Consider the following 57,671-nt stretch of genomic DNA (forward strand, 5'->3'; position numbering starts at 1 on the left):
CGGGGATGGAATTCCCGATGCGGTTGACAGCAATGGAGATGGGATTGCCGACTACTACATCAGTCCCAATCCACCACCGGAGCCAGAACTACTTTTTTGTTTTTTGGGAATGGTTTCGTATTCCGTTACATGGTGTTTGCAATGGGCACAATTTCGTCTGACTTCTACCTTCCCCGAACTGCTGTAAGTTGCTTCTGATAAAACACGACTAGATTTGCAAACAAAGGTTTCAAATTTGCACTCTGGGCAAACTTTGATTTTGGGAAAAGAAGTCCCTTTATAGATGTATTCAGGACTGATGTTACGAAATTTAAATATGGAATGATTTTTACAACTTTGGCATACCCAAACATCATAATCCACTGAATTCACAATTTCTTCTGAGATTTGCCCTGCTGATAGGTGTTTGTTATCTGCTTCTTCCGAAAGTTTGGTCATCGTGCTCCCACAATGTTTGCAAGTCCTTGGGATATTGCGAATCGTCTGTAATCTTGCTTTCAGTTTTTGCATGCGATGGTCACCGAAAAAGAAAAAGTAAACCACGATGCTTGCAATGATCAGAAAAATCGATACAGGGAATAAGGCCTCTCCCAGGTAAACAGATAATAGGGTGATGGTAATCACAAGAGGACTGATCGCAAGTCCGTAATAGAGAATAAAATCTGTTTTGTGGACGATATGGTATTTGGCGGTGGGAGAAGGAGTAAGCCAAACAATGATTCGTTGGAAAAGATTCAAAAATAGAAAAATTCCAAGGTAACCTAAAATGAATGTGGTTTTGAATTGGAAGGATTCTTCTTTTTCTATTCTTTCTGATTCTGCAAATTTTTCATTTAAGAGCCGCGATTCTTCGTCATTTAAGAAAAAATTGGGAGTGGTGTTGTACAATTCGATCGTTTGGTCGAGGATTTGTTTCTCCTCTGGGCTGAGATCTACATAGGCTTTGCCTTGGTAATCGTAAACATTGGTTCGTTTGGCGGCTACATTTTCGTCAGAGTCGGTTGGTTCGGAGCCAACATCGGTTAGGTCAAAATTGGCGGTTGCATTTGTCAGCAGAGCTTCTACTGGGATTTCGGGATGATTGATTTTGTTGATGAGTGCCGCAACTGTATCAGCGTGGCCTTTTTGAAAATTGTCTGCTTTGAACGCAGGGATCGTGTAAGTATCGATGATCCGTTTTACAATGGCATCAGGAAGATCACCTTCTAAACCATACCCAATTTCGATTTCCACTCGCCTTTGGTCGATGATGTGTAAAACAAGGATTCCATTGTCTTTTTCCTTTTTCCCGATCTTCCAATAGTTGAATAGCGCGACCGCAAAATCTTTCGGCACATAACTTCCAATTGTCGGTAAAGTTACCACCGCAATTTCCAATCCGGAAGCAGATTCTTCCGCGTTGATCATTTGGTCTATCACCGAAGTGTCAGTTAAGACACCCGCGCTATCTTCTACCCAACTATTGCGGAGTGTTTTGGGATTGGGTACTTTGGTCACAAGGGCATCGAGAGAATCCTCATTGGTATCGGAACATTGTAAGTTGACGATTCCTGTGAAAACCAATGTAAGACCAATGAGGAATACTTGGGTAAACCATTTTTGGCTTTTGTTTGGCCTTGCTTTTCGGGAGGTAAGTCGGGATGGAAAGGGATTCAATGGATACACGATCTAAAGAACATAAGCAGAATCTGTAGGTTTGTCAAGTATGAGTTATAAACTACCGCATTGGGATACACAGCTGAAAGTGATGGTCCTTGGAGTGAGAGGGATCCCCGAACCAGAGGAACGCAAACTCGAATTCAAAGTGATTTGGTAAGTTGCTCCATTAGTCAAATTGGAAATTTCAACATAAAACGAACTGGTGCTATTTGTCACTGGACCAAATGTAATACTTGGAACAACTGTTAGGTTTTCAGAGAGCCACTGCGCTTCTTGGTTTGGTTCTGGTCCAAACACATCTTCAGTAAAGTAAAACTCAAATCCTTCTGGTGAGGTGACTCGAATTTCATTGTGATAAGGATTGGAAGTTACCATTTCAAAAAAACTAGGTTGGTTTCCTGGATCAAATGGAAAGAAACTTGAAACTTCCACTGGGAAGGAATTGTCTCTGATGTCCACGACTTGAATGTCAGTGGGGGAATTGACTCGGAGTGTAAACGTAAAATAGGGGGATTCATCTTGCGTCACGGCAAATGTTGTTGTGCCTGTGGCAAGACGTATGAAAAACCTACCTCCCGCATCCGTCGTAGCCGATGCATCCAATCCATCCAAATCGTTGGAACGACTGGTCACCGTTAGGAGCGCGTCGTTGACTGTTGCTCCATTTTCATTGCGAATTTGCCCAGTGAGGGAGATTGCGTATGGTGCGCCTGAAATTGACAAAAGTGAAAGGCCTGGTAGGAGTGAGTTCTCTTCGGTTTCAGCGGGATTTAAGAGAGAATTGACAAGTGGATTGAAGTAACAATTGGAAAGCGTGAGGGAGAAGAATAGGATGATGGGGGTATGTAAGATTTGTTTCATGGTTGATTCTACTCCATTTGTCTAAAAACAATTGGGGTAAAACTGAATATTTAAAATATAGAATATATTAATGTATGATGTCAAGTGAAAATGGGAAGTGTATCGGGGTCCTATGGAAAATCGTAAACGATTTTAATTTACCTTCTAAAAAATGCATGGAGTCGATGGTTCATAACAAAATCGAATTCTGCGAGGTGTTAAAGCAATGCCAGACTCAGATTTTATATGATTTGTGACATCAATCAAATATTCAGTGTTCATTGAAAATCCTTCTGCACCAATAAAGGTAATCCGATTCCCTGCAATCCCGAGTGCTTGGTATCCCACAGAGGGAGAAGGTGTGATGATGATTGCACTTTGGATCCAGGAAATATCATTAGTTTCAACAGAGGCTGGATTTGCATTAAATTTTAAAATGAGAGATCCAACGGTTGTATAGTGATTTGTTCTATCAATGACAACTTCATTCATTTCTCCATCTAGATAATATACTCCGACAAGTTCAAAAAAGTTTGAGGGAGAATTAGTAATTGTGGTTCCAAGTCCTGTGATCTCAAGAGTGGGTGCAGCTCCGTAAGTGGAAGTGGAAATTGAAGTCGGACTATCTACAATTAAAGAGAATTCAAAAAGATAAGACCCGTTTTTATAAACCGTAAAAGGAATGGATCCTGTTTGGTAAGGGATATAAAATCTACCACCTTCATCCGTTACATAACCTGTTGTTGATTTGGTCTGTGGCGCAAAGGATTTGCCAGGTTGCAATACTAGTCCCACTTCCGCCACACCATTGGCATAACGGATTTGCCCTGTGATCCATAGTGATGGTCCAGGTAAACCTAGGAGTGCTAGAGCGGAATTGTTTCCTTCGGTCTCAGGGGGATTTAAGAGGGAATTTACAATGGGATTGTAATAACAATTGGAAAAGCTGAAAAAGAAGAAATAAAGAAAGGTTTTTAACATTTGTGATTTCATATCCAACTTCCTTAAGTTACCGAGGGATCATCTCTTTCCTATCGATTGACTCATTCTCTATAATTTATTTCATTCTAATAGACTTGAAAAGAAAAAAATTGCTACTCAAGGAGCATTTTCCTGGGTGAAAAAACGGATCGTTGTTGGTGTAACCGGTGTTCCTTTGGAAGAATAAATGCCAGGTCCAATTTGCATGGTATACTCGATATCAAAGACAGTCACCGTTGCCATGATGGTCATACAATTGCCGTTAAATAAAGAAGTGGATCCAAACGAAATAGTAGAGGGAGACACAATGACATTGTTATTTATTATTGTCTCTAATTCAGAAAACTCCCAATTTGGCAATGTATCTGAGAAACAAAGCTGAAAGTTATGATTAGCAGTGTATATAGTTTCATTATTTTCTGGTGTTGATGAAATCAGATCAAAAAACACAGGTTTGTTGTTTGGATCGTAAGGTATAAGGCCCTCCACCACGTATTCTGAGGAATCGTTTGCAGTGACAGTGATTAAACCTTGGGCAGTCACATTCAAAGTAAACGTAAACACATCCTCGCCGAAATCGGTAATATGGATTGTCGTATTGCCTAAACCTAAATTTAGATAAAAGCGGCCCACACCATCAACACTACCCGTACTGTCTAATCCAGCCTCGGTACTATCAGAAGCAGTTACCGTAAGCTCTTTATTAGTTAGAACTGCCCCTGCACTATTTCTAATGATTCCTGAGATGCCAAAAGAACTGGGTTGCCTTCCTAATGCCAATAAAATACTGCCAGGAAAAAGCCCTGCTTTTTCTTCTCCCTCGATGACAGGATTCAAAAGATCATACACAAAAGGATTGTAATAACAGTTTTGAACCAATAGAAAAGGTAGGAATACAATACAGATCCCTCTGGCCATTTTAGAAATGGCCAAAATTTGGAAGATTGAAAATGGAGATTTCATTTGAAGTACTCTCTTGGATTCCTATCTCTTTTTCTTTAAAGCTTCTAAATCTTTTTCTAATTGCTCTAATTCGTATTTTTCTTCAGCTTCCTTTAACTCTTGTTCGGTTTTGATTTGTTCTACCGCTTCTTCTTTGATTCGTCTGATTTCGGTATCAGAAACCATACGGAAACCATTCCCTTCGCAAACATCTACAACTATGGTTTTACGTGTGATGGTGACGGCAAATCCACCAAACAAAGTGATGGCCATATCGGTCCAAGTAGAAGTTTGTTTGATGCGCACAGGGCGGTTGTCTTTGGGAAGTAATTCATCCCAATTTGGTTCATAAAATCGAAGGGCACCAAACAACCAAAAGTATTCTGGGTATTCTTTAAAGGTTTGGCATTTTGCTGATTCGGGAGCCAAGGTGATCATGTTTCCGTCAGCAACAGAAGTTAACACAAAGGAATCACGAAGGCTGTGGGTTGCTACATTCCCTTCTTGGATTTTCATACGATTATCTGTTTCTTGTTGGGCGATTGATTCTCTACGTTTGCGAATCTCTTCTTGTTTGGCTGCGATCGCTTTTTCTTTTTCTTGTTTTCTTTTTTCTTCTTCTTCTTTCCTAATTTTCTCTTCTTCTGCTTCGGCAACATCTTTGTAGATGATTTTCAAGACAGATTTTTTAGAAATGACCATATGTTTGCCGTTTTGGGTGTCGATTTCGACGGTATCTACGTTTTGGTTTGTGACGATCCCTTTGATGGACTTACCTTGTTTTAACAATATCGTTTGTACGGCTTGCAGAGGAAGGATGAAGAAGGAAACAAGGATAAGGAATGTTAGTTTGTGGTTTCGCATGGAGTCTGTTCCAAAAAAATCTAGGATTTGTCCTATACTAATTAGAATGTTTCTCAAATGCAATTAAGAAATCATAATAAAATGTGAAATAACATGACAAAATTGCACCATATTTCTGCCATAGAACGATTGTTCGATTGGTTTTGGCAACGGAGAGAGAGTGGGAAGATGTGGATGATTGATGCAAATTGGCAATCATGGCACATGAGTGAGGAGAAAGGAGAAAGGTAACGATGGAAGAAGGACAAAAACTACATAAGGCACTTCACTCAGTCCACCTTTGGGGGATGGCAGTTGGGCTTGTTATCTCTGGTGATTATTTTGGTTGGAACTTTGGATGGTCAAAAGCTAGTTTTTGGGAATTTGGAATCGCCATTCTATGGATTGCAATTTTTTATTTGATGTTTGCCTTGTGTTTTACGGAACTTGCTGCCAGTATCCCGCAAGCTGGTGGACCTTCTGCCTATGCAAAACGGGCATTAGGTGATTCCTTTGGGTTTTTTACAGGATATCTTGTGCTGGTTGAGTTTTTACTCGCACCCCCTGCCATTGCTTCGGCTCTTGGAGGATACATCCACTTTTTATTTCCCGTCATTCCTGCGTTTGGTGCTGGCATTGGAATGTTTTTACTCCTACTCCTAATCAATTTAACAGGGATCAAACAAACCGCAAGATTTGAATTATTAGTCACTATCATTGCTGTTCTTGGACTTTTCTTGTACTTGTCTTTACTTCTTCCCTTTTTGTCAAACAACCAAATCCCGAACCTGCCTGATTTGGGTTCGCTTTCACTCTCCTCAATTCTACTTTCCATTCCCTTTGCCATTTGGTTTTTTTTAGCAGTAGAAGGTGTGGCACTTGCGGCCGAAGAAGTGAAACATCCTGAAAAAGACATTCCCAAAGGATACATAGCTGGGATTTTTACCTTACTTGTGCTTGCAGGAATGATCTTTGTCTTCACGGCTTCCGTGACAAGTACAGAAGAAGTCTCAAAGTTAGAATACCCACTTTCTTTCGTATTGCATAAATTATATGGTGATGGTTCCATTTGGCCCATTTTGTTTACTTTCATTGGGTTATTTGGTTTGGTTGCATCCCTCTTTGGCATCATCCTTGGCAATTCACGTTTATTATACGCAATGAGTAAAAGTGGATATTTACCTCTCTATTTATCAAAATTAAGTCATAAAAGTTTTGTACCTCAAAATGCAGTCCTCACAGGAGGGGCTCTCGGAATTTTCTGTATGGTATTTTTAGATACCGCCGAACTCATCTCCATATCGGCGTTAGGTGCTTGTGGGATGTATGTTTTTAGTTTAATTTCTTATTTGGCCTTACATCATAAAGAACCAAATCTCAACCGGCCATACAAGGCACCTTTTTATCCCTATTTGCCTATCCTTGCGATTTTATTTGGATTGGTTGCATTTGGATCTGTTGCGTACGCTGAGCCAAACCTCACACTCGGAGTCGTAGTAGTGGGTGTGATTTTAGGAATTGGTTACCGGTGGCAAGTGAATCGAAATTGATTCTAACTATGACCAGATTCTAATTTTTGCCTTTCGAGGGCTTCTTTACAGCGGTCGCAAAACAACCGAGATACGGAATCATCAGGATTTTGATCCAACAGTGCTGAAAACGCATTCATTGCTTCTTCAAAATCTTCTCTTCTATACGCATCCAAAGCCAAAGTATAATCATCTTTTGATGCGATCAAACGAGAAGCCTTCTCTGGCTCATATCCATCTAACACTTCCACTACGAAGACAGATTCGGTTTTGCCTTTGATATTCACTCTGTCAAGCAAACGGTAGTGGAATCCCAATGATTCCGAAGCTTCGATAAAGGTTTCTGCACTGATTACGATGCGAGCAGAAAATAATTTTGTGATCCCTTCAATGCGTGATGCTAAATTCACAGCATCAGAAATCACAGTTCCCTCCATCCGTTTGTGTTCACCCAAGATTCCAAGGGTTAAATTGCCTGTATGGATTCCAATACCAACTTCAATGGGGATATACCCACATTTTGCACGGTGGATATTGTAGACGCGAATGGCTTCCTGCATTTCAACAGCCGCTTTGACCGCATCATTGATATTGTAAGGGAAAAGTGCCATAACCGCATCACCGATAAATTTATCAATAAAACCATGGTTATGTCTGATGATAGGACCAACCCTTTGTAAGTAACTATTGAGAAAGTCAAAGTTTTCTTTAGGTGTCAGTGTTTCTGAAAATTCAGTGAAGGAGCGAATGTCGGCAAAGAGTACGGTCATTCGTTTTTGGACTTGGTCCCCCAAGTCCACTTGGCGGATGTCATCTTTTCCTAAGTGGTATAAAAATTCAGTGGGAACAAATCTGCTAAAAGAAGAACTAAATTGTTTTTGTTCTTCTGCAAATTCTAAGGTTTTGATGATGTTTTGGCGGACAATCCTTCCAAAGGTAAATACTTGTAAAAATACAAAAATTACGACAGTTGATGGTGCAATGTAGGTTGTGTGGACGATGGCCTCGGCATGTAACACATCATTGGTGGCTCCAACTAAAATCAGTGATATTCCAAATAACAATGGTTTTGATTCCATCCGTTTGTTTTTGTAGGAACGAAACAAATAAAACAAAACAAATAATCCATTTAGGACAAAAGCAATTGGGTAAATGGAAGCTGTTTCTGTAAAATAAACGGGAGGTAGCAGGAGACCAAATGTCAGTATGAGAGAAAGTCCATAAAACAGATTGCCAACTTTTTTTGAAAAATCTCCAGGAAAGATCGTATAAAAATAATGGTAGAGGAGGGGTGCAGACCAATACCAAGAGAGATATTCCAGTCGTAGTAATAACCAATATGGCATTTCTACAAATTCAAGGATGATCCGCTCTCCAGTTGAAATGGTTCTTAGTAAAACAGCAAACGAAAACAAAAAGATTCCAAGAGTTTGTTTGCCATCTCGGTTATAAAAATACATGACCAAAAAGAATATGCCTACAAACGCAAAGATGGCTGAGAGGATGGTTTCGTTAATTTTATGTTTGGTGAGACGAGATTCTGCTTTCGTATAAGGTGATAAAACGATATCGTTCCAAATTCCACCTTTTCTGTGAACATAATTGGCAACATACAAATCGATGGTGATATTTGGTTTTTGTGGTAAAACAACAATGGTGGACCTTACCATTGGTACAAATTGTACAGTATTACTTGCAGGGGTACCAGATCCTCCATAATACTTGCCATCGATATAAATTGCGTACGATGTGTCCTGTTCATGGACAGTGAGAGCCAAAGTCTCTTGTAAATCGTCGGGCAATTGTACCTTCATCCGAAAGCTGGCATGTCCAAAACCAGGCAGTTTGCCGTAATCCATTGGGTATCCATTCCAATGGTTTGGCAACTGGATGTTTGTGTCCGTTTCACGTTCGACGATTTGAGTGGGGGCAGTGTTCCAATAAAATTTCCATTCGCCAAATAGAGCCACGAATGGTTCCGTTTGGAAAGAATGCTGTTTTAAGTTGATGAACCCATTTTTCCCTTCTTTGTTGACATTCCTTTCTTCAGACAAACAACTGATGAGGAATAATAAGGAAAGGAAAACGAGTTTTTTCATTTAAGCTTGTCGTTTGGGAAAAACAGTATAGTCCTGGAGTTTGGTAAATTTCACTTCATCCCGTTTGTAACCGAGTAATCCTTCTAAGGTTTGGTAGCGGTTCATCCCCATACTGATTTCGATGTCTTGTCCTGTGAATTGTCCTGGGTGTTCGTACCCACAAGAATGGGCCAAACTCAAAAGTTCCTTACGAAATCCTTGGATGTATTTGGCCGCACGTTTTCCTTTGAGTTCTGGATCCACACCACGTTGTAACCACCAGTTTTGTGTGGCGACACCTGCAGGACAATGGTCGGTGTGGCATTTTTGTGCTTGGATGCAACCGATGGATAACATTGCCTCTCTCGCAATGTTGATGAGGTCACATCCCATGGCAATGGCAACAACCGCTCGATCAGGGAATCCTAATTTTCCGGATCCAATCCAAACAATCCTTTCGGAGATCCCTTCTTTTTGGAACAGAGTGTACACCCTTTGGAATCCAATTTTGAAAGGTAAGGAAACATGGTCTGCATACGTGAGTGGTGCCGCTCCCGTGCCACCTTCACCACCATCGATGGTGATAAAATCTGGACCTTGGGAAGTTTGTTTCATCTCTTCTGCTAGTTCTTGCCAAAACTCAATTTCACCCACCGCACTTTTGATCCCAACAGGTAACCCCGTTCCATTTGCAATCCTTTCGATGAATTGTACGAGTTCTTTGACATTGGTAAATTCAGAATGTGAGTTAGGTGAGATACAATCTTTTCCTTCTTCCACGTGGCGGATTGCGGCAATTTCTGCGTTTACTTTTTTGGCAGGGAGGATTCCACCTTTCCCTGGTTTGGCGCCTTGAGACAATTTGATTTCAATCATCTTTACACAGGCATTTTTCCCCACTTTCTCTTTGAGAACATCCAAATTGAATTTTCCAGAATGGTCGCGAGCACCAAAGTAGCCTGTTCCAATTTGCCAAACAATGTCAGCACCTTCCATATGGTAATGGCTAAGTCCCCCCTCACCCGTGTTATGGTAGGCACCGGAATCTCTTGCTCCGCGGTTTAATGCAAGGACTGCATTTTTGCCTAAGGATCCAAAAGACATGGCAGATATGTTGACAATGGAATAAGGGCGATAGGGAAATTTTCGTTTGGGACCAATGATTTTGAGACAAGGGATACAACTGGGATCACCATTATGCACATATGCTTTCGATTCTGGATAAGGAAAGGCTCTGTGTTTGATGATAGGGTAACCAGGTTCGTATTGGATCTCAGTGGTTCCAAATCCAAAGTTGTTGTTTTGGCCTTTGGCTGTGGCGTAAATCCAACTTCTCTCGGTTCTGTCGAAAGGACGTTCCTCTTTGTCATTGGCAACCCAGTACTGCCTGAGTTCTGGGCCAATCATTTCCAAGAAATACCGAAGCCTTCCGACGATGGGAAAGTTTCTTTGAATGGTGTGTTTTTTTTGACTGATGTCACGCACAAAGACAGCCACAAAAAAAAGAAAGAGTCCAATCCAAGTGGCGGACAAGGGATTTGTTTCGATCCAATTCAGCATTTCATTCATCATTTGTGCGACCATTTCTAACTTCAAAGTGAGATGTTGACAAGCTAAGATTGCAAATGAGCCAAAGAATCCAAAAGTTTTTCTTTGGTAAAGGGTTTGAAAATATAACCTGCGACATAAGAAATGTTCGCAGCACGATCAGTGTCTGCATCATCGACAGACGAACTCACCAAATAAATTTGAACTTGTTTGGGAAACTGAGGTAATAAAGGTTCGATGGCTTCCAAAAATTGCCAACCGTCCATAAAGGGCATATTGATATCTAAATAAACGATGTCAGGTAAAGATTCCTTTGAATGGGATTCTGTTTGCAGGTATTCTAATGCGTGTTCCGCATCCGAAAAAATCAGTACTTCTCCTGTGATACCTGCATTGGAAATGATTTTCTTTGTTGTGAATTGGTAAATTTTATCATCATCAATGATACAAATTTTGGGGTTCATGTTTTGTTCCCCGCATTTGGAAAGTGGAGGAGAAAGGTCGCACCTTCATCAGGCCGCGAAGTGACCTCAACCCTGCCTCCCATTGATTCCATCATGTATTTCATTAAAAACAGACCAAGACCTTTCCCACTCATATGACGATGAAAAGTCTTTTTCATCTGAAAAATTTGGTCTCCGTATCGGGATAAATCGATGCCTGTTCCATTATCAGAAAAGGAAAGGGAGGTTTCCCTTCCCACGGAAAAGGACTCAATGACAATCCGAAGTTCCCTCGTTGGATCGGCAAATTGGAGGGAATTGCTGAAAAGTTGGATGAGGAGGGTTTCTAAGTAATCCTTTGAAGCAAAGATTCTGTCTTCGTTGGAAAGATTGGATTCAATTTGGACCTTCCTTTTGTAGAGTTCCCCTTCCATCAATTTGCATACCTTGGAAATGATCTCTGGTAAAGGAATCCATTCCGGATGGTAATTTTCTAAATTTTGAATTTTTAATGTGGTGATGAGTTCTGACAGAACCGTTTCTAAATTTTCTGTGACTTCTTCTAGGTGGTCTTGTAACTCCCGCCTTTCTTCCAAAGAGTCAGTGACTTTTAATAGATCTACCAAACTCCTTAGATTGCTAACAGGTGCACGCAGGTGGTGCGAGATGATTTGGTTATAAGATTGCAGTTGTTTGTTTTGGATGAGAAGTGAGTTTTTTGTCGCTTTTAAATGTTCGTTGTTTTCTAAAAGAAGGGTTTCTGTTTTTTTCCTTTCGTCAATATCAAGGATTTGCGCCAAATAGTAAATGGGTTGCCCATCATCATTTCGTAATACGGTGACAGTGATGTAAGCCCAAACCAAATGCCCTTGTTTGTGTAAGTATTGTTTTTCGATTGAATAGTGGTCAATCATTCCCTTCTGCACAGAATCACGGTAACGCAAATTTTCTTCGAGTTCTCCAATAGAACTGATCTCAGAAAAATGTTTTCCTAAAAGTTCAAAGGTTTCATACCCTAAAAATTTAGCAAAGGATTCGTTGACTTCATCGATGTAACCTTGTTTGCTAGAAAGAACAAGGCCAATCGGTGAGTCTTTAAAAAGTGTTTTAAACTTTCGTTCCGACAGGGCTAAGTTCGCATCGGACTCAATTTTTTCAGAGATATCTCTGGAAGAGGTGTGTAAATATTGTTGATTCGTGCTTGGATGGGTGATAAGACGATTGTCACTTTGTAACCAAATATAGTTTCCGTTTTTGTGTAAAAAACGAAAAGTGGGACTGATATTATTTGCACCACGCAGTAAGGGTTGGTGGGCCCTTTCAAAAATCAATCGTCTATCATCAGGATGGAAAAAATCATATGGGTTTTTGCCAAGAAGTTCTGTTGGATCATAACCGATGATTGATTTTGCATTTGGGCTGACATAAAGGTAAGTTCCATCGGTTTCATGTAAACAAACCAATTCTCGGCTAATCGTAGTTAATAGTTCTAAGATTTCTGAATCAGCAAGTCCCACACATAAATTCTTAATGCAAATAAATTGAATGTCTATCCTAAATATCAGATTTTTTTCTTTTTATGGACCTTCTGACTTCGCAAATTTTTTTAACCAATCCTAAAGTTTTGAACCTATGAATCTGTGGCCATAAAACTGTAATAAGGAACTTCAAATGAAAAATCTATCGTACATCATTCTGGATGGAAATTTAACTGCTGACCCAGAAGAAAAATCAATCTCAGGTGGAAAGTCACTGGCACATTTCACAGTGGCTGTGAACCATTCCCAATACTCACAAGATGCTAAGGACAAAGACGATGTTTCTTTTTTCGAAGTGGATGCCTGGGAAAAACTAGGGGAAAACTGCGTTGAATACCTAAAAAAGGGAAGTAAAGTCACTGTGATGGGCAATTTAAAACAAAATCGTTGGAAAACCCCTGATGGAGAAAACCGTTCCAAAGTCATCGTCACCGCAACGACAGTTCGGTTTGATGGGATGCGAGGGAAAAAGGAAGAGAAGGCAGCCTAACTCAGCTTTGGATTGGGTGAGGGAATTTTCCTTCACCCAATCAAGATCCTTTTAAGGGGTTTGGATCACTCTTTTTTTGTGTTTGGTATGAGTTGGTGAATCGAAGATAGAGTGTCCTTCTTCTTTATCGGAAGCGCCATTCTCTTTTGATTCATCGGTTCGTTTTTCTTCTTTTGTTTCATCTAACGAAGTTTGACGCCCGAGTTTTCCCACGGATAAAATTCGAAAGTATCTTGGTGAAGAAACCAAATTCCATTCTCTAAAAAAGAATTTTGTATACGCATGCCTTGGTCCAAAACTTCCGTTTGTAGAATCGATTTTTGATTTAATGTTGGCTTTGAAATCCGATTGTTCTTCTTTGGTAAGGTTTGGGAATTGTGCGATCTCACCATTTACATAACGATTTCTCAAGATATCCAATTCTCTTCGATTTCGAGTTGTTACATCTTCAAAAAACTTTTGTTTGGCGCCAAAACAATTCCCACCATAAGATTCACAATTGGGTTCAAGGTGTGGATTTACATATGTTAATTCTAAATAAATGCTAATGTATTCGCCAGGACTTGGCACTTTCCCATCAAAAATTTCCAAAACCTGAGGCACTGTGTCACGGTCGGTGTATTGCCTTTCAATGGCTTCTCTAGTGACTCTTGTTTCTGGTGTTGTGCTATTCACTTTCACCGGTTTTTTTGATTCACCTACAATCACTTTGTTTCGCATGACTTCTGTTTTGGTTTCCAAAATTTCATAGGCTTGGAAGTTTACAGGTTGTTTGGCGATAATTTCCCCTTTTTGGTTGAGTGCGACAATATGATGTTCGATGATGGTGCCAGCAATGATCTCTTCGATGATGCTAATGCCTGCATCTTCAAAAAACAAATCCAATTGGATAAACGGGATTTTGTTTTCGGAATATTCAATGTTGACTCCCGGTTCTTGGGTGAGTGGTTTTTTTGAATCTTTCGATTCTTGTAAGGGATTGGCCTCTTGTTTGGTGATCATTTTGATGCGATTCAAATTGATTTGTTCCGATTGCGTAGGGAAGTTCGGAACCATCACTTGTTTTGGTGTTTGGCACCTCCAAACGAAAAATACAAGGAATAGACCAAAAAGAGTTCGCTTCATACTGTTAGTATCGGCCAAAGATTGCCCCTAAAATTAGGGGCAATGACGAGATTAGATGTGTTTTGCGCCCATTGGAGGGAGGAGGGGACCACTCACTTGTTGGATTTCCACATACTTTCCATTGATGAGGCGGTAAGCTTTTTCTGGTTTTTCTTTTAAGAAGTAAACCGATTCCACACCATTTGGTGTTGGAGCATCCATACGAAGTACCTTTCCCCATTCAGAATAGGTGAGTGTGATGGTTTGTCCGTTTTCAGAGTATTCTTTTACGAGTTTTCCATCGAAGTCATATTCAGACATTGCAATTGGATTTCGGTCGGTCCAGAATTCGATTAAGTTAAAGATGAGGACATCTAATACACCACCCACATAGTAAGCGATGGAAAAAGGAAATATCATTAACAATGATCGAAAAAAACCAGCTACTTTTCCTGTCCCGATTTGTATGTTTCCATTGATTGAATAAATGGCTTTTGTAAGTCCAAATTTTCCAAAACAATTGGAAAGAAGTCCAAAGGACAATAAACCTACGAGAGCCGTTTTGAGAAATTTTTTCATTTCCTACCTCTTTTATTTTTAGCTGAAAACTAGTGACCAATCTTACGCGAGTCGAAAGGGTTCTGCAAGTCGAAATGATTGACATAGACAATTTTTCGATGATTCTGGTTTTTACGTAGAAGGCGAAACCATTGATCTTTTCTGATTTTGAATATTTTGCCTTCTTTCTCTTTGTTTTTTTTACTGTTTGGTACCTTTTCCCATCCATCTTCACAGACCAAACGAAAGAAACTCGGATCTTGCATACCTTCCTCCTCGTCAGTAGTTATTTTTTCTACATGTCATGGGATTACCGATTCGGAGCTTTGATTTTACTTTCCACGGCCATTGATTATTACGTAGGCATCAAACTTTCAAACGAAACAAGAGAACGAGTTCGGTACTACCTTTTACTTTTTAGTTTGATCACAAACTTAGTGTTTATCCTTGGATTCTTTAAGTATTATAATTTTGTTGTGACGCAGATCAATTCCGTCACGGGTTTTGCGTTTGGGAGTGAATTTTTACCTGTCTTAAAGATCATACTCCCTGCAGGGATATCATTTTTTACCTTTCAATCTTTGTCCTATACGATTGATGTGTATAGAAAGGAAATCCCAGCAGAAAAGGATTTCATTCGTTTTGCATTGTTTGTGAGTTTTTTCCCTCAACTTGTGGCAGGACCCATTGTCACTGCTCGCACATTTATGCCCCAACTCTATACTCCCAAAAAACTGGAGGACATTGAGTTTCGTGTGGCAATTCGTTTTTTTATGTTAGGTTATTTTAAAAAAGCTGTTTTATCAGATATGGTTGCTCCCACCATTGATACCATTTATGCAAATCCAGCGGGACACCACGCCTATGCTTTGTTAATTGCCGCTGCACTCGGTGGAATCCAAGTGTATCTCGATTTTAGTGGGTATTCGGATATGGCCATAGGAAGTGCCATGTTACTGGGATACAAACTACCAACCAATTTTAATTTGCCTTTTATTGCCACATCGGTATCGGGATTTTGGCGCAGGTGGCACATGACACTCAATTCTTGGTTACGCGATTATATTTATATCCCGATGGGTGGAAGTCGTGTAACTTCCGTTCGACGTAAATTCAATTTATGGTTTACGATGTTTGTGAGTGGGGTTTGGCACGGAGCCCAGTGGACCTTTGTATTTTGGGGTTCCCTCAATGGTTTTTTTTATGTGTTAGAAGAGATTTGGAAAGAGTGGTTTCCGGACAAAAAAGAAACTGGTGGAGTTTCAAACTTTCGTTTGCTTGCGGTTCCCATTTGGTTATTTCAAAATATTCTCAATAACTCGATTTTCTTTTTGGGTGCGGTTTTTTTTCGTTCCCTCAGTTGGGAAAACGCTTGGATCCATTTAAAAGGGATTTTCCTTTTCCAAACAGGGAATTTAAGGCCTTATATGTGGAAAGACTTTCTTTGGATCATTGGATTTCTCACCCTCGGACATTTTGTAGGGTATTTTATCTTCGAAAAAGGTAAGGGGAAACAAATTCCCGCCAGTTTGGAATTTGCCATGTATCCCATCCTCTTCCTTGTCTTAAATTTAGCTACACCAGAAAACTCAGTTCCTTTTATCTACTTTCAATTCTGATTTGCTTTTTTCGTTTCCAATTCTAGGATTCTATGTAGTTTGTTGCTATGGAAAGTGAGCGAAGGCTTCCCAGAATTTCCCCCGGTGATTTTTCCGAGTTCGAAGTCCATTTGGACCTCGAGGGAATTACCCTTTTTGGAAAATTAGGAAACATTTCAGAGGAAGGCCTTTGTTTTTTGGGTGAGGATGACTTACTCAGTGATGAAATTGAGTCCCAAGTTTTGGGAAGCATCGTTTGGTCAAAGGGCACAAAACGATTGTTTTTTGAGGGAACCATTATGTGGGCCCAAACTTCTAAAATCAAAAACGTAATTTATCACATTGCAGGGATCCAATTTTTAGAAAAAATCAATTTAACTGATTCAATGCTTGCAAGAAGTTTGGAGATCAAATGAAAATCTTATTACTTGGTGGGACGGGGCTTGTCGGCAAACAAGTGTTACTTTCTCTACTTTTCTACCCTCAAATCAAAAAAGTGATCGTTTGGGCAAGGAATTTTGAAACTTCTTCCAAACCCAATTTGCCTATTGAAGTAGTAAAAGCTTCTTGGGATGATTTCCAATCAGGAAAGGTAAGTATTCCTGAAGGGATTGATGCTGTGTTTTGTTGTTTGGGAACCACCATTGGTAAGGCGGGTGGTCCAGACCAATTCCGAGAGATTGATTTTGATTATCCATTACTTGCAGCAAGACAAACCAAAGAAAAAAAGATCCCTGGATTTTATATCATTACAGCCATGGGTTCCGATCCCAATTCTCTTATCTTTTACAACCGGGTCAAAGGAGAATTGGAATCTGAACTGAAAATCCTTAAGATCCCTTTTTTGGGAATTTTTAGGCCTTCGTTACTCATCGGGGAACGAAATGAATTTCGGATGGGAGAAAAAATAGGAGAAATGGTAGGATCCTTCATTCCTTTTGGGTTACTTGGTTTAAAAAAATTCAAACCAATCCCTGCCGAGTATGTGGCCAAATCAATGATTTATTCATTGTTACATGACAAACCTACAAATGAAACTCATCCAATTGTAAAAATTTATGAAAACGATACCCTATGGGAGATCGGTAAGGACCATTCTTTTTGATTCCAGACAACAAACAAAAACCCTATTCGAAAACCAAATACATCATTTTAAGTTACGTCGTTCACTTCATCGTGAGAGTTTGGTATCTATTCATTCGCAACCAGAAGTTCATCATTCCAGAGGAATCGGCTAAGGTAATCGAACAAGGAAGGGACTACATCATTGCCGTTTTCCATGAAACTACCCTTTCTTTATACCGCCATGCAACACAATATTTAAAACGAAAGAAAAAAGCGGATATGGTGGCACTTGTGTCTCAATCCAAAGATGGAGAGATCATCCACCAAACCTTTGCTCGCTCTGGCCTTCGTTCGGTTCGTGGTTCTTCGACAAGGGGTGGAACGGGTGCCTTTCGGAATATTTTAAAAGAAATGAAAAAAGGGGCAGTTCCCATTTTTACCGTGGATGGACCAAAGGGTCCGAGAAAGGAAGTGAAACCCGGTGTGATAGTGACTGCCTCTCTCACAGGGTTTCCCATTTTGTATCTGCATTCTTGTTATGACAGGGCTTATGTTTTCAAAAGTTGGGACCGCCATTTTTTCCCAAAATTTGGGGCACGGCTTTTCATCCAATATGGCAAACCATTCCATGTTCCCAAAGGCCTCTCTGAAAGCCAAATCGACGAATATGCAAAAAAATTAGAACAAGAAATGCAGGCCAATGCGGATTCCTTGGAATCCTATGTGCGTGGACTCTTTCCTGACAATTCTATTGACGTACCACCTAAAAACGAAAGTTTAACCAAGTAAGGTAAAAAATATGTCCTCTCTAAAAAACTATATCTTCACTTCCGAGTCCGTATCCGAAGGACACCCAGACAAAGTCTGTGACCAAATTTCTGATGCCATTCTCGATGCGTATTTAGCCCAAGATCCCAAATCTCGTGTAGCTTGCGAAACTCTTGTCACAACAAACCTAGTTGTCATCGCCGGAGAAATCACAAGTAAAGGAAAAGTTGACACCCAAGAAATCGCTCGTGATGTGATTCGTAAAATTGGTTACAACGACATCAATATGTACTTTGATGCAGACTTCGCTGTGGTTTCCTCACATGTACACGCACAATCTCCAGACATTGCCCAAGGGGTAAATGAAGGGGAAGGTTTACACACAGAACAAGGTGCTGGTGACCAAGGTTTGATGTTCGGTTTTGCAATCGCAGAAACACCTGAATTAATGCCTGCTCCTTTGTATTACTCTCACAAGTTGCTCGAACATTTATCTGAACTTCGCCACACAAACAAAATTGAATGGCTTCGTCCTGATGCAAAATCACAAGTCACCATCCAATACGAAGATGGAAAACCAAAACGTGTTGATACAGTGGTAATCTCCACACAACACAAACCTGGTGTGACTCATAAACAAATCGAAGAAGCAGTGATCGAAGAGTGTATCAAAAAAATGATACCTAAAGAACTTCTTGTTAACACTCGTTATTTCATCAATCCAACTGGTAAGTTTGAAATCGGTGGCCCTCATGGTGATACTGGTCTTACAGGTCGTAAGATCATCGTTGATACTTACGGTGGAATGGGTCGTCACGGTGGTGGTGCTTTCTCTGGAAAGGATCCATCTAAAGTGGACAGATCTGCTGCCTATATGGGTCGTTACATCGCGAAAAACGTTGTAGCAGCTGGTCTTGCTCATAAATGTGAAGTGCAACTTGCATATGCAATTGGTGTTGCTGAACCGGTATCGGTTCTTGTTGATACATTTGGTACGGGAACAATTTCTGATGAAGAAATTGCAAAACGAGTACTTGCAAATTTCAAACTCACTCCGAAAGGAATTGTGGATGGTTTGGATCTCCTTGGAAAAGGAAGAAAATACCAAGAAACTGCTGCTTACGGTCACTTCGGTAGAACAGGAAGTACATTCACTTGGGAAAAAACTGACAAAGCAGAAGCTTTAAAAAAAGGATAATCATGGGAGCACCTAGCCAATCAACAGCGGACAAAAAAGCAACAAGAGATGCATACGGCGAAGCCTTAGTTGAGTTAGGTGCATCCAGACAAGATGTGGTGGTTTTAGATGCGGATCTTTCCGGATCCACTAAAACTGCTGACTTCAAAAAGAAATACCCTGAACGATTTTTTAACGTTGGTGTCGCAGAACAAAACTTAGTTGGTCATGCGGCAGGGCTTGCCTTATCTGGTTTTGTGCCATTTGCCTCCAGTTTTGCCATGTTTTTATCCGGCCGAGCATGGGAAGTGGTGCGAAATAGTGTCGTATACCCAAAGTTAAACGTAAAACTTGTTGCCTCTCATGGTGGGATCACTGTGGGTGAAGATGGTGCTTCTCACCAATGTATCGAAGATTTTGCCATTATGCGTGTCATTCCCGAAATGACTGTCATTTGTCCTTCGGACTTTAATGAAACGAAACAAGTGATCCATGCAATTGCTGACTACAAAGGACCTGTTTATGTAAGAGTGGGCCGTCCTGCCATTCCTGTGATCGAAAGAGAAAACTACAAATTCCAAATTGGGAAAGCAGAAGTGATTTCGGAAGGAAAAGACGTTTGTATCATTGCAAACGGTGTGATGGTCAACGAGGCCATGACGGCAGTGACCCTTCTCAAAGAAAAAGGGATCAATGCCACCCTTCTCAATATGGCAACCATCAAACCTTTGGACAAAGAAACCATAGTCGCCAAAGCAAAAGAATGTGGTGCAGTCGTGACTTGTGAAGAACACAATGTCATTGGTGGACTTGGTTCTGCCGTCTCGGAACTTTTATCAGAAGAATTCCCCGTACCAGTGATCAAAGTTGGGATGAAGGATAGTTTTGGAAAATCAGGAACTTGGAGTGGTTTACTCGATTATTTTGGTCTCCGTGCCAAAGATGTAGTTTCCCACGCGGAACTTGCCATTTCCAAAAAGAAAAAATAGGTTTAGGGCTTCGGTGATGGCCAGTTCCGGAGCGTCTCAACCTACAATTTTAGAAGAAACTGAAATCAAACCCCACAAAGTAGGTGGCCCTTGGAAAGTCGTTTTGTGGGATGATGACCACCATACCTATGAGTATGTCATTGAGATGCTCATGGATGTTTGCCAAATGACTTGGGAAAAAGCCTTCCAACACGCCGTCGAAGTTGACACTCGTAAAAAAACCATCGTCTTTTCTGGAGAATTAGAACACGCTGAATTCATCCACGAACGAATCTTAGGTTATGGACCCGACCCTCGGATGAGTTCATCAAAAGGATCCATGACAGCAACTTTGGAACAATGAATCTTTTCTAACGTAATTGGTTTTATGTTTCTGCTTTGGTTTCCCTCAATTCGCAAACACCAAAAGTTTTACATCTTACGTTCTAGGGCATAATTCCTTTCTGGAACAAGAAGGGATGAAACCGATTCATTGGTATCAATTTTGATATTGGTGATTGGGTTGTAGGTATCTAACATGGTTTCCCCATCAACTATGAATTGGTAATGGTATTCACCAGGCAGGAGTTTTTTCTCTAATGTAAAAACTCCTTTCCTATCTTTTTTCAAAAAATCGTGTTCTGGGTTCCAATCGTTGAAATTCCCAACCACTCGAACCACTTCGGCATGGGGTAAATAAATTTGGAATTTTACAGTGCGTAAGTCTCTTTCTTCGTTTTCAGAATCTTCTAAAACCATCGTTTTGGTCTGTCTGTCTGTGTCTTTGGATTCCAATACAAATCTTGAATAATAAGAACCAGATCCATCTTCCACCTTATCGAAGTTTTCTGGGTCATATGTGAGAAGGCCATTCACCCTAAATTTATATTCATAAACAGGATCATCTTCATAATTCTCTTTGATTTGGTTAGGTTCGATGACGGTATAGTAAATCCCGTATTGGTTCCGTTTCATTTCGGCACATTCCCAATTGTTGAAACTACCACAAATTTCTACGGATTCATCTCTTAGGCCATTGTAGGTAAATAAAATTCCGCGGTGCATTAAATTCCCACTGGAAACATAAGATTCCACATCAAGATAACGGATGTAACGTGGAGCGATGTTTTTCTTTAAACTTTCCAGTTGCCAGAGGTAATACACTGTGTCCTGGTCTTCGGTTTCATCTGACATTTCCAGTTCACCTGAGGAAAAACTACCAATCCAATCCATCCCTTCGTCGGCAAAAATTCCAATACCGGTCAAAAAGAGTAAAATGAGGGCGATTCGGATGAATTTGGATTGCAACATGATTTGGTCGTCTCTAAAGTCCTTTGTCTTTATTTTCGGCAGGATTGAAAAAAGAGAGTGAAAGGTTTTTTTCTCTTAGAACGATCTGACATAATAAAAAAAATATTCTGTCATTTTCAGAAGGGGCCGATAATTCATTAGGAATAGACCTTCGCAATGGCTGAGCCACAAGATAAATTGAGTCCGGAAGAAATCACACAAATCGAGACGATGTTTTCGGCTCTCAATAAAAATCCTATGTCCTCGGAAGAACTCAATCCGATGGCGAAGGTCCTACGCGAGAAACTCGGTTATACAAATCCTTTTTCCGGATCCGAGGGACAAGAACCCTCTGATGAGGAAACAAACGATGCCCTCCCCGATGATTTCGGTGGGGATGACGAAGGCCAAACAGACAACGCGGATCCATTTGCCGGCTTAGACGATGATGATGATTTTGGCCCACCTAAACTTTCTAGTTCCCAACCAGAAGAAGATGATGGCATCGATTTAGATGAACTATTAGGGGAAGATACCCCAAAACCAAAAGAACCAACTTTAGAGGAACCTTCCGATTTTGATGATTTCGGAATGGATGCACCGGCCGAAGACCTCTCAAACGAGGAGGACCCGTTTGCACCGGCTAAGGAAGCAGAAGGAGCTGATCCTTTTGCAAATCTTGATTCTCCAAGTGACACAGGCACAGAAGCCAGTGATGATCCATTTGCCAATTTAGATGCCATAGATGAAGCTCCCATTGAGGAGACAAAGCCAACTGAGTTTGGTGATGATCCATTTGCGAATTTAGGAGGAGATGACGACTCTACTCCTAAAACTACCGACGAAGACTTGTTTGCTGGTTTTGATACTGGTGCAGATGAAACAGAGGCAACGTCTGATGATTTTGATTTTGGATCGGGAACGGAAACTCCGGCAGGAGATGATCCCTTTGCCGATATGGGATCCACTCCCACAGATTCTGATCCTGGTGCAGGATTTGGGGATGACCCATTTGCAAGTTTAGACACTCCTTCTTCTAGCGTCGGAGGTGGTGATGATCCATTTGGAGATCTTTCCACACCTTCCTCAACCGGTGAATCTTCGTTTGGTGATGATCCTTTTGCGGATATGGGATCAACTGCCCCAAGTTCAGGCTCTGATACTGGGTTTGGCGATGATCCATTCGGAAGTATGGATTCACCTGCCGAACCATCGAGGGAGCAAGAACCTGCTGACATCGGCGGTGGATTCGATGACCCGTTTGGCGACCTTGGTGTGGGCATGGAACCACCAAGCCTTGATGACGATCTTGCTGCACCTTCCTTTGATGACTTGGCACCTTCTATTGATGATATGCCAGTTTCTTCCATGGACGACTTCGGTGGAAATGATGAAGGACCTGGTGGGTTTGAAGAAGACCTCATGTCTCTTGGCAAAGAGGATGAACCAGATGAATCTCTCGAAGCAAATTTAACGGATGAAGAGCTCGCAGTCATCCAATCTGAATTACTTCGTTACCCTCCGAAATTACGAAGGACAATCATTGATACGATTGTTAACCAAAGGATTCCTGTTCGGAACCAAAAAGAAATCATCGAGCTCATCAAGGCCCAACAAAAACCTGAAGACATTGCGAGTTTCTTAAGTGGACTACTTGGTGAAAGAGTTGAACTCAGTGATTCCAGTGGAAAGTTTGCGGCAGATGGTGTTCCCATCATTGCGAGTAAAGATGCTTACACCAAAGAAGGAGCAGCTCGTAAACGTGAGTTAATCAGAAGGACCATTTTATCTTCTGCCGCCGCTATCTTTTTGGTATTTGGAATTGTGACTTTATGGAAGTATGTGATTGTTCCATACCGAGCCAAAGCCCAATACGCACTTGGCCTTGAAAAAATCGAAGAATATAGTTATGAAACTGATGCCTTAGAAAAGAAAAAATTACTTGCTGATGCAGAAAATTATTTCATCAAAGGGGAAGAAATATTCCCACATAACTTAGAGTTTCTCAATAAATATTGTACAGCATATACCAAAGCCGGACTTTACGAACGTGCCTTTGAAAAATGTTTTGGGAAAGTTGAACCTGATTTTGGTTACGAACCAGAAGACAAAGAACACAAACGAGCTTGGGAAAACCGAAAAGAAGTACCAAACATTAGTTTTGCGAAAAAAACAGAATGGAATGACGCTGGTGTAGAAACCGCAGGGCGTCGTCCACTTCCCGAACTTGCATTTTACCTAACGTCCCAAGACAAAGTACCAAGAAAGGTATTAAAAGCGGGAGCCTACATCGCATCTCGTCTCAAATACAATGTCCATGACATTGATACCTACATTGCACTTGGAACCTTCCATTCGTTCCATAGAAAAGATTTTATCGAAGTCCCTTCTGGTAGTAATCGCAAAAAATACAAAAACGATCACCTTGCCATTGAATACTTCAAACGTGTTTTTACGGATGGCGGAGACCCTGACAATGTAGATGCAATTGCCGGTATTGCAAAAATTTTCTACAACAAACAAGAGTTTGGAACAGCTGTTAAATACTATAATGATATCATTGAAAAGTATCCAAAAAATCCAATTGGCCACGGTGGGATTTTATCTACTTATATCGAAATGTGGAAACGTGATAAAAATCCACAGTATGTCTTAAACCACCATAGACAGGTACGAAATGCTTTAAACATTGAGGATGAACTTTCTCTTTTTGTATTGGCAAAACTTGCATCTTTCTATATTGATTTGGATTCGGAAGAAGTAAGAATCAAATACAACATCAACCCTGAAGACCAAGTCACAGGTATGGAAATTGATGATAACGTAGAATACCTTTTGAACATTGCCTATGGCAAAGATGGTGGATCAAAGTTTGCTGAAGGTTATTACCAAAGAGCTCGTTTTTATTTTAAAAAGGAAGAAGCAGCTCGTGCCTTAAAACAATTAGAACTTGCTTCCACGTACGATATTAGGCATTATTTGGCTGTTTTACTCATGGCGGAGTACTACATCCAAACAGAAAATTATGATGAAGCAGTGAAATTGTTACGTGAGTCTGATGATCGATACCAAAACTATAGAGATCGATTGGGAGAAAGAGATGAGGATGAAACCTTACTCGAAGGAAGCCCAGGTAGGATTTCTTTTAACCTTGGTAAAATCCAATTTTTGGAAGCAGCAGGAATCAACAAAACAGACAATATACGAGAGTTCCCTGGCAAAAAAATCTATCCAGAACGAAGCATTGGAACACTTTCTTATGAAGAAAAGGAAAGGAGAAATGGTCTCTTCATGGCACGCGAATCATTCCTTGCTGCCCTTGATCGTGATATCACAAAGGATCCAAAAATTGTAAGAGAATGTTATTATTACTTAGGTTGGATTGATTACAACCACGGAGATTTTGCACAAAGTTTGGATTTTTGGGCAGAGTTACCGGAAGAAGATATTTACAATAACCCTACCTTATTGTTTGGAAAGGGAAATGCATTTTATTATACAAGACAATACAATGCAGCACTCGGCAACTATCTCAAGTTAAAGGATGATTTTGAACTTAAAGAACAAAGTTTAGGTAGAATTGACACAGAAAACTCAGATCACAGAGAAGTTTATGAAACCTTAACTGCACTTTATAATAATATAGGTGCCGTTTACGAGAAAAAACAAGATACCATTAATGCTTTAAAATACTATTGGAAAGCAATGGAAACAGCACGAAAAATTGGATCAGTTAGTGAGATTGCAAACTCTAATAAAGACTTGGTGTTTGCACGTGCGAAATTAGATAGGGAACCACTGCTTGAGGATTGGCTTGCACCAACACTTGACAGGTTGGCACAAATCAAAAAGTAAAATCTAGTTATTTGCGAAATCTTTCGCGAATGCCAAGTAAAAAAAAGTAAAAAGTTTCCCACATACGTCGGATACGATACGGTCTTGCGATGATTCTCCATAACCAAATAAGACCACGTTCCTTAAACCATTCAGGGGCTTTTTTGTCAGCACCAGATAACATGTCTAAGGCGCCACCCACACCAATCACAACAGCTTTACCGAAGTAACCCGTATTGTTTTCGATCCAAATTTCTTGTTCTGGAAAGTCCATCGCAAGAAAGATAATGTCTGGTCCTGTTTTACGAATCGCTTCTTTCACTCGCATCTCACGTTGTCGGTCTAGATGGCCAGCGTGCCTACCAACGATTCGAACCTTTGGAAAGTGCCGTGTAAGATTAAAATAAATACGTTCTACGATTTCGTCTTTTGCACCAAAGATAAATGCTGTGAATTCTTTGAGTTCGGCAAGTCGAATGAGATCCATCATAACGGCAATAGGAGTTACACGTTCTTTCAAACGGCCTTTTGTCATCCAACCGATCCCCGCACCTTCTACCAAAATGGTGCCAGCTTTTTCTGCAATGCGGTGGAGCGTTTTTTTAGGACGCATCCTCATCAGTTTGATGGGATCCAAAAATAAAACATGGTGCATGCCTTCTTTTTTCTCAAGCACGCGAAAGAGTTTGGCAATCGCTTCGTCCGTTGTGACGTTATCGATCGGAATTCCCAATACATTTAAGGTCTCCAATTTGGAAACATCGATATTTTGGTACTCGAGTAGTATATCCCTTTCGTCTTTTGAGGAATTGTGAACGATTTCGCTCAATTGCTTCATGTAGCCAGGTTTTCCTTTCCTATCTAAAGCATTATGTCCAGTACCCTGTCTTGTCGCCTCTAAATTTTTAAAAACTTTCGTTTTTTCACTTGGATTGGAACGAAGAGAACGAGAAAAAGTATCAAAATGTTTTTACGATATCGTTTTCTCCTTTTGGCCCTCTTCCTTCTCTCAAGCGCAAGTTATGCGGAAAAAATTTCCATATTTGGAACCATTCAAAATGGTACGACAAAAGGATTGGGAAAGGCAGACTCCATCCGGATGTTGGCTTTACAAGGTGCGATGGTGCCTCTTTCTGAAATAGGCCCTCAAAACGGAAAATTTCGATTTCCCGAGATGGATTTGCCGGAAGGGGCACCGATACTTTTGCAAATCCAATACCAAGGCGTAAATTATAATAAAATGATCCCGCCAACCACACAGTTTCGTACTTCTCCTCAAGAGGTGACAGTGTATGATACTGGTGCAAATCGTAAACAAATCGCCATCAAAAGTTTAATGCAGGTTATGCGAGAGAAAAAAGGCCTTCGTGTTTTTAAATTATTCCTGATTGATAACGTAAGTAATCCTCCTAAATCTTATGATCCGAAGGCTGGAGCTTTGGAGTATTCTGTAGCAAAAGAGGCAACGGAAATCATGGCACAACTCCAACAACCTGGGAGTAAAATGGCGATACCATTGGGAGTCCCAGAAGGGCCAAATGGAGGAAGGATTCTTGACCGCGCCGTATTACCAGGAAGTTCCGAATTACAAGTTTCCTATTTGATTCCGAATTCTGAAGTAAGTTTCAGCGAACGAATGTTAATTGAGTCGGAAAATGGTAAATATCCAATTTTTGTGAAACCACAAGATATGGAAGTGATCACAAATGAAAAAACTCCTGTAGTGAAACTCGAAAAAGATGTTCCGAAAGGCCTTAGTGCCTATGTTCTAAACACTCTTGAATTTGGTACTTCGGTTGAGTTCCAATTTAAAGGAGGGAAGGCACTTCCTTCGATGGCCAATTCTCCGAATCCAGAAATTTGGAATGGATCCATATTAACAAGTTGGGACCTATCGGTTTTTGCTGTCATTGGATTTTTGGGACTTCTATTCACACTCTCATTTATTTTTGTCTATCGCAAACAAACAGAAAGGAAAAACAATTTATGAACCAAAAAAAATCAAAACAAGAAACCACCTACCTTCGGTTTTTTGGTCTTGCCGAACTTGTGAATCATGGTGCCAGAGGGATTTTGGCTTTCTGGATGATCATGGGTATGGCATTTTTCCTGTTTGGTGACCAAAACTTAATCGCACCCAATATGAAAAATATTGGAGCTTCTCTTGGAATAACGGATCCAAATGAAGTAGATTGGAAGTTTGGTGGAATCATTCCTGTTTTGTTTTTTATCCTTGGTGGACTTGTTTCGCTTTCTATGGGATACTTATCGCAAGCATTTTCTCGCAAACATTTGTTAGTTGCGACTGTACTTTTGGGTGAGATACCTTGTTTTTTAACAGCATACGCCGAAAACTATGATCAGTTTTTGATTTTAAGAACCTTATGTGGTTTTGGCCTTGGTGGGATATTCCCTTTACTTTTTAGTTTGATTGGAGATTATTTTTCGAGCCAATCAAGAGCGATTGCGACAGGTTATGTTTCTCTTGCGATGGGGTTAGGTGTTGGAGTAGGGCAGTTGTTAGGTGGTATTTTGGGTGGTGCAGATCCAATTAACGGATGGAGGACATCATTTATTTATATGTCTGTTCCTTCCTTTTTCTTTGTCGGTATCTATATGTTGTTTTGTAAAGAACCAAAACGTGGTGGGGCAGAAGAGGTAGGTGTCGACGAACTATCACACAAAATCACACTCAAAGACTTCAAACTTTTATTTGAAAACAAAACAAATTTAGGGGCATTTTTACAAGGTTTGCCAGGTTGTATTCCTTGGGGTGTTTTTTTTGTTTATTTGGCCGATTACTATGAACACACATACCACCTAACAAAAGAAGTATCTGCAGGTATGATTACCTTTGCCGCGATTGGAATCTTCATTGGAACTTTTTTTGGTGGGGTGCTCGGCCAATTTTTATATAATATTAAAAAAACTTACCAACCTCTACTTTGTATGGGCACAACCTTTTTTGGTGTTTTTCCCGCGATCCTTCTGTTGTATGCATTTGATATTGTTCCACACATGGGTCTCTTTATCGCTTTGAATATTGTAACTGGGATTCTGATTTCTGTAACTGGCCCAAATGTTCGAGCGGTTTTACTCAATGTAAATGAACCAAAGTCAAGAAGTGCTATCTTTTCTATTTACAACCTAACAGATGATTTAGGGAAAGGGCTTGGACCTGTGATGTCAGCTGTCATTCTCGGGCTCACTCCTGATCGTGGCCTTGCACTATCCATCTCCATCCTTTTTTGGATACCATGTGCTTTGGCATGGTTTTTGGTTTTCTTCAATTATGAAAAAGATGAAGCGAATATGCATTTGATGATGAAACAAAATGTTTCATAGCCATTGGCTATGGATTCACAGTTTCATTTGAAATTGAAATCGGATTAGAAATAGAAATATGCAGACCAAACACAATTTACTCGATATTGAAGGGACAACCGCACCAATTGCCTTTGTCCATGAAGTTCTTTTCCCTTATGCAAAAAAGCACATCCATTCCTTTTTGGGGAAGTACCAGTTTGCAGAAGTGAAATGGAAAGAGATTCAAATGGAATTCCAAAAAGATTTCTCTAGCCAAGACCCATCGTTACTTGAGAAATTTTCAGAAAAAAATTTGGATCCAAAGGATTTGTTAAGAGAATCTTCCATTGGACTAACAAACGGATTGGTTTCTACTTATTTCGAATATCTCATCGAAAAGGATCGCAAATTTGGCCCATTGAAAGAAGTCCAAGGAAAAATCTGGAAATTAGGGTATGAGTCGGGCGAAATCAAAAGTACTGTGTATGAAGATGTTCCAAAATTTTTAGAATCAGCGATCCAATCTGGAATGCAAAACCATGTGTATTCCTCTGGTTCTGTCGAAGCACAAATATTGATTTATCAGTACTCAGTGTTAGGTGATTTGAGAGAGTATTTCACTTCCTATTTTGATACAGCAGTGGGTGGGAAAAGAGAAAAAGAAAGTTATGAGAGGATTGCCTCAACACTTGGTGCATCACCTAGCGAAATTCGTTTTTTTACGGACATTGCCGAAGAAGCGGAAGCTGCAAATGCCACCGGAATGGATGTGGTAATTTTAAATCGGCCTGGAAACCTCAAACAAAAACCACACCCTTTCCCTGTTTGGGATCATTTTTAAGTCAAAAACCAAACCCCAAAGGATCCGATCCCTATACAAATGGTGATCACTTCTACAAATACGATCAACCAAATCAGGATTCCACCAGGTGGGTACCAAATCAATTCGTCTTCATTTGTTTTGTGTTCTATTGATACTCCTTTTTGATAACATTGAATTCATATAATTGAATATTCAATTCAATTTATGTAAGGAGACGAACAAGGATTCGCTATTTAGGAATACCGTTCAAAATGAACGGTATTTCGGATTTTGAACAACGATCTAATTTATAATTTAATGATTCTAAAATTCATTTATTCAGATCAATATCTCATTTGAGAACCATGATATACTAAAAATTTAATTAGGACTTGATTAGAATCAATGCAATTTGTACAATCTGCACTTACATTTGTAAAATGGAAAAAAGGAGGTAAGGATGCTTTCAAAATCGCAAGCAAGGGCATTCTTTCTGGGTGGAACGTTTTTGTTCAGTGCAATCTTTGTGTTCCTCACAATCGATTCCGTGCGACAAAACGATGCCCGTACCAATGCGCAAAACTTAACGGAAGATGTGCGGAAAGGGAAAGAGATTTGGGAAAAAAACAATTGTATGGGTTGCCATACCTTACTTGGAGAAGGTGCTTATTATGCTCCTGATTTGACTAAAGTAGTCGAACGAAGGGGTGTTAGTTGGATCGATGTGTTTTTAGATGATCCACAAGCAATGTTCCCTGGGGAACGAAAAATGGTGAAATACAATTTTACCAAAGAAGAAAAAGGTCAGGTCATCGCCTTTTTGGATTGGGTTGGAGAGATTGATGCAAATGGTTGGCCTCCAAAACCAAATATCCCAGTTGATTCGATAGCAACAGCCGTACCTCCTCAAACTACAACAAACAGTATCAAACTAACCCAACCAGAAAAGTTTTCACAGCTTTGTGTCGCCTGTCATGCTGTAGGTGGCAAGGGTGGGAATGTGGGACCGGCACTTGACCATGTAGGATCAAAGTTTGATGCCGATTATCTCAATCGATGGTTGATTGATCCACAAGTGCTCAAACCGGGAACAAATATGCCTAAGTTACCGTTAAGTGATACAGAAAGAAAGGACATCGTCACTTATCTTTCTGCATTAAAATAAGGAGAAACAATGAGATTCCAATCACAAAAGGTCGCATATTGGTTCTTTGCAACTTGTATGTTACTCTTATCATTACAAATCGTATATGGTTTTATCATGGGTTTTGCTCGTATTGGGATGGATGGATTACATGATTACATACCATTTAACACGGCACGTGCGACACATACCAATTTACTCGTCGTATGGTTGTTAACGGGATTTATGGGTGCTGCCTATTATATCATCCCGGAAGAATCCGATCGGGAATTGTATAGTGTAAAACTTGCATACATCCAACTCGTTTCTTGGGTAGTAGTCGGTGTGATTGCCATAGCTGGTTTTCATTTTAATTGGTGGGAAGGGAGAAAGTTTTTGGAAATTCCAAGGCCCCTTGATTACCTTGTGGTGGTCAATGTTCTAACTTTTCTTTTTAACATCGCCATGACCATTTGGGAAGCCAAAAAAAGAAGTACAACACAACTGGTTCTCTTCTTTGGTCTGTTATGTGCTGCTCTGTTATACCTTCCAGGTATGATTTACTTCGACAACCAAACTCTTGATTCCTACTTTCGTTGGTGGGTCGTTCACCTTTGGGTGGAAGGTGTTTGGGAACTCATCATGGGTGGTATCTTAGCATTTTTACTCATCAAACTCACGGGAGTGGACCGAGAAGTCATTGAAAAATGGTTGTATGTAGTTGTTGGTCTCACCTTCCTCTCTGGAATTTTGGGAACTGGCCACCACTACTATTGGATTGGAACACCTAAGTATTGGCTTATGGTTGGTGGTATTTTCTCAGCATTAGAACCTCTTGCATTCCTTGGGATGGCAATTTGGGCTCTCAATATGTATCGCAAAAAAGGGAAAGACCATCCGAATAAAATTGCTCTCTATTGGACACTTGGTAGTGCCATCATGTCATTTATAGGAGCAGGATTTCTGGGTTTTGCTCACACATGGCCTGCGGTCAACCAATGGACACATGGAACACTTGTTACTGCAATGCACGGACACCTTGCATTCTGGGGAGCATACGCCATGTTAGTGTTAGCTGTCATTTCTTACGCAATGCCAAACATGACAGGTAGAAAACTATTTACTGGAATGTCTGGGTATTTAGCGTTTTGGGCATCCAATATTGGTATGTTAGGAATGACGGGAGCACTTGCCGTTGCTGGGATCACACAAGTTTACTTGGAACGTAAATTGGGTATGGATTTTCTTGTCGTACAAAAAGAAATCGTTTTCCATTTTATTGGAATGTTACTTGCGGCAACTCTTTTCACCCTTGGAATCACTTACTTTATCGTTGATTTCATTCGTCATGGACTTCCATCGAATGAAGCCCTTGGAAAAAATGTTGGTGATTTAGATTAACATATGTTAACAACAAAAATTCCCTATTACGAACCAACTGGTAAGGAAGTGGAAATTTTTCAAATGGCGGCTGAGAATACTCTGCCGCTTTTGTTAAAAGGCCCCACAGGATCTGGAAAATCACGATTTTTAGAATTTATGGCACACCAAATGGGTCGTAAACTCATCACAATCTTATGCAACGACGAAACATCTGCAGTCGATCTTGTTGGACGATTTATCGTAAAAGGTGCTGATACTGTTTGGATGGATGGCCCACTTACCACAGGAGTGAAAGAAGGTGCGATTGTGTATTTGGATGAAATTGCTGAAGCAAGACCAGACACTCTTGTAACCATCCACTCACTCACTGACCATAGAAGGACATTATTCATCGAACGTAAAAATGAAGAGTTGGTTGCACACCCTAATTTTTTACTCGTGGCATCCTATAACCCAGGTTACCAAAAAGGATTTAAAGAATTAAAACCATCCACCAAACAACGATTTTTGGGATTGGATTTCCCTTATCCAAAAGCTTCAGTAGAAGAAAAAATCATTATAGGAGAAACTGGAATTTCAGAATCAATTTCTAAAAAATTGGTCCAATACGCAAATTTGGTTCGCCATAAACCTGAGTTAGGTTTGGCAGAAACTATATCCACAAGGTTACTTGTATCTTGTGCGAAATTGATTGCCAAAGGCCTTCCTTCTCGAATGGCAGGACGAACTGCGATTATCTTACCTCTCACTGATGATGATGATACAGTGACAGCCCTACAAGATAGTTTTGATTTAATCTTTTAGGATTTCAATTTGGAATGGGATCAGTTTGTTTTTTACCAAGGTCATAAACTTTGGAAAAAATTAAAAGCTAAGTTAACACCACCGAGTCCATACGAAGAATATCGAATGGAAACAGAGGAAATCAAAATCATTCGGTTTCTCCAAACCATACGGAAAGAAACCACCTCGCTTTTGTATGGTGGTGAGACCATTTCGTTAGGTCAAAATTATTTAAAATTTCCAGAAACACTTCATTGGTATTCTTCAGAAGCTGAAACCAAAATGCAAGTACGAATACTCCTTGCTTATTTATCTTATTTGTATGAGAGACAGTTTGGCTCCGAACATTCACCTAACAAGAGCCAAAGTAGGAATGAATTTAAGGTCATGAACCTTAAACATTCAATGGAGGAAAATCAAACCCAAAACGTTTTTTTAAAAGAATCTTTTTATCAATTGTTTCGTTCGTTTCTGAAACGTTACCCTGGTGCCTATATTGATTGGAAAAGGATCCGAAAGGATCGTTTGTTACTTCGAAAAATAGATTCTAAACAATACCAATATATCGTTTCCTTTTTTTACAAAGCAAACGTCTCACTTTCTAATACCAAGATCAATTTCCCTGTTGGAAAAGATTTTATATCCAATAAACAAAAACAAAAAATGGAATCCAAAGAATCGAAACAAAAATTAGATCCAAGTGATGCAGAACTTTTAGAGGTAGATGAGAAAAAAATCGAAGAATATACCTTAGGTCATAATTTTGAAAAAATTGAAACTGTTGAAGAGTTTGATGGCCAATGGAGGGATATTGATGGGGAGGAGGATATGGAAGAAGAGGAAGCTTTAGAAGAGCTAAATCTGAAACACATCATCCGCACAGAAGATCCCGTTCATACAACAAGGACGAGTGAATCGGGGGCTGGGACCTTACTAGAAATCTTAGAAGATTCAAAGAATGAAAAACCTTTTTTATACCCTGAGTGGGATTATAAACAAAAACAATACAAACCTAATTATTGTTCTGTGATAGAAGAATTTCCTAAGGCACTTGATTTTTCTTACACTTCAAAAGTATTAGAAAAACAAAATCGGACCCTACTATTATTAAAGAAAAAAATGACTGCCTTACTGAACCAAACGCGAATCAAAAAACGTTTGGTTTCAGGTGCTGATATTGATTTAGATGCACTGGTAGACCGGTATGCGGATTTGAAAGCCAAAAAAAGTCCATCTGAATCAATTTATATGAATCCGATTCGGGATGTTTCCGACATCGCTTTGTATTTTTTAGTGGATTTGAGTTTATCGACTGACTCGTGGATCCATGATAAACGTATTTTGGATGTGGAAAGAGAAAGTTTGTTATTGTTCTCTGAATGTTTAGATGATTTAAGGATCCCTTTTGGGATTGCTGGATTTTATTCACGAACAAGAAATCATAATCAATTCATTCATGTGAAACAAATGAATGAATCTTGGAAGGTTGTAAGAGATCGTTTGGGGACTTTATCACCCATTGGTTATACAAGGGTTGGTCCTTCTCTACGTCATTCCAATTCATTTTTTAAAGATTTAAGTTACAAACAAAAGTGGATTATTTTAATCACTGATGCAAGGCCCAATGACTATGACCAATATGAAGGAAAGTATGGAATTGAAGATGTGAATAAGGCAGTTGGCGAATGTTTGTTAAATGGTGTGCAAGTGTATACATTGGCAATTGGTACGGAAGAAAAACCAACCATCCCTGCCATGATGCGGAATGCAAGTTACCAAATGTTGTTCCAACCCGAAAGGTTACTCGATTCCTTACAGGAATTTTTTAGAAGGGCCATTCAAGTATAAATATTAATTCGACTACGATGGTTTTCCATCTGGACGTTTTGAAAAAAGGATCACCGTATACTGAATCAAAAATAAAATAAAACAAATCATCCATCCAATCCCGGACAAATCATATGCATATTTATATTGATGGAACAGTGGTAAAAATACCCGGATCAATACGGAAACATTGAGTAAAACATAGGCGAAAACCGTTAACGGTGAAGCCAGAATGGGCCTTCCCGTATGACCCAAACTCACTCTTGTGATCATCCCATAAATGAACACTCCAAGGCCACCCACCGTTAAACTATGTATGGCAGAAGAGACGGGGAATAAATTTAAATCGGAAATACTATACAATAAAAATCCGAAACATACCCAAAAGTATCCAAGATACAAAATCCAAAGAATAGGTTTTTGGTATGACTTCCAAGGTTTCCAAGAGAGATACCGAATGGTATTGGTAACAAATAATAATAAGGCAATTATCGATGATAACAAAACGAATCCTTGCATCAGTTTAGCGAGATAAAAGAAAAATGGTAAATACAAAAGTAGTGTTTCTAATTTTGGTATCCGTTTGAATGAATATCCTTGTATCACTACTCCTGAAAAAAAAGGAATCACTCGACCTCCAATGATTAGGATAAGAAACAAAACAACAAAAATACTTAAGTGGATATAGAGCAAAGTTCGTTCTGGATCTAAAATTGAATACGCACAAATCGCACTCAAAATATGGAAGACCGTGAAGAGGGCATAATGGTATAAGATTGGCCGATTGTGTTTTTGGGTTGGAACAATCAGTTTAGGAACGAGTAAATAAATGACAAAAATGTCAGAACAAATATCAAATCCAAACGAAATATAACCCCATATTCCAACTGAAAAAAATGCAAACCTTCCGAACAACCAAAACAAAAGTAGGTAAAAAAGATTCTCTCCTTTTAGAATTGTGCTATTTGTCCAATTCTGTACGGCAGTGAATAAAAATCCTAAAACAATTGCTTTGGTAAACCCAAAAACCATTTCATATGAATGCCAATGGATCGCATTCACTTGGATCGGGTTTATGATGACATTCGAAAGTACGAATAACCAAATGCCTATAACAATGATTCCATACAGAGAGCCAAACCAAAAAAAGGGGCGAAATGCGGTATTCCAAAAGCTAAGTTGAAAAAAGGAAACATTCATACTTCGATACTAATGAAAATCAATATATTTTCCTTGATGCAAATCAAGTATTAAGCTAAAATTTTTAAAAGGCCTTCTTTATTTAATACTGTGATTTCACCTTTTTGGGTGTCTACCAAACCTTGCTCTTTGAGTTGTTTTAGGATCCTTGAAAAGGTTTCTGGTCGAAGGTACAATAATGATGCCATTTGTGTTTGTTTTAGGGCTAGAGAATCGGGAGTTCCATAAAAAAGAAAATGAGCCACTCGTTGCATCGCATCCATGGTTAGCCCACGATTAATGGCTAAATTCAATGTATCAATTTTATTCATCAATGAATGCATTAAAATATGGTTCAGTTCAATATTCGAATGCAAACGATTTTGAACTTCGGAAAGCGGCATTCTTAGGATTGTACTTTTTTTTGTAAATCTCGCAGAGGCTGGGTAGGGGATTCCTTGGATGACAGCCCATTCTGCAACAATGCATACAGGACGAAAAAAATTGAGAGTCACTTCATTCATATTTCCATCATATTTAAATACTTGAAGTTCACCATTTATCAGTAAGTCCATCTGTGTGACTTCATCACCTGAATGAAATAAAAACTCATCCTTATCGTAATTTAATTCTTTGCAACCTACAAAGGCTTTCTGTAACGCTTCTGGGTTTGGTTTGGTGATGTATTTGACAATCATGGAAACAGGAGTATCAATTATTTTTTCTTTTTAGCGTTTGGAAATTTAATTTCCGTTTCCTTTAAGAATTTCCAAATGCGTTTTAAGGTTACACGCCAATCTTCCTTTTCTTTTTTTTGAACATCTTGGTTTGTTAGCCCCAATCCATTTGATTCTTTAATGGGCTGAAGTTCAGACACAGGAACAATGGCTGCGATTCCTAAATCAATTTTTAAATACTTTTTCTTAATGATTTTAAAGTCAATTTTTGCTCCTAATAATCTGACGATTTCTAGGATGATTGCCCACTTTACTTTAATAGGCGTCAGTTGGTTATAATTTTCTGTTAATTCGTTAAATAATTTTTGCGTTACTTTCGAATTATTATGGAATAACAAAAATCTGAAGTGTACATTGCCCTTTAAATCCTGAGTAATAATCAAATCATTATGATTGAATTCCTTGAAAGGTGGAAAGTCTACAAGTCTCACAACAACTGAATTGATAAGGTCTAAACTGTTATGGATTTCGGTTTCTGGATGTACTTTGATGGAATAAGTAATATCATCTTCAGGGATTACATCGTTAATAAAAGTAATAAAATTGACTTGGTCTTTGAAGGGGACTTCTTTTAAAACCTCTAGTCTGGATAACTCAATGATATCATCCATAACATTATCAATGGAAGATTGGACATCGATTACTTCTTTTACTAAATTTTTGTCTTTTGCTTTCTGATTAGACTCTCTATACGCTGAAAGTTTTTCTTTCATCGATTTCAGCGGTCCCGAAATCATTGCATCCATATAAAAGAAAATCTTTTCTCTGAGTGAATCTGCCTCCTTTAACCTTTCATATCGATTTTGAAGTTTTCGTTTCATCATCAAAAATTGGAAACGTAAGGCAAGTGTCATCAAAATCAAATACACTAAAAAACTGGTTTCAAGTGAGGAAGGTGAATTGAGATAACCACGTTCAATTAGAATTTCTTTGAGAATGGAATATAGTAAATAAACAAGTGCAAGTAAATGGATGGTGGATCCACGTTTTTGTTCGCGAAATTTAATTAGAGTTACATAGATGGCGTAGCCAATCACACCAATTAAATGAATATCCCAATAACCTATGAAGTTATACCAGAAAACAGGATTCTGAATGATAAGAAATGTAATGATAAAGAAAAACTGAAAGAATAAGTAAAACCTTTGGTACTTAAATGGTTTGAGTTCGAAAAAATCTTGCATGAATTTGATAAATCCATATGGAAGTATCATTAAAAAGGAATATTCAAGGAATTTTAAAACTGCGAAATGATTAAAAATTAGAAACCGAACTTCGTTTTTACATAACTCGTATCCTGAAAATATAAGAGCAAGTACACTGAAACTTAGGTATTCTTTGTTTTCTCTAAGATTAAAGAAGTTGATAAAGAAAAATAGGGCGATGAATAGATAAAATCCTACAAAGATTAACTCTACAAGAGAATCATATAAATTCCCATTGATGGCTTCTTCGTACGTCACAATTCGAATGGGACCCGTGATGATACCAGCAGAAGTGGACAATGAAGAATCTATTTTTATGATTAATACATTTTCCCCTTCTAGTAATAAATCATGTGGGATTGGATAAATCCTTGGCCTACCAAAAGCAAATTCCTCTGGTTCTTTTCCAAAAGCGGAATTATTTTTTCCAATGAGCACACCATTGATGAATACCTCATCAGATTGGTACACTTTCCCGAGTTGGAGTGCTAAGGATTTTTGGTGTTGTTCTGTTGTGATTTCAAAGCTTTTACGAACCCAAATGGATCCTCTATAAGATTTATTTAAGTTACGAAAATTATTCGGAACGGTAATGATATCTAAATTGTTTGGATTGAATTCTGGATTTAGTAAATCAGAGTTATCATTGAAATAAATTCCCCAATCTTCACCGTCTAATCGGAGTACAACGGTATTCTCATCTGCTTTACGGGAACATTGTAAAGAAATGAAGAAAAGCAAGAATATGAAAAGTCGAAAAATAGGTGAGGGTTTCATTTGATTTGTTTTTCAGGGATACGAATTGTAAATTTTGCTCCCATTCCTTCACTTGATTTTAAACTAACCGTACCAGATAAAAAGTTTGTAGAGGCTTCGACCAAAGTTAAACCAATTCCGGCACCAGGGATTTCATTTTTTTTGTCTCTGTAACCACGGACAAATTTTTGAAAAATGGTTTCCATTTCCAATTGGCTAAGTCCCATCCCTTCGTCCATTACAATCAATTGGTGAACTCCATCGCGATTCATAAACTCTATATGAATATCTGTTTTGGGATCGGTGTATTGGTACGCATTTTCTACTAAATTTCGCAAGATACAAAAAAACAATTCTTTTGGGAAATGAATTTCTAAATCATTTGGTCTTACATCAATATAAGTATTTTTTCGATGTTGGCCTAAATGATTTTCAACACTTGCTACACAGTTTTTGATAAATTCAGATACAGAAAAAGTTTCATAAAAAGGAACATATGTTCTTTCCTCCAACCTTTTAAGTAATATTGCTTCCTCAACCATATAACTCATGTAAGAGATATGGTCTTCTGCCTGTTTGATCGGATCTCCACTTTGTTTCGAATTTGTAACCTTGGATTTTTTTCTCGCAGCCTTTTTGGCAGATGGCTTTGTGATTTCTTTAGTGGCTGACTTTCCTTGGTTCGTTACAATATTATCAATCGCGGATTTGATTTTTTCCATTCCGGATTTGAATTCGGAAGATAAGTTGATCAAAAATCCAGTTTTTACCCGCTCCATTTGGATGAGTTCTTTTTCTTGTTCAATATAATTTTCAAGACCCAAAACGATATCGTTTGATAATTGGATGGAAATCATCACAAGGAATATCAAAAAACCCAAATACAATGTTCCAGGCATTGAAATGATGATTTCTAAAGCAGATAAACTATCAATGAGGATAGTAGGTAATAAACAAGCGATTCCAATTAAAATAAATTTTACTTTTTTAATATTGGTTTTTCCATTTTTAACAAACAGATAAATCACAAGACCCATCGCGATCGGTAGGGCATAATTAAAGAGTGCGATCACAAGGATCCATGTTTTGGGATTTCTAAAAAAAAGTGTGATTAAAAAAAGGACAGATAAAAATATTTCATAAACTAGTAGAACCATATTCCGTTTCAACTTTAAGTATTGGTGCATAAAGTTGATGAAAAACACGGGCAAACAAATGAGGACTAATAACTCGGAAACATATGACCACGTAAAACTTTCAAATAAAATGTCTCGGTGTTGGGTGCGTATGAGTACATAAATTCCCATAAAAATGGAAAATAAAGCAAAGAAAAAATTTTCGCCAGCTCTTCCGCGAACAATGGAACCAACCAAAAAGTAGATCCCCATAAATATAAAAACATATCCGCAAACCATTGCAAATAGTTCTTTTGAAAACACTGATTCACGTAACAAACGTTCTTTGGCGATTTTTGGTGCTTCTTTTAATCCATTTAGATTTGTAGCCGCATAAATGCGGATTGCCATTACATTTAATCCAGGTTTGAGAAGGTGAGTGGGTAGTGAATAAATTCTAATTTTTTGAAAATCAACTTCCAACCTAGGTAAAACAGTACCCGTTTTATCAATTAAGGTTCCATTCAAATAAAATTCATCAATGTCTCGAATGCGACCCAATTGAATGGCGATGGGTTCTACTGGAGTGGTGTAATTGTCAGGCAAATAAAAGGAACATCGATACCAATGGTATCCAGTTAAGTTTTCGGTTTTTGAGATTCCATAATCTGGAACTGATCGTTTGACCCAAAAACTTTCTTCTACAGATTCATCTCTCCAGTCCAGGTTGTCTCCTTTTCGAAACATCCAATCTGTTTTTAATATGACTGGTTTTTCAAATGAGGAGATCATGGTTCCACAAGGTTCTGCCACCAAACTTACGAAAGTCGGTGACAAAAACATCGTGAACCCGATTATCAATTGGGAAATTCGGGTTTTCGAAATCATATTGGCTCTACGTTTCGAATTGCCTCTTCAATTTCTTTTAGCTGAGTAGAAATTCTAGCGTCGATTGCTCCCACATCAGTTTCGATAATAACCCCACCACGATCCACACGAGAGTCTTCGTAGATATTAACTTTTCTGAGAGATTCCATTAGTTTGATTAGTTCATCTTTATGAGCGGTTGTGAGTTCTAGGTCAGCAAAGTTCACACGAATGTCGATACGGTCACGATCTTTGATTCGTTTCATCGCCTCACGAATGTTATTGAGAACAATTTCTTTACGTTCGATGATTTCATCTTTGATTACTTTTCTTGCGATTACAAGAATCATTTCCACCATTTGTTTTTCGGAAGCAGCAATCATTTCTTCGCGGATATCAATTGCTTTACCGATGATGGTTCCAAGTCTATCAATGAGTCGTCTAACTTCCCCTTGGCCTTTTTTAAATCCTACTTCACGACCCGCATCATATCCTTTTTGGTATGCTTCGTGTTCGATCTCAGCCTGTTTCATTTCGGCTTCTTTGATCATACGTTCGACTTCCATCTTCGCACGATCTAAGATTTGTTCCGCTTTGGCACGGCCTGAGTCTTCTTCTAGTTTGATTTTTTCTTTAGAGTCTTGGACCATTTGGAAAGCTTTTGTCTTCCCTTCATCTTCAATGGCCTTTGCTTGTTTTTTTGCGTCTTCTAATAATTGACGAACTTGTTCTTCGGTTTCTTGACGATACCTTTGGAGTTCTGCTTCGATTTCTTCAATCGATGGACCTTGGTATTGTTCGATGATATTTCCTTCTTGGTCTATCTCGAAGTCTTCTTGTTCATCGGTTTTATGAAATTTTTTGTACTTATCAGGAAGTTGGATTTCAACTTCTTCTTGTAAGTCGGCAATTTGAATGGGTTTAAAAACTAGTTTTGCCATGTCCTTACTTCAATCTCCAAAGTTTCACTTTGCCTTCATCCATTGCTTCTCGCAAACGATCTAAGATTCCCTTTTGGGCTTCTTCGATTTCTGCCAGTGAGACAGGACCTAATGAATCCCATTCGATTTTGATCTCTTTCACAAGCCAAGATTCCAAATTGGAATAAACTTGGTCACGAAATTCAGTTTCCACACCCTTCAGTGCACAAGCAATGACAAGAGGATGGATCTCAGAAAAAAACCGAGTGAGACTTGTCCTTCCCAAATGAAGCAGGTCTTCCAAACGAAAGTAGTGTTCTACTATAGTTTCGGCATATTCTGGGCTTTTTTTCTGAATTCGTTCAATTAAATTTTGAGATGGCAAAAAAGGGAGCCTGGTAAGGATTTCACCCGCGGTTTTGGCTTTGCGGCTTCGGATTTTGGAAACCGGCATCTTTTTTTCGATGAGTTCCATTTTAAAGCGTAAGAAGCGTTCCAATTGGTCTCGTTCCCGATCGGAATGGTAGTCAATTTCCGCCAATGCCAAAATGATTTCCTCCCTATGAGACTCAGGGTATTCGGCTAGCACTTCTGAAGCAGATTCAGGGTCTGAAAAACTGAGCACCCTTGCGACCACCTCCGGGGATTCTTCCCGAGTGAGATTGCGAAGTAATTCTGTGGGGAATTTTGGCAAATCTTGCCATAATGGCCCCGATCGTTTTGCGTCTTCTTCCTTTAGGATTTCCTCAATGAGAGAATACAATTCATTTGTTTCTGTGTGACCGTAGTTAGGACTTGTGCCGCTCCCCAAAGGATAGGAAACTGTGGGGCTACTTCCTAGCGTAAATCCTTCCAAAGGACCAATTCCTTTATGGGAAACCTCGGGTTGGCCTTTCGATTTTGGTGAATGGTTGGGATGTTCCGAGTCCCTAGGGTCATTTTTGGGACTGGGTGCTTTGCCATAACCGTTTGTTGCGAGGTTTTGCCGTTTCGGTTTTGGGATGACCCCTTTTTTTTGTAAAAAATTGGTAAAGGATACGAGGATGTCTTTTTCTTGGCCCTTCGTGGGAGAAGGGTTTGTTTCTACTTTTAAAAGTAGGGTTTCAATTTCGGCGTCGGTTAAATGGGCGAACACTTCATCCGGTAGGTATTGGCCTAAAATTTGGTATGCCAATGCGGCTTTATTGGGTCCTGGAGAAGCTGCCATTTAGGAGACATAATAGCCTGGCGAGTACTTCGTACAAACCAAAAAATATTATTTTTTTCATTTTGAAAACTTCCTTTCCAAATAAGGGAGAGAAATGTCTCTGAAGGATAGGGATGACCCTCTTCAAACGCATCACTCTTGGCCTCGTTTTCCTGACAATGGCCTGCCAACTTATGACTCCTTCCGAAGGAGTTACCTCTGGATCATTGGACCTTAGCTCCTTTCCTTGGAAAACGGGAAAGGCAATCAAACTCCATGGGGAATGGAAATTTTTTCCGCATACATTGGGGGAATTACCACCTGATGCAAGTTATGCCCTCATTCCTGTTCCTGCACTTTGGAATGAAGTCCCTCTACGATCTGGAATTGAAAATGGAAAGGGTTACGGAACGTACATCCTAGACATTCTCCTTCCCCATGAATCTCAAATTTATTCTTTGTACTTACCTGAAGTGCGGACAAGTTTTCGTGTAACCGTTGGGAATCGAGTTGTACTTTCGGGTTACCCCGGTCCAAACAAACAAACAACCAAACCCAGCGCCCAAGGACAAAGTTTTACCTTTGCAGCGAAAGATAAGATACAAATTAAAATTGAGGTGAGTAATTTCCATCACAAAGAAGGTGGATTGCCAAACGCACCTCTTTTTGGAACGGCGGAAGCCATTCAAAATTATATCCTTGCTGAGAGTACGATGGACATAGCGCTCACTGGTGCTTTGTTTATGTTTGGATTGTATCACTTCATTTTGTTTTTTTATCGTAACAAACAAAGAGAAGCATTTTATTTCGGATTTTTTTGTTTAGTTTTTGCATTACGTTTACCATTCGTAGGAAGTAAAACAATTTATGCAATGTTTCCCAACATTCCATGGGAACTTGTAATTTATGTAGAATATGCCTCAGTTTTTGTATTAGGGATTTTGTTTTTATGGTTTGTAGACGGTCTTTTCCCTCGTTTTATAGAAACCAAACTCATTCGATATTTTAGTGCCTTTGTGCAATTCATTTTAGTTTATGGACTCATCATCAAACCTGAGTTTTATACAGAATTTGAAGTAGTATTTCAGGTGTTAGGTGTTGTGTATGCTGTATTTTTAGGAATCCGATTGTACCAGATGGTTGTGAAAGGATTACCTGATTCACATATTTTCTTTTTGGGTTATTTGATTTTATTTTTTGGATTTGTTTATGATGTATTCCTGGCATACACAGGAGAAGGGGAATCTTCTTTATCGCAAATTGCAGTTTTTTTGTTTTTTGGAGTGCAGTCTACAATTGTAACACTTCGTACGGCACGAACCTTCCGAAAAAAAGTCCTTTTAAAAGAAGAATTTGAAACCATTAATGAACAATTCATTTTAACCAATCGCTTTTATGCAAAATTCATCCCACGAGATTTTTTAACCCACTTGGGAAAAGAAAGTATCGAGGAAGTGAAGTTAGGTGATAGTAGTGAACGAGAAATGACAGTATTGTTTGCTGATATCTGGGAATATTGGGATATTATTTATTCCATTCCTTTGGAAAACCGAATTTTGTTTACCAACTCGTATTTGGGACGCATTGGACCATGTGTTCGAAAAAACAATGGATTTATCGATAAATACATCGGTAGTGCTGTGATGGCACTCTTTGATGGAGGGATCCAAAATTCGATTAAAGCCGCAGAAGACATCCAGTGGGAACTGGAATCTTATAATGAAAGGCGCAGAGGGTTTGGTTACCTTCCCTTACACGCAGGCATTGGGATCCATTCAGGTGATACCATGTTAGGAATTTTAGGTGAAGAGGAAAGATTAGAATCTACGGTTATCTCTGATACAGTGAATTTAGCGAGCCGAATCCAAGGATTAACCAAAAAGTACAACGCAAGGATCCTTGTGAGTTTAACCTCACTCATGTTACACGAAGATTTGGATACAATTCCCTACAGAATTTTAGATTTTGTGCGAGTGAAAGGCAAACAAGAAACGGTGATGATCGCAGAGGTTTTGATTCCAGGGATCGATTCCATTTCTGATCAGAAAATTGCTTACAGGGAACAATTTGAAGCAGCCATTTTTGATTATGAAAGGGCTGACTTTGCTTCTGCGCTCAATGGATTTCGAGAAGTGCATAAAAATAACCCAGATGATATCGCGGCACAAATTTATATCGAAAGGTGTGAATACTACCAATCCGCTGGTGTTGGGGAAGATTGGGATGGGGTCTCTGCATGGGAAAAATAAATCCAATCTCAAATCTACTGCGATTATCATTTTATCTTTTTGCAGTTGTTTGTTTCGTTTCGTGTAACTTTGATTTAGCGAATGAAGCAAAAAATGGTTATTTAGAAATCCAAGAAGTCTCGATAGAAAATCATAAAAAAATTTCGTTAAATGGAGAATGGGAATTCTATTGGAACGAGCTTTATGGTGACTCCTTATTCCAAAAAATTGAAGGAAAACAACATAATATGATAAAAGTTCCCTCTTCCTGGAACTCCGCTCGGCCAGAGGGTACAGGTGGAGATGGGTATGCGAGTTATCGTTTAGTCGTAAAAGTTCCGGATCCTAACATTCGTTATTATTTGCGAGTACAACCTGCAACAAGTGCTTATGAGTTGTACATCAACCGCCAAAAAATTGCATACTCAGGAAATGTAGGAACAGATGTGTTGACTACAAAACCAAAATACCAAATCCAATATGTATCGTTTCAACCGGAATCTTATGAACAAGAAATCATTTATGTTGTGAGTAATTTTAACCATGCAAGAGGTGGTTTTCGAAAACCTATCGAAATTGGAACAAAAGAAGTCATTCAAAATGAATCATTAATGTACTCCGCAGGTGAAGTGTTTGTTTTTGGTGCAATGCTCACAATGGCTTTGTACCAACTGACTGTTTTTTTCTTTCGTCGCGAAGAAAAAAGTTCCTTATTCTTTGCTTTATTTTGTTTATTCACCGGACTACGTTTGGTAGTATTGGATAATTTTTATATTGTTTATGCATTCCCAGATTTTTCTTGGAATTGGATGCAAGTATTGGATTATACTTCTGCTCCACTTCTTGTTTGTTTTTTCTTAAGTTACCTTCGTAGTTTATTCCCTGGAAAATCAGAGGTTCCCAATTGGATGCTCACTTCTTGTTGGAGTTTGAGTCTTGTTTATGTTTTGTTTGTCTTACTTACCGATCCAAAATTATTCACGACTACCAATATCATTTCCCAAGTATTTATTTTATTTTTTAGTATTTGTTCGTTTTATGTTATCCTAAGAATCTATCGCCAAAGAAAACGAGATAGTAGTTTGGTGTTTTATGGATCCTTGATACTTATGTTAGGATCAACACATGATTTGATGGCCGGAAATTATTGGTTCCAAGCACAACCACTAATGCCTTTTTCACTTTTTGTTTTCTTTTTGTTCCAAAGTATTTTACTCGCAAGAAGGAATGCTCGTTTCTATTCCTCAATGGATACATTAACAACTGAGCTCATAGAAGTGAATAATCGGCTTGAGTCATCAAACAAAGTATATTCAAAATTTGTTCCACTACGACTCATCCAATTGTTTTCTAAAAAAGATGACTCAAAAGTGAAACGTGGTGACTTTATCGTAAAACAAATGTCAGTTTTGTCTTCTGACATACGTGATTTCACGGCGATCTCAGAAACATTAAGCCCCGAAGAAACTTTTTTGTTTTTGAATGATTACCTAAGGCAAGTTGGGCCTATCATTCGTTCCCATAATGGTTTTATAGAAAAGTATGTTGGAGATGCGATCTTTGCCTTGTTTGAAAAAGAACCAGAAGATGCACTTTCAGCTGCGATTCAAATGCACAAAACAATCGCAAGGTGGAATAAAGAAAGCCATAACCATCGTGTTGGAGAAATACAAATTGGAGTCGGAATCCATTTTGGTGAATTGATGTTAGGCATTGTGGGAGAAGAACAACGAATTGAATCAGCTGTTTTATCTGATTCAATGGGGGTTGCCAATTCTTTGGAGTCGATGACCAAAAAATATGGGGCAAAAATTATTTTGAGTTTGGATGCACTTTTGGAATTGAAGGAACCAGACTCTTATCCACATCGATTATTGGATTTTATTAAAATACCAGCCAAACAAAAGTTAATTGGTATTGCTCAGGTTTTGGTGGATGGAGTCGAAGATTCTTTTCATCTCAAAATCCAAACCAAAGAACAATTTGAGGAAAGTGTCAATTTGTTTTGGGATGGGGATTTCAAAGGAGCGGAACTTGGGTTTTTGTCTGTTTTGGAACAAGATCCATCTGACAAAGCGGCCCAATTGTATCTGGACCGAGCGAAACAATACATCCAAAACGGACCCCCTCCTGGGTTTGGAAAGGGATTTTTGGCATAAAAAAGACATAGAAACGACTCGAATTTCTGAAAAAGTTCTTGAACTCCCTCTCTAACTGAACGAGAGTCAGTAATACGGAGATTCCCATGACCCAAGCTACCCTTTCTGCAGCAAATGTGAGTAACACAGCTGCCATCCAAACCAAAAGTTTTACTCCCAAAGACATTGATCGAATTTTTAATGCCCAAAAGAAGAAGTCCCTCGAACTTCGTTTGACGAATTACAAAACACGAATTCAGAAACTGAAAAAACTGAAAGATGTTGTGTTGAAATACCAAACAGAAATCCAAAAGGCACTCCACGCTGATTTCAGAAAATCTGCGGGTGAGGTTGATATCACTGAAATTTTACCAACAATTGCTGAAATCAACGATGCCATCCGCCATATAAAACATTGGATGAGACCCAAAAATGTGATGACACCTCCCACTCTCCTAGGTGCCACAAGCCGTATCATTTATGAACCAAAAGGTGTTTGTTTGGTGATTGCTCCTTGGAATTACCCTTTCCATTTAGCGATTGCACCACTTGCGGCTGCCATTGCTGCTGGGAACACTGTGATGTTAAAACCGTCTGAGTTCACACCCAACACTGCCAATGTCATCAACCAAATGTTAGGTGAAATTTTCTCTGAAGATGAGGTTGCGGTGTTTGAGGGTGATGTAAGTGTTGCAACGGCATTACTTGACATTCCTTTTGATCATATCTTTTTCACTGGTTCCACTCCTGTTGGTAAAATTGTAATGGCTGCTGCAGCAAAAAATTTAACGACCGTGACTTTAGAGTTAGGTGGTAAGTCTCCATCCATCATCGCTGAAGATGCTGATTTGAAAGTGGCTGCTGAAAGGATTATGTGGGGTAAGTTTTTGAATGCCGGCCAAACTTGTGTGGCACCTGACTATTTACTCATTCCTGAATCTAAAGTAGAAGAATTTGTTAAACATGCAAAGGATACGACTGAAAGTTTTTTTAAATCGAAACCTGAAAATTTTACGGCTAGTGCTGATTTCTGTCGGATTGTAAATGCAAAAAACTTTTCTAGAGTTTCTTCTTACATTGATGATGCAGTCAAAAAAGGCGCAAAAATTGCTTACGGTGGTGAGGTGAGAAGTTCTGATAATTTCATTGCACCAACCATTTTAACGAACGTGTCTTTGGATGCCAAAATTATGGAAGATGAAATTTTTGGACCCCTCTTACCGATTGTAACTTATAAATCGTTAGATGATGCAATCCATATCATTAACGAGAGACCAAAACCATTGGCCTTGTACATCTTCACTAAAAAAAGAAGTACATCCAAATACGTGCTTCGTAGGACTAGTTCTGGTGGGGCAGTGATCAATGATGTGATCCTACACCTTGTGAATCCAAATTTACCGTTTGGTGGAGTGAACCATTCTGGTCATGGAAGTTACCATGGAGTATTTGGTTTTAAAACTTTTTCTCATGAAAGGTCAGTTTTACAAACACCAAAAGCATCTATCGCAAAATTGATGTATCCACCTTACTCTAGTTTTGTGAGATTAATCGTTAAGTTGACAACTAAGTTTTTTGTTTAAAAACTCTTAGGCCTCTCCAATGATCACTCCCGGGAATCTCTCGGGAGTGAATTCCTGAAAATCACTACAATTCATTAAAAATCCCTTTTTACCATTTCGGAATTTTGTTTGATTCTAATTCAATGATAAATATCAATTTGGGATTTTCCTCAATTGGTGTGACACTACCAGAGTGACTGATTTTGTGGAATCATGTTAAAGGATTCTTCCGCTCATTTAGATTCCCTTCGAATCACATGGTTAAGTGAACCATTTCACCTGGGAATTCCCATCATTGACCTACAACATGTTTGGCTTGTGCATATTATATTGGAACTAGAAGAAGAGATTGTTGAAGCGGAAAAAAATGATTCGGATATCGAAGTCCATATATCATTTCGTAAGGCACTCGATTATGTTGCCGAACACTTTGCCTTAGAAGAAGATCTATTGGAACATTTTAATTACCCGAATTTTAAAGAACATGTACAAGGTCACAGAAAATTCGTAGAAAAACTTACAGAAAGATACTATGAAGCCAAAAATAACCAAATGGCGGCTCTTGGGATTTTGCAAATCTTAAAAAAATGGTTATTCCAACATATCTTACATGATGATACGGATTATGCAGAATTTTTCAAAGCATCGAACGTAGATCTAAAATCCTATTGTAACCAAATGCTGAAATCAGGAAAATATCCGATTTCAAAAGAACAACTTTTGATTTATCAAAATATTGTTCAAATCGATACCACTACCATCTCTCTTCACGAACAATCCATCGATACGATCCAAGAAATTCGTAACATTTGGAAAACTTATAATCTATCAACTGGGATTCCCATCATTGATTTACAACATATATGGTTGTTAAAAATGATTGTAGAGCTTGACCATTCACTTAAGTTAGGTGATGGATCCAGTGAAACTTTTCATAAGGTAATTGCCGAAGCAATCGAATACACCAAAGACCATTTTGGAGTGGAAGATAAAATTATGAGGTACTTTCGGTACACTGATGTTGTCCAACACATGAACCAACACAAACGTTTTATAGAATTTATCAAAATGAGAAATGATGAATACAAATTAGGAAATCCACGGGTGGGTTTACATTTGGTGCAGGACCTCAGGAATTGGTTACTTTCTCACATTGCCTTGGAAGATAAAAAAATTGGGATAGCGTTTGAGTCGAGAGTTCGGGAACTTTCAGAGTTTACCAAAAAACTCCATCAAACCGGGGAAATTGGCATCTCACGAGAACAAAAAAATCTCTACAAATTGGTTTTACAATCGGTCCCAGACCCATTGGATTAAATTCTGACGGAATTTGAATTGCCAGGTTCATTTTCCGTGAAAATCCTGTTACCAAACCATGGAATACGAAGTCATCATCGGTCTGGAAGTCCACGTCCAACTCAATACCAATTCTAAAATTTTTTCCACTGCCACCAACGAATTTGGTGGTAGCCCCAATACTCATATTTCCCCTTTATGCGTTGCACTTCCTGGCACCTTGCCTGTGTTAAATGAAGTTGTGCTTGAAAAAGCAGTGAGAGCTGGAGTAGCTTTGGGCTGTGAAATCACACAATTTACAAAATTTGATCGTAAAAATTATTTTTATCCTGACCTACCAAAAGGGTATCAAATTTCTCAATTTGACAAACCATATGCAACCAAAGGTGGAATCCATATCCAATTGAAAGGGGAAAAAGAAGAGAAGTTCCTTCCTCTCACAAGGATTCATATGGAGGAGGATGCGGGTAAACTCATCCACTCCCATGATCCATCCATCAATCGTTCCTATGTGGATTACAACCGCGCCGGTACTCCCCTGATCGAAATTGTTTCGGAACCAGACCTTCGTTCTTCTGATGAAGCATATGCCTATCTCAATGAATTAAAAACCATCCTTCGTTACATCCAAGTTTCAGATTGTAATATGGAAGAAGGATCACTACGTTGTGATGCAAACGTATCCATTCGACCAAAAGGAGAAAAAGGATTCCGTACGCGAGTGGAGATCAAAAACCTAAACTCATTTAAAGCCGTTAAACAAGCGATTGATTATGAAGTGGAATGGCAAAAGGACGTATACTCACGTGGAGAGTCATTCAAACAGATGACAAAACTTTGGGATGCCACTCTTCTCAAAACATTACCAATGCGTTCGAAAGAGATGAGCCATGACTATCGTTACTTTCCAGAACCGGATCTGCCAACAATTCAAATTTCAGATTCGTTCATCGAAGAGATTCGTAAGTCCCTTCCGGAACTACCAAGACAAAAAAAAGAACGTTATAAAACGGAACTCGGACTGCCTGAGTATGATGCAGAAGTATTAACCAGTGAACGTGAAATTGCAGAATACTTTGAAGAGGCTCTTGTCATTTCAGGGGATGCAAAAAAAACTTCGAACTGGGTAAAAGATGAAATCTTAGGAATTGTGAATAAAGAAAACATTTCCATCCAAGAATTTGCCATTGATCCTATTCGGATTGGAAAACTTGTGAAACTCATCAACTCAGGTGAAATCACAGGAAAAATTGCGAAAACCATTTTTGAAGACATGTTAACGTCGAAAGACCAACCAGAGACCATCGTTGAGAAAAAAGGTCTGAAAGTCGTACGTGATGACAAAGCACTGGAAGAAATTGTTTTACGTGTGATTGAATCCCAACCAGAATCTGTGGAAGGTTGGAAAAATGGAAAAGACCGTGTGCTTGGTGCCATTGTTGGTGGTGTGATGAAGGAAACTAAGGGTAAGGCCGATCCAAAACTCGTAAACGAGTTGATTCTTGCCAAGTTAGGTCCGTTAGGTGAAAAAAAGAAGGTTTAATTCCTTCTTAGATTTTTATTTTATGAACTGAACCAAAATCCACTGGGGACTTAAATGCTTCCTCATGTGGAATCCCATTGATTCGACAGAGTATGGCTCTAATGGGACCAGAATGGCATACAACAATCATTTCATTTAATTTTTGTTTGTTGGTATTTTCCCAAAGTTGCCGTAAATTCCCGTTTTCTTTCCAGTCTTGCAAAAATAGATCCACTCGGTGGATGAGGTCGGTAAAGGCTTCTCCATTGGGAGTTCTGGCATTTACAAAATCCTTCATCCAAGGAATGGTTTCTTTTCGGGGGATTTCTTCCCACAACTTTCCATCCCAATCTCCAAAGTCCATTTCCAACAAACGATTATCAGTTTGGATATGGGACTCATCTGGATTTTGGTTGGGACTGTATTTTGTGTAAAGTGCTTTTGCCAGTTTCATTGCCCTTGGGGCTGGACTTGAAATAAAATGATCAAAGTTAGGTGGCAGATAAGAAAAAGTAACATCTGCTGTATCTTCAACGGGGAATTTCAAAGGAAAGTCAGTTCGCCCATAACATGTGCCTTTGGGAGCAATGGTTTCTGGATGCCGAATTAGATAGAGGTCCATAAAAACACTCCCGAAATCCAAACACAGGTTTCTACCACCTGTTGGACAGCACCCAAACAATCTCCAGTGAACCCTTGGATCCATCGTTTCATTAAGGAAAACATATAAAAGTAACTTGGGATGATACAAAGTAAACTGAATAAAAAAATGGGATGAAGGTACACCAATGCCAAATAAGGAATCACTCCGAGAAGACTTGCAAAAAGGATTTGTGGCCAGGTGATTTCCTTTGCCATGGGTTTTGCATACCCTTCTTCTTTGGCATAAGGCAATAGTTTCATCATAAACACAGATAAAAATCGGCTAAAGCTATGCGCCGATATGAAATACAACCAAACACTGAGTAGCTGAAATTCTGATTTCGAATTCACCGTAAAGATAAATCCATTTTTTTCATACAATCGAAACGATTCTGAAACTCCTAATATTTTTAAAAGTACAAGGAGTGAGATTCCCACAGCACCAAAACTTCCCACACGGCTATCTTTCATGATTCTTAGGATGTCATCACGTTTCCATCCTCCACCAATCCCATCACAAAAATCAGAAAAACCGTCTTCATGAAAGGCACCTGTTATGATCAGCAAAAATCCAACGGAAAGGGTAAATGCAATTGTAGGTCCAAATAGAATTTGGAAAAGTACAAATACAAAGAATTGCAAACAACCTAGTATAAGACCAACAGTTGGAGAGTACTTAATGGAATGGTGTAACCATTCTTCTTTGAATCCAACCCAACGAGGAGACGGAATTCTTGTGAGAAAAGACATACAAACAAAAAACAATCGAATTTCTAAGAGGATGTATTTCATCATGAACTAATGCTTTGTGTCCGAATCACTGACACCTGCATCAGCAAAGGATGCCATTTCATTCATAAATTTCACACTTAACTCGATAAGAGGGTAGGCAGCCAGTGCTCCACTCCCTTCCCCCAATCGTAAATTTAGTTTCAAAAGGGGTTTGATTTGGTAATGGTCTAAGACAACGATATGACCTTCTTCGTCTGATACATGGGAAAATATGGCGTAGTCTTTTACATTTGGACTGAGATGATACGCTAACAAATAAGCTGCTGTAGTAATGAACCCATCTACAATAAAAAGATTTTGTTTGGAGGCGGCTCCAAGCATTGCTCCGGCCATCATTCCTATTTCAAATCCACCGAACTCTGTAAGGATTTCAAAAGGATCATTTAGTTTACCTGTTCTTTGGTATGCTTTTTCTAAAATTTGGAGTTTGGCGTTTTTTCCTTCTGGATTTAGGCCCGTACCTTTGCCTACCAGTTTTGAAAGTGAAATCCCTGTTAGATGAGATAAAATTAACGAAGCGGAAGATGTATTGCCAATACCCATTTCTCCAAACAAAAATACATTTGTATCTTTGTATTTACCTTCTGAAACTAAATTGATACCGGTTTGCAATGATTGTGATGCTTCTTCTTTTGTCATTGCAGCTGACTTTAAAAAGTTTGAAGTACCTTTTCTTATTTTTTTCTGGATGAGATGTTTTGTGTTTCCATCCCAGTCATGATCCACTCCAGAATCAACAACCTCTACACCGATCCCACTATGTTTGGCAAATACATTGGCACAGGCACCACCATTCAAAAAATTAAACACCATTTGCCAAGTGACATCTTTTGGATAAAGTGATACCGGTTCTTCAGTGATTCCATGGTCACCGGCAAACAAAATGAGTTTCGGATTTTGTAATTTTGGTGAAGTAGTATTTTGGATTTCTGAAATTTGTAAGGCAACTGATTCAAGTGCACCTAAGGAACCTAGTGGTTTTGTTTTGGTATCAATTTTTTGTTGGATTTGGTCTCGCCAAACTTTGGTTACTGGGTGAATTTCGGGTAGGGAAAATAGGGACATAGACAAAACCAGTTTGCCGATTGAGTCTATCTCTTCCATCGTTTTTGGGCTTGGATGGATTTGGCGGGTTTGGGAATTGGCATTTTGGGCCTAAAAAAATCGAAAATCCTTCCCTTGGGGCGCTTTACGTACGGGGGCATTGGCTTTACTATGTCACCAAGCCATGGAAGATTTTGCCCACCTGCATCTGCACACGACCTATTCCATGTTGGATGGAGCCATTCGAATCAGTGATTTGATGAAACGAGTGAAGGAACTTGGTATGAGTTCTGTCGCCATCACTGACCACGGAAATATGTATGGTGCCATCGAATTTTACAAAGAGGCAGTCAAACACGAAGTTAAACCCATCATTGGTTGTGAATTTTATGTTACCCCTTCCCGCAGTGCCGAAACCGAGTTAGACGAAATTGCCGATGGTGGTGCTTACCACATCATTCTTTTATGCAAAAATGAAGTTGGTTACCAAAACATCATAAAACTTGCAAGTCGTTCTTTTACAGAAGGATTTTATCGCAAACCACGTATCGATTATGATTTATTAGAACGACATAGTGAAGGACTCGTTTGTTTGACTGCTTGTCTTGCAGGCGAAGTCAACAGAAAAATCTTAGAAGGGAAAGAAGACAAGGCGTATGCGTTAGCTGGTCGTTTGCATGAGATTTTTAGAAAAGAAGATTTTTATATGGAAATCCAAGACCATGGAATTCCTGAACAAAAGGTAGTAGCAGACGCTGTTATTGGATTTTCCAAACGAACTGGAATCCCTCTTGTCTTAACCAATGATTCTCACTTTTTAACCAAAGATGATAGAGAAGCCCAAGACATTTTGCTCCGTATTGGAATGCGAAAAAATATTGATGATGAAATGCGGTTTGGGTTTAACCAAAATTTTTATGTGAAATCTCCCGCAGAGATGAAGGAACTTTTTCCCAATCATCTGGATGCATTTTATAATACACTTGCCATTCGTGATAAATGTTCGCTTAATTTTCAATTTGGAAATCCATTATTACCTCCTTTCGAAGTGCCACCAGGTTATGATACAGATAGTTATTTAGAAAAATTGGTGTGGGAAGGAATTTTAGATAAATACAAAGAGATCACACCAATTGTAAAAGAAAGAACCGAATTTGAAATGCAAACCATTCGAAATATGCACTTCGCTGGTTACTTTCTCATTGTTCAGGATTATATCAATTTTGCAAGGCGAACGGGAATCCCTGTCGGTCCTGGTCGAGGTTCCGCAGCAGGTTCCATCATCGCTTATGCCCTAGGCATTACAAACGTAGACCCAATCCGTTATAATTTACTCTTTGAACGATTTTTAAACCCAGACCGTAAGGATATGCCCGATATTGATACGGATTTTTGTGTAGAACGCCGAGAAGAAGTGATCAACTACATCAAACATCGGTATGGTGAAAACCGCGTGGGCCAGATCATTACCTTTGGTTCTCTTGCTGCAAAGGCTGCCATCAAGGACGTGGCACGGGTTTTTAATGTACCTTTTTCTGAAGTCAATGAGATGAGTAAATTATTCCCCAAAAAGTTGGGAATCACCATCCAAGAAGCTGTTGAAACTTCAAAAGACCTTCGCGATATTGCAGAAAAATCTGAAATTAATAAAAAAGTATTTTCCATTGCGCAGAAATTAGAAGGTAACTATCGTCAGGTGGGAAGACATGCGGCAGGTGTTGTCATTGCACCAACCGCGTTGGAAGAAATTGTTCCACTCTCAACAGTTAGTGAACCTGGCAGAGATGGCCGTTCGATTGTCACTCAGTACGACAAAAATATGTCGGAACAAGTGGGACTCATTAAAATGGATATTTTAGGTTTAAAAAACTTAACAACGATCCATCACGCCACTAAACTCATCGAAAAAAGACATGGTATTTTACTTGATTTGGATAAAATTCCTTTAGATGATCCAGCAACTTTTAGTTTATTACGAAAAGCAAACGTTCTTGGTATATTCCAGTTAGATTCTTCCTCAGGTATCCGTGATCTTTTTGCAAAAGCTCAGGTACAAAAATTTGAGGAAATCGCCGCCTTGCTTGCGTTATATCGACCTGGTCCAATGGGATCCGGGATGTTGGATGACTATTTGGAGCGCAAAAACGGGAAGAAAAAAGTAGTTTTCCCTCACGAAAGTTTAGCAGAAGTTTTGGGTGAAACCTACGGTGTAATTGTTTACCAAGAACAGGTAATGGGAATCTCAAGGATTATGGGTGGGTTTTCCGTTGGAGATTCGGATGTACTTCGTAAGGCGATGGCCAAAAAAGACAAATCCAAACTACCTGCCTTAAAAGAAAAATTTGTAAAAGGAGCCGTTGAAAAGAAAATCAGTGAAAAGTTAGCAACGGAGCTCTTTGAACAATTAGAAAAATTTGGTGAGTATGGATTTAACAAATCCCACTCGGTTGCGTATGCCTTTGTGACTTACCAAACGGCTTACTTAAAAGCAAATTATTCTATCGAATATCTAACCGCACTACTTTCGGGTGATCATTCCAAAATCACTGATGTTGTGAAGTACATTAACAATGCGAAAGATATGGGGATTCGAATCCTTGGTCCTGACTTACGAGAGTCTGGAATTAGCTTTGAAATTACTGACGACAAAACGGTTAGGTTTGGATTGTCTTCCATTAAAGGTGTAGGGGAACTTGCTGCTGAAAATATCATTAAAAATCGAAATGAAATTGGTGGTTACAAACAACTAAGTGAGTTTACAAAAAAATTAGACACTCGATTGGCAAATAAAAAAGTATTAGAGTCACTTGCTCAAGGTGGAGCCTTCGATTCCTTTGGTTACACAAGGAAAACGATATTTGAATCCACAGATATTATCATTAACTATGCAAACAAAAAACAAGCAGAGGAAAAAGAAGGCCAATTTTCTTTGTTTGGCGGTGCCAACGGAGGCACAGAAGAAAACTTAAATTTACCAAAAGATGGAATTGAATGGAGTGGAGATGAATTACTCCGTCGCGAAAAAGAAACCACTGGTTTGTATTTATCTGGTCACCCATTAGATAAATTTACCGAACAATTAAAATCCTTAAATCCAACATCAATTGAAAATTTGGAAGAAGTCCGTCCAAAATCAAAAGTTGAAATCGCCGGTGTACTTTCCAAAAAGGTAGTCAAACTTACCAAGAAAAAAGAAGAGTTTGTGAATTTTATGTTGGAAGACCAAACTGGTGAAATCGAATGTGTAGCGTTTCCAAAAACCTATGCAGAATTCAAACATCTTTTCACAGAAGACAACACAGTTTTTATTAAAGGCATTTTGGAACGAATTGATGCCGACGAATCAGAGTTAAAGGGTCAGATCATCGTTAACAAACTTGAAGAGTTAAACTCTGTTACCATTGAAAAGAAAATGGAAAAAACCCTTCATTTGACAATCAATATGAAGGAAGAAAAAAATCGGGATGTGATCTTAAAACTCCAAGACATTTTATCTGTCCACCGGGGTGCTTCTTCCGTATTTTTCCATCTCGTCGGAAACGGAGATGAAAAAAAAGTCATTCGTGCCCATGACCATTTTTCCATTGAAATCACCACGGATCTAATGAAAATGTTAACCGATATTTTGGGGAAAGGTGCTGTGCGTTATACAGTAGGGGAAGAAGTGAGAGTTTACGGGTAAGTTCTGTGGCAACAGAATCGATCTCTTCAACCTTACTAATTGAGTTTTTATGGATGGGCGGAGGTGCCATCTTTTGTATCATTTGGTCTTTATCAAACTTAATCAAAAATCGTAAAAAATCCGACTTAGTTTGGTCTTTCATTCTATTTTCTACAGGCTTATGGTTGTTAACCGGAGCATTTATGTTCACTGGATTTTATTTCTACCTTCCGGTGATTGTTTTTTTACACATTCCTTTTGTGTTTTTATCCGCTTCGTTTTTGTATCATTATTTGGAATATTTGTTTTTAGAAAAAGAGATAAAAATCCAATGGATGGGGTTT

Annotated in this window: 46 protein-coding genes (1 of these 46 running past the window's edge); 24 read left to right on the plus strand and 22 right to left on the minus strand. The window is 39.0% G+C overall.

Annotation, left to right across the window (positions count from 1 at the left end; translation table 11 throughout):
• Positions 1 to 54: 54 nt before the first annotated feature.
• From EHQ62_RS17950 to EHQ62_RS17970, 5 genes are all read right to left on the minus strand, one after another.
• The gene (locus tag EHQ62_RS17950; protein WP_208720726.1) at positions 55 to 1,656 is read right to left on the minus strand and encodes a TPM domain-containing protein; all 1,602 of its coding nucleotides are present in this window, start codon (positions 1,654 to 1,656) and stop codon (positions 55 to 57) included.
• A 54-nt stretch (positions 1,657 to 1,710) separates the two neighbouring features.
• Complete coding sequence (locus EHQ62_RS17955) at positions 1,711 to 2,520, minus strand: carboxypeptidase-like regulatory domain-containing protein (RefSeq protein ID WP_135645408.1); 810 nt, start codon at positions 2,518 to 2,520, stop codon at positions 1,711 to 1,713.
• Between the two features lie 144 nt (positions 2,521 to 2,664).
• Entirely contained in the window at positions 2,665 to 3,492 is an 828-nt protein-coding gene (locus EHQ62_RS17960; RefSeq protein WP_135645410.1) for a hypothetical protein, read from the minus strand.
• 105 nt (positions 3,493 to 3,597) lie between these two features.
• Positions 3,598 to 4,443 (minus strand): hypothetical protein, encoded by an 846-nt coding sequence (locus tag EHQ62_RS17965; protein ID WP_135645412.1) that lies wholly within the window; start codon positions 4,441 to 4,443, stop codon positions 3,598 to 3,600.
• 21 nt (positions 4,444 to 4,464) lie between these two features.
• Positions 4,465 to 5,286, minus strand: coding sequence for an LA_0442/LA_0875 N-terminal domain-containing protein (locus EHQ62_RS17970; protein ID WP_135645414.1), 822 nt, complete (start codon positions 5,284 to 5,286; stop codon positions 4,465 to 4,467).
• Between the two features lie 233 nt (positions 5,287 to 5,519).
• Between EHQ62_RS17970 and eat the strand changes: the two genes are divergently transcribed.
• Positions 5,520 to 6,815 (plus strand): ethanolamine permease, encoded by a 1,296-nt coding sequence (gene eat / locus EHQ62_RS17975; protein ID WP_135645416.1) that lies wholly within the window; start codon positions 5,520 to 5,522, stop codon positions 6,813 to 6,815.
• Positions 6,816 to 6,817: 2 nt separating this feature from the next.
• Here the strand turns inward: eat and EHQ62_RS17980 are convergent, their stop codons facing one another.
• From EHQ62_RS17980 to EHQ62_RS17995, 4 genes are read right to left on the minus strand one after another with little or no spacing between them, the layout of a single operon-like run.
• Entirely contained in the window at positions 6,818 to 8,893 is a 2,076-nt protein-coding gene (locus EHQ62_RS17980) for an adenylate/guanylate cyclase domain-containing protein (protein ID WP_135645418.1), read from the minus strand.
• Positions 8,894 to 10,444: an FMN-binding glutamate synthase family protein gene (locus EHQ62_RS17985; RefSeq protein WP_244241843.1), complete on the minus strand. Its 1,551-nt coding sequence runs from the start codon at positions 10,442 to 10,444 to the stop codon at positions 8,894 to 8,896. It abuts the gene before it with no gap.
• Between the two features lie 41 nt (positions 10,445 to 10,485).
• Positions 10,486 to 10,884, minus strand: a complete 399-nt coding sequence (locus EHQ62_RS17990; protein ID WP_135645422.1) for a response regulator — start codon at positions 10,882 to 10,884, stop codon at positions 10,486 to 10,488.
• Positions 10,881 to 12,380: a sensor histidine kinase gene (locus tag EHQ62_RS17995; protein ID WP_208720727.1), complete on the minus strand. Its 1,500-nt coding sequence runs from the start codon at positions 12,378 to 12,380 to the stop codon at positions 10,881 to 10,883. Before EHQ62_RS17995 ends, EHQ62_RS17990 begins: the two co-directional genes overlap by 4 nt.
• 154 nt (positions 12,381 to 12,534) lie before the next feature.
• Here EHQ62_RS17995 and EHQ62_RS18000 point away from each other — a divergent pair, with 154 nt between their 5' ends.
• Positions 12,535 to 12,891: a single-stranded DNA-binding protein gene (locus EHQ62_RS18000; protein WP_135645425.1), complete on the plus strand. Its 357-nt coding sequence runs from the start codon at positions 12,535 to 12,537 to the stop codon at positions 12,889 to 12,891.
• A gap of 51 nt (positions 12,892 to 12,942) precedes the next feature.
• Here the strand turns inward: EHQ62_RS18000 and EHQ62_RS18005 are convergent, their stop codons facing one another.
• Together EHQ62_RS18005 and EHQ62_RS18010 are read right to left on the minus strand one after the other, a co-directional pair.
• Complete coding sequence (locus EHQ62_RS18005) at positions 12,943 to 14,016, minus strand: hypothetical protein (protein WP_135645427.1); 1,074 nt, start codon at positions 14,014 to 14,016, stop codon at positions 12,943 to 12,945.
• A 51-nt stretch (positions 14,017 to 14,067) separates the two neighbouring features.
• A complete protein-coding gene (locus EHQ62_RS18010; RefSeq protein ID WP_135645429.1) occupies positions 14,068 to 14,574 on the minus strand; it encodes a DUF3332 family protein in 507 nt (168 codons plus the stop codon).
• 131 nt (positions 14,575 to 14,705) lie between these two features.
• Here EHQ62_RS18010 and EHQ62_RS18015 point away from each other — a divergent pair, with 131 nt between their 5' ends.
• The 7 genes from EHQ62_RS18015 (at position 14,706) to EHQ62_RS18045 (ending at position 20,493) form a co-directional block, all read left to right on the plus strand.
• Positions 14,706 to 16,172, plus strand: a complete 1,467-nt coding sequence (locus EHQ62_RS18015; protein ID WP_135645431.1) for an MBOAT family O-acyltransferase — start codon at positions 14,706 to 14,708, stop codon at positions 16,170 to 16,172.
• A gap of 110 nt (positions 16,173 to 16,282) precedes the next feature.
• Positions 16,283 to 16,567 (plus strand): PilZ domain-containing protein, encoded by a 285-nt coding sequence (locus tag EHQ62_RS18020; protein WP_015676148.1) that lies wholly within the window; start codon positions 16,283 to 16,285, stop codon positions 16,565 to 16,567.
• Complete coding sequence (locus EHQ62_RS18025; RefSeq protein ID WP_135645433.1) at positions 16,564 to 17,256, plus strand: Rossmann-fold NAD(P)-binding domain-containing protein; 693 nt, start codon at positions 16,564 to 16,566, stop codon at positions 17,254 to 17,256. Before EHQ62_RS18020 ends, EHQ62_RS18025 begins: the two co-directional genes overlap by 4 nt.
• Entirely contained in the window at positions 17,253 to 18,005 is a 753-nt protein-coding gene (locus EHQ62_RS18030; RefSeq protein WP_135645435.1) for a lysophospholipid acyltransferase family protein, read from the plus strand. Before EHQ62_RS18025 ends, EHQ62_RS18030 begins: the two co-directional genes overlap by 4 nt.
• 10 nt (positions 18,006 to 18,015) lie before the next feature.
• Positions 18,016 to 19,182, plus strand: coding sequence for a methionine adenosyltransferase (gene metK / locus EHQ62_RS18035; protein ID WP_135645438.1), 1,167 nt, complete (start codon positions 18,016 to 18,018; stop codon positions 19,180 to 19,182).
• Between the two features lie 2 nt (positions 19,183 to 19,184).
• The gene (locus EHQ62_RS18040; RefSeq protein ID WP_135645440.1) at positions 19,185 to 20,150 is read left to right on the plus strand and encodes a transketolase family protein; all 966 of its coding nucleotides are present in this window, start codon (positions 19,185 to 19,187) and stop codon (positions 20,148 to 20,150) included.
• Between the two features lie 16 nt (positions 20,151 to 20,166).
• Entirely contained in the window at positions 20,167 to 20,493 is a 327-nt protein-coding gene (locus tag EHQ62_RS18045; protein WP_135645442.1) for an ATP-dependent Clp protease adaptor ClpS, read from the plus strand.
• 68 nt (positions 20,494 to 20,561) lie between these two features.
• Here EHQ62_RS18045 and EHQ62_RS18050 read toward each other — a convergent pair whose 3' ends face one another.
• A complete protein-coding gene (locus EHQ62_RS18050) occupies positions 20,562 to 21,440 on the minus strand; it encodes a glycogen-binding domain-containing protein (protein WP_135645444.1) in 879 nt (292 codons plus the stop codon).
• A gap of 156 nt (positions 21,441 to 21,596) precedes the next feature.
• Here EHQ62_RS18050 and EHQ62_RS18055 point away from each other — a divergent pair, with 156 nt between their 5' ends.
• Complete coding sequence (locus EHQ62_RS18055) at positions 21,597 to 25,274, plus strand: tetratricopeptide repeat protein (protein ID WP_135645446.1); 3,678 nt, start codon at positions 21,597 to 21,599, stop codon at positions 25,272 to 25,274.
• Between the two features lie 7 nt (positions 25,275 to 25,281).
• Here EHQ62_RS18055 and EHQ62_RS18060 read toward each other — a convergent pair whose 3' ends face one another.
• Positions 25,282 to 26,091, minus strand: coding sequence for a WecB/TagA/CpsF family glycosyltransferase (locus tag EHQ62_RS18060; protein WP_135632526.1), 810 nt, complete (start codon positions 26,089 to 26,091; stop codon positions 25,282 to 25,284).
• Positions 26,092 to 26,217: 126 nt separating this feature from the next.
• On the opposite strand from EHQ62_RS18060, the gene EHQ62_RS18065 reads away from it, so the two are divergent.
• From EHQ62_RS18065 to EHQ62_RS18100, 7 genes are all read left to right on the plus strand, one after another.
• Positions 26,218 to 27,243 carry a hypothetical protein gene (locus tag EHQ62_RS18065; RefSeq protein WP_135645448.1) on the plus strand — a complete coding sequence of 342 codons (1,026 nt, stop codon included), beginning with the start codon at positions 26,218 to 26,220 and terminating at the stop codon, positions 27,241 to 27,243.
• Entirely contained in the window at positions 27,240 to 28,598 is a 1,359-nt protein-coding gene (locus tag EHQ62_RS18070) for an MFS transporter (protein ID WP_135645450.1), read from the plus strand. Before EHQ62_RS18065 ends, EHQ62_RS18070 begins: the two co-directional genes overlap by 4 nt.
• A 58-nt stretch (positions 28,599 to 28,656) precedes the next feature.
• Entirely contained in the window at positions 28,657 to 29,400 is a 744-nt protein-coding gene (gene mtnC, locus EHQ62_RS18075; RefSeq protein WP_135645452.1) for an acireductone synthase, read from the plus strand.
• 421 nt (positions 29,401 to 29,821) lie between these two features.
• A complete protein-coding gene (locus tag EHQ62_RS18085) occupies positions 29,822 to 30,526 on the plus strand; it encodes a c-type cytochrome (RefSeq protein ID WP_135645454.1) in 705 nt (234 codons plus the stop codon).
• Between the two features lie 9 nt (positions 30,527 to 30,535).
• Positions 30,536 to 31,885 (plus strand): cbb3-type cytochrome c oxidase subunit I, encoded by a 1,350-nt coding sequence (locus tag EHQ62_RS18090; RefSeq protein ID WP_135645456.1) that lies wholly within the window; start codon positions 30,536 to 30,538, stop codon positions 31,883 to 31,885.
• Between the two features lie 3 nt (positions 31,886 to 31,888).
• Positions 31,889 to 32,671, plus strand: coding sequence for a CbbQ/NirQ/NorQ/GpvN family protein (locus EHQ62_RS18095; RefSeq protein ID WP_135645458.1), 783 nt, complete (start codon positions 31,889 to 31,891; stop codon positions 32,669 to 32,671).
• A 9-nt stretch (positions 32,672 to 32,680) separates the two neighbouring features.
• Complete coding sequence (locus EHQ62_RS18100; RefSeq protein ID WP_135645460.1) at positions 32,681 to 34,498, plus strand: nitric oxide reductase activation protein NorD; 1,818 nt, start codon at positions 32,681 to 32,683, stop codon at positions 34,496 to 34,498.
• Between the two features lie 12 nt (positions 34,499 to 34,510).
• On the opposite strand, the gene EHQ62_RS18105 is transcribed toward EHQ62_RS18100, so the two are convergent.
• Genes EHQ62_RS18105 through EHQ62_RS18130 form a run of 6 tightly spaced genes read right to left on the minus strand, consistent with a single transcriptional unit; the run spans position 34,511 to position 42,463 of the window.
• The gene (locus EHQ62_RS18105; protein ID WP_135645462.1) at positions 34,511 to 35,677 is read right to left on the minus strand and encodes an NnrS family protein; all 1,167 of its coding nucleotides are present in this window, start codon (positions 35,675 to 35,677) and stop codon (positions 34,511 to 34,513) included.
• Positions 35,678 to 35,727: 50 nt separating this feature from the next.
• Positions 35,728 to 36,354, minus strand: a complete 627-nt coding sequence (locus tag EHQ62_RS18110; protein WP_135645464.1) for a Crp/Fnr family transcriptional regulator — start codon at positions 36,352 to 36,354, stop codon at positions 35,728 to 35,730.
• A gap of 17 nt (positions 36,355 to 36,371) precedes the next feature.
• A complete protein-coding gene (locus tag EHQ62_RS18115) occupies positions 36,372 to 38,375 on the minus strand; it encodes a 7TM diverse intracellular signaling domain-containing protein (protein WP_135645466.1) in 2,004 nt (667 codons plus the stop codon).
• The gene (locus EHQ62_RS18120; RefSeq protein WP_135645468.1) at positions 38,372 to 40,357 is read right to left on the minus strand and encodes a sensor histidine kinase; all 1,986 of its coding nucleotides are present in this window, start codon (positions 40,355 to 40,357) and stop codon (positions 38,372 to 38,374) included. The genes EHQ62_RS18115 and EHQ62_RS18120 overlap by 4 nt, the downstream gene beginning before the upstream one ends.
• The gene (fliH, locus tag EHQ62_RS18125) at positions 40,354 to 41,277 is read right to left on the minus strand and encodes a flagellar assembly protein FliH (protein WP_015676119.1); all 924 of its coding nucleotides are present in this window, start codon (positions 41,275 to 41,277) and stop codon (positions 40,354 to 40,356) included. Before fliH ends, EHQ62_RS18120 begins: the two co-directional genes overlap by 4 nt.
• Before the next feature lie 4 nt (positions 41,278 to 41,281).
• The gene (locus EHQ62_RS18130) at positions 41,282 to 42,463 is read right to left on the minus strand and encodes a FliG C-terminal domain-containing protein (RefSeq protein WP_135645470.1); all 1,182 of its coding nucleotides are present in this window, start codon (positions 42,461 to 42,463) and stop codon (positions 41,282 to 41,284) included.
• Positions 42,464 to 42,576: 113 nt separating this feature from the next.
• On the opposite strand from EHQ62_RS18130, the gene EHQ62_RS18135 reads away from it, so the two are divergent.
• From EHQ62_RS18135 to gatB, 5 genes are all read left to right on the plus strand, one after another.
• Complete coding sequence (locus tag EHQ62_RS18135; protein ID WP_135645472.1) at positions 42,577 to 44,691, plus strand: adenylate/guanylate cyclase domain-containing protein; 2,115 nt, start codon at positions 42,577 to 42,579, stop codon at positions 44,689 to 44,691.
• Complete coding sequence (locus EHQ62_RS18140) at positions 44,679 to 46,829, plus strand: 7TM diverse intracellular signaling domain-containing protein (protein ID WP_135645474.1); 2,151 nt, start codon at positions 44,679 to 44,681, stop codon at positions 46,827 to 46,829. The genes EHQ62_RS18135 and EHQ62_RS18140 overlap by 13 nt, the downstream gene beginning before the upstream one ends.
• An 86-nt stretch (positions 46,830 to 46,915) precedes the next feature.
• A complete protein-coding gene (locus EHQ62_RS18145; RefSeq protein WP_135645475.1) occupies positions 46,916 to 48,391 on the plus strand; it encodes an aldehyde dehydrogenase family protein in 1,476 nt (491 codons plus the stop codon).
• 192 nt (positions 48,392 to 48,583) lie between these two features.
• On the plus strand, positions 48,584 to 49,687 hold the full coding sequence (locus EHQ62_RS18150) for a bacteriohemerythrin (protein ID WP_135645477.1): 1,104 nt from the start codon (positions 48,584 to 48,586) through the stop codon (positions 49,685 to 49,687).
• Between the two features lie 58 nt (positions 49,688 to 49,745).
• Positions 49,746 to 51,209 (plus strand): Asp-tRNA(Asn)/Glu-tRNA(Gln) amidotransferase subunit GatB, encoded by a 1,464-nt coding sequence (gatB, locus tag EHQ62_RS18155; RefSeq protein WP_135645479.1) that lies wholly within the window; start codon positions 49,746 to 49,748, stop codon positions 51,207 to 51,209.
• Between the two features lie 7 nt (positions 51,210 to 51,216).
• On the opposite strand, the gene EHQ62_RS18160 is transcribed toward gatB, so the two are convergent.
• Genes EHQ62_RS18160 through cobT form a run of 3 tightly spaced genes read right to left on the minus strand, consistent with a single transcriptional unit; the run spans position 51,217 to position 53,687 of the window.
• On the minus strand, positions 51,217 to 51,810 hold the full coding sequence (locus tag EHQ62_RS18160) for a histidine phosphatase family protein (RefSeq protein ID WP_135645481.1): 594 nt from the start codon (positions 51,808 to 51,810) through the stop codon (positions 51,217 to 51,219).
• Positions 51,795 to 52,622, minus strand: a complete 828-nt coding sequence (locus EHQ62_RS18165) for an adenosylcobinamide-GDP ribazoletransferase (protein WP_135645599.1) — start codon at positions 52,620 to 52,622, stop codon at positions 51,795 to 51,797. Before EHQ62_RS18165 ends, EHQ62_RS18160 begins: the two co-directional genes overlap by 16 nt.
• Before the next feature lie 6 nt (positions 52,623 to 52,628).
• Entirely contained in the window at positions 52,629 to 53,687 is a 1,059-nt protein-coding gene (gene cobT / locus EHQ62_RS18170) for a nicotinate-nucleotide--dimethylbenzimidazole phosphoribosyltransferase (protein ID WP_135645483.1), read from the minus strand.
• 163 nt (positions 53,688 to 53,850) lie between these two features.
• On the opposite strand from cobT, the gene dnaE reads away from it, so the two are divergent.
• Positions 53,851 to 57,348: a DNA polymerase III subunit alpha gene (gene dnaE, locus EHQ62_RS18175; protein WP_135645601.1), complete on the plus strand. Its 3,498-nt coding sequence runs from the start codon at positions 53,851 to 53,853 to the stop codon at positions 57,346 to 57,348.
• Between the two features lie 5 nt (positions 57,349 to 57,353).
• Positions 57,354 to 57,671, plus strand: partial view of an AraC family transcriptional regulator gene (locus EHQ62_RS18180; protein WP_135645485.1) — the start only. Its footprint extends 786 nt past the window's final position; the window shows 318 of its 1,104 coding nt (coding positions 1–318); the start codon lies at positions 57,354 to 57,356; the stop codon falls past the right edge of the window.

The sequence above is a fragment of the Leptospira jelokensis genome, from assembly GCF_004769635.1.
Taxonomy (GTDB): Bacteria; Spirochaetota; Leptospiria; order Leptospirales; family Leptospiraceae; genus Leptospira_A; species Leptospira_A jelokensis.

Excerpts from the sequence above, each read along its gene's own strand:
- EHQ62_RS17955 (WP_135645408.1), bottom strand. The coding sequence starts at position 2,520 with ATGAAACAAATCTTACATACCCCCATCATCCTATTCTTCTCCCTCACG.
- EHQ62_RS17960 (WP_135645410.1), bottom strand. The coding sequence starts at position 3,492 with ATGAAATCACAAATGTTAAAAACCTTTCTTTATTTCTTCTTTTTCAGC.
- EHQ62_RS17965 (WP_135645412.1), bottom strand. The coding sequence starts at position 4,443 with ATGAAATCTCCATTTTCAATCTTCCAAATTTTGGCCATTTCTAAAATG.
- EHQ62_RS17970 (WP_135645414.1), bottom strand. The coding sequence starts at position 5,286 with ATGCGAAACCACAAACTAACATTCCTTATCCTTGTTTCCTTCTTCATC.
- eat (WP_135645416.1), top strand. The coding sequence starts at position 5,520 with ATGGAAGAAGGACAAAAACTACATAAGGCACTTCACTCAGTCCACCTT.
- EHQ62_RS17980 (WP_135645418.1), bottom strand. The coding sequence starts at position 8,893 with ATGAAAAAACTCGTTTTCCTTTCCTTATTATTCCTCATCAGTTGTTTG.
- EHQ62_RS17985 (WP_244241843.1), bottom strand. The coding sequence starts at position 10,444 with ATGATGAATGAAATGCTGAATTGGATCGAAACAAATCCCTTGTCCGCC.
- EHQ62_RS17990 (WP_135645422.1), bottom strand. The coding sequence starts at position 10,884 with ATGAACCCCAAAATTTGTATCATTGATGATGATAAAATTTACCAATTC.
- EHQ62_RS18000 (WP_135645425.1), top strand. The coding sequence starts at position 12,535 with ATGAAAAATCTATCGTACATCATTCTGGATGGAAATTTAACTGCTGAC.
- EHQ62_RS18005 (WP_135645427.1), bottom strand. The coding sequence starts at position 14,016 with ATGAAGCGAACTCTTTTTGGTCTATTCCTTGTATTTTTCGTTTGGAGG.
- EHQ62_RS18010 (WP_135645429.1), bottom strand. The coding sequence starts at position 14,574 with ATGAAAAAATTTCTCAAAACGGCTCTCGTAGGTTTATTGTCCTTTGGA.
- EHQ62_RS18025 (WP_135645433.1), top strand. The coding sequence starts at position 16,564 with ATGAAAATCTTATTACTTGGTGGGACGGGGCTTGTCGGCAAACAAGTG.
- metK (WP_135645438.1), top strand. The coding sequence starts at position 18,016 with ATGTCCTCTCTAAAAAACTATATCTTCACTTCCGAGTCCGTATCCGAA.
- EHQ62_RS18040 (WP_135645440.1), top strand. The coding sequence starts at position 19,185 with ATGGGAGCACCTAGCCAATCAACAGCGGACAAAAAAGCAACAAGAGAT.
- EHQ62_RS18045 (WP_135645442.1), top strand. The coding sequence starts at position 20,167 with ATGGCCAGTTCCGGAGCGTCTCAACCTACAATTTTAGAAGAAACTGAA.
- EHQ62_RS18050 (WP_135645444.1), bottom strand. The coding sequence starts at position 21,440 with ATGTTGCAATCCAAATTCATCCGAATCGCCCTCATTTTACTCTTTTTG.
- EHQ62_RS18055 (WP_135645446.1), top strand. The coding sequence starts at position 21,597 with ATGGCTGAGCCACAAGATAAATTGAGTCCGGAAGAAATCACACAAATC.
- EHQ62_RS18060 (WP_135632526.1), bottom strand. The coding sequence starts at position 26,091 with ATGAAGCAATTGAGCGAAATCGTTCACAATTCCTCAAAAGACGAAAGG.
- EHQ62_RS18065 (WP_135645448.1), top strand. The coding sequence starts at position 26,218 with ATGTTTTTACGATATCGTTTTCTCCTTTTGGCCCTCTTCCTTCTCTCA.
- EHQ62_RS18070 (WP_135645450.1), top strand. The coding sequence starts at position 27,240 with ATGAACCAAAAAAAATCAAAACAAGAAACCACCTACCTTCGGTTTTTT.
- mtnC (WP_135645452.1), top strand. The coding sequence starts at position 28,657 with ATGCAGACCAAACACAATTTACTCGATATTGAAGGGACAACCGCACCA.
- EHQ62_RS18085 (WP_135645454.1), top strand. The coding sequence starts at position 29,822 with ATGCTTTCAAAATCGCAAGCAAGGGCATTCTTTCTGGGTGGAACGTTT.
- EHQ62_RS18090 (WP_135645456.1), top strand. The coding sequence starts at position 30,536 with ATGAGATTCCAATCACAAAAGGTCGCATATTGGTTCTTTGCAACTTGT.
- EHQ62_RS18095 (WP_135645458.1), top strand. The coding sequence starts at position 31,889 with ATGTTAACAACAAAAATTCCCTATTACGAACCAACTGGTAAGGAAGTG.
- EHQ62_RS18105 (WP_135645462.1), bottom strand. The coding sequence starts at position 35,677 with ATGAATGTTTCCTTTTTTCAACTTAGCTTTTGGAATACCGCATTTCGC.
- EHQ62_RS18110 (WP_135645464.1), bottom strand. The coding sequence starts at position 36,354 with ATGATTGTCAAATACATCACCAAACCAAACCCAGAAGCGTTACAGAAA.
- EHQ62_RS18115 (WP_135645466.1), bottom strand. The coding sequence starts at position 38,375 with ATGAAACCCTCACCTATTTTTCGACTTTTCATATTCTTGCTTTTCTTC.
- EHQ62_RS18120 (WP_135645468.1), bottom strand. The coding sequence starts at position 40,357 with ATGATTTCGAAAACCCGAATTTCCCAATTGATAATCGGGTTCACGATG.
- fliH (WP_015676119.1), bottom strand. The coding sequence starts at position 41,277 with ATGGCAAAACTAGTTTTTAAACCCATTCAAATTGCCGACTTACAAGAA.
- EHQ62_RS18130 (WP_135645470.1), bottom strand. The coding sequence starts at position 42,463 with ATGGCAGCTTCTCCAGGACCCAATAAAGCCGCATTGGCATACCAAATT.
- EHQ62_RS18135 (WP_135645472.1), top strand. The coding sequence starts at position 42,577 with ATGACCCTCTTCAAACGCATCACTCTTGGCCTCGTTTTCCTGACAATG.
- EHQ62_RS18140 (WP_135645474.1), top strand. The coding sequence starts at position 44,679 with ATGGGAAAAATAAATCCAATCTCAAATCTACTGCGATTATCATTTTAT.
- EHQ62_RS18145 (WP_135645475.1), top strand. The coding sequence starts at position 46,916 with ATGACCCAAGCTACCCTTTCTGCAGCAAATGTGAGTAACACAGCTGCC.
- EHQ62_RS18150 (WP_135645477.1), top strand. The coding sequence starts at position 48,584 with ATGTTAAAGGATTCTTCCGCTCATTTAGATTCCCTTCGAATCACATGG.
- gatB (WP_135645479.1), top strand. The coding sequence starts at position 49,746 with ATGGAATACGAAGTCATCATCGGTCTGGAAGTCCACGTCCAACTCAAT.
- EHQ62_RS18160 (WP_135645481.1), bottom strand. The coding sequence starts at position 51,810 with ATGGACCTCTATCTAATTCGGCATCCAGAAACCATTGCTCCCAAAGGC.
- EHQ62_RS18165 (WP_135645599.1), bottom strand. The coding sequence starts at position 52,622 with ATGAAATACATCCTCTTAGAAATTCGATTGTTTTTTGTTTGTATGTCT.
- cobT (WP_135645483.1), bottom strand. The coding sequence starts at position 53,687 with ATGTCCCTATTTTCCCTACCCGAAATTCACCCAGTAACCAAAGTTTGG.
- dnaE (WP_135645601.1), top strand. The coding sequence starts at position 53,851 with ATGGAAGATTTTGCCCACCTGCATCTGCACACGACCTATTCCATGTTG.